Annotated in this window: 60 protein-coding genes (2 of these 60 cut by a window edge); 2 read left to right on the top strand and 58 right to left on the bottom strand. The window is 47.6% G+C overall.

All coding sequences use genetic code 11. From position 1 onward, the window contains the following. From HP398_RS01555 to HP398_RS01500, 12 genes are all read right to left on the bottom strand, one after another. Positions 1-936, bottom strand: partial view of an NAD-dependent epimerase/dehydratase family protein gene (locus HP398_RS01555; RefSeq protein WP_017248161.1) — the 5' portion only. Its footprint begins 15 nt before the window's first position; the window shows 936 of its 951 coding nt (coding positions 1-936); the start codon lies at positions 934-936; the stop codon falls past the left edge of the window. After that, positions 933-1,736 (bottom strand): glycosyltransferase family 2 protein, encoded by an 804-nt coding sequence (locus tag HP398_RS01550; RefSeq protein ID WP_017248160.1) that lies wholly within the window; start codon positions 1,734-1,736, stop codon positions 933-935. The genes HP398_RS01555 and HP398_RS01550 overlap by 4 nt, the downstream gene beginning before the upstream one ends. Beyond that, a complete protein-coding gene (locus HP398_RS01545; RefSeq protein ID WP_017248159.1) occupies positions 1,733-2,779 on the bottom strand; it encodes a glucose-1-phosphate thymidylyltransferase in 1,047 nt (348 codons plus the stop codon). The genes HP398_RS01550 and HP398_RS01545 overlap by 4 nt, the downstream gene beginning before the upstream one ends. Positions 2,780-2,901: 122 nt before the next feature. Next, entirely contained in the window at positions 2,902-4,074 is a 1,173-nt protein-coding gene (locus HP398_RS01540; RefSeq protein WP_173621620.1) for a glycosyltransferase family 4 protein, read from the bottom strand. Beyond that, complete coding sequence (locus HP398_RS01535) at positions 4,055-4,477, bottom strand: hypothetical protein (RefSeq protein WP_069845301.1); 423 nt, start codon at positions 4,475-4,477, stop codon at positions 4,055-4,057. The genes HP398_RS01540 and HP398_RS01535 overlap by 20 nt, the downstream gene beginning before the upstream one ends. 105 nt (positions 4,478-4,582) lie before the next feature. After that, the gene (locus HP398_RS01530; RefSeq protein WP_069845302.1) at positions 4,583-5,266 is read right to left on the bottom strand and encodes a DnaD domain-containing protein; all 684 of its coding nucleotides are present in this window, start codon (positions 5,264-5,266) and stop codon (positions 4,583-4,585) included. A 122-nt stretch (positions 5,267-5,388) separates the two neighbouring features. After that, a complete protein-coding gene (gene asnS, locus HP398_RS01525; protein ID WP_007723123.1) occupies positions 5,389-6,678 on the bottom strand; it encodes an asparagine--tRNA ligase in 1,290 nt (429 codons plus the stop codon). Between the two features lie 216 nt (positions 6,679-6,894). Further along, complete coding sequence (locus HP398_RS01520; protein ID WP_173621619.1) at positions 6,895-9,810, bottom strand: WIAG-tail domain; 2,916 nt, start codon at positions 9,808-9,810, stop codon at positions 6,895-6,897. A gap of 178 nt (positions 9,811-9,988) precedes the next feature. Next, on the bottom strand, positions 9,989-11,500 hold the full coding sequence (locus HP398_RS01515) for an AAA family ATPase (RefSeq protein WP_173621618.1): 1,512 nt from the start codon (positions 11,498-11,500) through the stop codon (positions 9,989-9,991). Further along, the gene (locus tag HP398_RS01510) at positions 11,493-12,020 is read right to left on the bottom strand and encodes a hypothetical protein (RefSeq protein ID WP_173621617.1); all 528 of its coding nucleotides are present in this window, start codon (positions 12,018-12,020) and stop codon (positions 11,493-11,495) included. The genes HP398_RS01515 and HP398_RS01510 overlap by 8 nt, the downstream gene beginning before the upstream one ends. Before the next feature lie 152 nt (positions 12,021-12,172). After that, positions 12,173-12,652 carry a cell wall elongation regulator TseB-like domain-containing protein gene (locus HP398_RS01505; protein ID WP_007723133.1) on the bottom strand — a complete coding sequence of 160 codons (480 nt, stop codon included), beginning with the start codon at positions 12,650-12,652 and terminating at the stop codon, positions 12,173-12,175. A 29-nt stretch (positions 12,653-12,681) separates the two neighbouring features. Next, complete coding sequence (locus HP398_RS01500; RefSeq protein WP_017248153.1) at positions 12,682-13,386, bottom strand: hypothetical protein; 705 nt, start codon at positions 13,384-13,386, stop codon at positions 12,682-12,684. A gap of 133 nt (positions 13,387-13,519) precedes the next feature. Here HP398_RS01500 and HP398_RS01495 point away from each other — a divergent pair, with 133 nt between their 5' ends. Next, positions 13,520-13,699 carry a hypothetical protein gene (locus tag HP398_RS01495; protein WP_133257456.1) on the top strand — a complete coding sequence of 60 codons (180 nt, stop codon included), beginning with the start codon at positions 13,520-13,522 and terminating at the stop codon, positions 13,697-13,699. Between the two features lie 63 nt (positions 13,700-13,762). Here the strand turns inward: HP398_RS01495 and HP398_RS01490 are convergent, their stop codons facing one another. The 15 genes from HP398_RS01490 to HP398_RS01420 form a co-directional block, all read right to left on the bottom strand. Continuing rightward, positions 13,763-15,067: an amidohydrolase gene (locus HP398_RS01490; RefSeq protein ID WP_173621616.1), complete on the bottom strand. Its 1,305-nt coding sequence runs from the start codon at positions 15,065-15,067 to the stop codon at positions 13,763-13,765. Between the two features lie 16 nt (positions 15,068-15,083). Then, on the bottom strand, positions 15,084-15,707 hold the full coding sequence (locus HP398_RS01485) for a redox-sensing transcriptional repressor Rex (RefSeq protein WP_017248151.1): 624 nt from the start codon (positions 15,705-15,707) through the stop codon (positions 15,084-15,086). Between the two features lie 15 nt (positions 15,708-15,722). Beyond that, positions 15,723-16,628 carry a ComEC/Rec2 family competence protein gene (locus HP398_RS01480; protein ID WP_017248150.1) on the bottom strand — a complete coding sequence of 302 codons (906 nt, stop codon included), beginning with the start codon at positions 16,626-16,628 and terminating at the stop codon, positions 15,723-15,725. Positions 16,629-16,669: 41 nt separating this feature from the next. After that, positions 16,670-19,573 carry an ATP-dependent DNA helicase DinG gene (dinG, locus tag HP398_RS01475; RefSeq protein WP_173621615.1) on the bottom strand — a complete coding sequence of 968 codons (2,904 nt, stop codon included), beginning with the start codon at positions 19,571-19,573 and terminating at the stop codon, positions 16,670-16,672. A 91-nt stretch (positions 19,574-19,664) separates the two neighbouring features. Further along, a complete protein-coding gene (locus HP398_RS01470) occupies positions 19,665-21,074 on the bottom strand; it encodes a tetratricopeptide repeat protein (RefSeq protein ID WP_173621614.1) in 1,410 nt (469 codons plus the stop codon). Between the two features lie 82 nt (positions 21,075-21,156). After that, positions 21,157-21,540: an aspartate 1-decarboxylase gene (gene panD, locus HP398_RS01465; RefSeq protein WP_007723146.1), complete on the bottom strand. Its 384-nt coding sequence runs from the start codon at positions 21,538-21,540 to the stop codon at positions 21,157-21,159. Between the two features lie 20 nt (positions 21,541-21,560). Further along, a complete protein-coding gene (gene panC, locus HP398_RS01460; protein ID WP_017248147.1) occupies positions 21,561-22,427 on the bottom strand; it encodes a pantoate--beta-alanine ligase in 867 nt (288 codons plus the stop codon). Continuing rightward, positions 22,424-23,287 carry a 3-methyl-2-oxobutanoate hydroxymethyltransferase gene (gene panB / locus HP398_RS01455; protein WP_017248146.1) on the bottom strand — a complete coding sequence of 288 codons (864 nt, stop codon included), beginning with the start codon at positions 23,285-23,287 and terminating at the stop codon, positions 22,424-22,426. Before panB ends, panC begins: the two co-directional genes overlap by 4 nt. Before the next feature lie 260 nt (positions 23,288-23,547). Next, complete coding sequence (locus tag HP398_RS01450; protein ID WP_173621613.1) at positions 23,548-24,531, bottom strand: biotin--[acetyl-CoA-carboxylase] ligase; 984 nt, start codon at positions 24,529-24,531, stop codon at positions 23,548-23,550. Beyond that, the gene (locus HP398_RS01445; RefSeq protein ID WP_017248144.1) at positions 24,521-25,744 is read right to left on the bottom strand and encodes a CCA tRNA nucleotidyltransferase; all 1,224 of its coding nucleotides are present in this window, start codon (positions 25,742-25,744) and stop codon (positions 24,521-24,523) included. Before HP398_RS01445 ends, HP398_RS01450 begins: the two co-directional genes overlap by 11 nt. Before the next feature lie 140 nt (positions 25,745-25,884). Then, positions 25,885-27,012 carry an N-acetyl-alpha-D-glucosaminyl L-malate synthase BshA gene (gene bshA, locus HP398_RS01440; protein WP_017248143.1) on the bottom strand — a complete coding sequence of 376 codons (1,128 nt, stop codon included), beginning with the start codon at positions 27,010-27,012 and terminating at the stop codon, positions 25,885-25,887. 16 nt (positions 27,013-27,028) lie between these two features. Then, on the bottom strand, positions 27,029-27,724 hold the full coding sequence (gene bshB1, locus HP398_RS01435; protein ID WP_017248142.1) for a bacillithiol biosynthesis deacetylase BshB1: 696 nt from the start codon (positions 27,722-27,724) through the stop codon (positions 27,029-27,031). Continuing rightward, positions 27,721-28,131: a methylglyoxal synthase gene (locus HP398_RS01430; RefSeq protein WP_017248141.1), complete on the bottom strand. Its 411-nt coding sequence runs from the start codon at positions 28,129-28,131 to the stop codon at positions 27,721-27,723. Before HP398_RS01430 ends, bshB1 begins: the two co-directional genes overlap by 4 nt. A gap of 50 nt (positions 28,132-28,181) precedes the next feature. Beyond that, positions 28,182-28,934 carry a 4-hydroxy-tetrahydrodipicolinate reductase gene (gene dapB, locus HP398_RS01425; RefSeq protein WP_173621612.1) on the bottom strand — a complete coding sequence of 251 codons (753 nt, stop codon included), beginning with the start codon at positions 28,932-28,934 and terminating at the stop codon, positions 28,182-28,184. Beyond that, entirely contained in the window at positions 28,927-29,274 is a 348-nt protein-coding gene (locus HP398_RS01420) for a nucleotide pyrophosphohydrolase (RefSeq protein ID WP_016740047.1), read from the bottom strand. Before HP398_RS01420 ends, dapB begins: the two co-directional genes overlap by 8 nt. A 215-nt stretch (positions 29,275-29,489) precedes the next feature. Between HP398_RS01420 and HP398_RS01415 the strand changes: the two genes are divergently transcribed. Next, a complete protein-coding gene (locus HP398_RS01415) occupies positions 29,490-30,347 on the top strand; it encodes a YitT family protein (RefSeq protein ID WP_017248139.1) in 858 nt (285 codons plus the stop codon). A gap of 60 nt (positions 30,348-30,407) precedes the next feature. Here the strand turns inward: HP398_RS01415 and HP398_RS01410 are convergent, their stop codons facing one another. The 31 genes from HP398_RS01410 to HP398_RS01260 all read right to left on the bottom strand — a co-directional run. Then, on the bottom strand, positions 30,408-31,223 hold the full coding sequence (locus tag HP398_RS01410; protein WP_017248138.1) for a sporulation protein YpjB: 816 nt from the start codon (positions 31,221-31,223) through the stop codon (positions 30,408-30,410). Between the two features lie 48 nt (positions 31,224-31,271). After that, the gene (locus HP398_RS01405; RefSeq protein WP_017248137.1) at positions 31,272-31,871 is read right to left on the bottom strand and encodes a DUF1405 domain-containing protein; all 600 of its coding nucleotides are present in this window, start codon (positions 31,869-31,871) and stop codon (positions 31,272-31,274) included. Between the two features lie 76 nt (positions 31,872-31,947). Next, entirely contained in the window at positions 31,948-32,739 is a 792-nt protein-coding gene (locus HP398_RS01400; protein ID WP_017248136.1) for a menaquinol-cytochrome c reductase cytochrome b/c subunit, read from the bottom strand. Between the two features lie 28 nt (positions 32,740-32,767). Then, positions 32,768-33,439 (bottom strand): menaquinol-cytochrome c reductase cytochrome b subunit, encoded by a 672-nt coding sequence (gene qcrB, locus HP398_RS01395; protein ID WP_012686173.1) that lies wholly within the window; start codon positions 33,437-33,439, stop codon positions 32,768-32,770. Position 33,440: 1 nt separating this feature from the next. Beyond that, positions 33,441-33,959, bottom strand: a complete 519-nt coding sequence (locus tag HP398_RS01390; RefSeq protein WP_007716590.1) for a Rieske (2Fe-2S) protein — start codon at positions 33,957-33,959, stop codon at positions 33,441-33,443. 252 nt (positions 33,960-34,211) lie between these two features. Further along, positions 34,212-34,634 carry a DUF2487 family protein gene (locus HP398_RS01385; protein ID WP_017248135.1) on the bottom strand — a complete coding sequence of 141 codons (423 nt, stop codon included), beginning with the start codon at positions 34,632-34,634 and terminating at the stop codon, positions 34,212-34,214. A gap of 89 nt (positions 34,635-34,723) precedes the next feature. Next, on the bottom strand, positions 34,724-34,939 hold the full coding sequence (locus HP398_RS01380; protein ID WP_007716588.1) for an IDEAL domain-containing protein: 216 nt from the start codon (positions 34,937-34,939) through the stop codon (positions 34,724-34,726). 9 nt (positions 34,940-34,948) lie between these two features. After that, a complete protein-coding gene (locus tag HP398_RS01375) occupies positions 34,949-36,067 on the bottom strand; it encodes a hypothetical protein (protein WP_017248134.1) in 1,119 nt (372 codons plus the stop codon). A gap of 103 nt (positions 36,068-36,170) precedes the next feature. After that, positions 36,171-37,118: a tetratricopeptide repeat protein gene (locus HP398_RS01370; protein ID WP_017248133.1), complete on the bottom strand. Its 948-nt coding sequence runs from the start codon at positions 37,116-37,118 to the stop codon at positions 36,171-36,173. 128 nt (positions 37,119-37,246) lie between these two features. Then, the gene (locus HP398_RS01365) at positions 37,247-37,897 is read right to left on the bottom strand and encodes a zf-HC2 domain-containing protein (RefSeq protein WP_017248132.1); all 651 of its coding nucleotides are present in this window, start codon (positions 37,895-37,897) and stop codon (positions 37,247-37,249) included. Further along, on the bottom strand, positions 37,894-38,484 hold the full coding sequence (locus HP398_RS01360) for an RNA polymerase sigma factor (RefSeq protein ID WP_007716581.1): 591 nt from the start codon (positions 38,482-38,484) through the stop codon (positions 37,894-37,896). The genes HP398_RS01365 and HP398_RS01360 overlap by 4 nt, the downstream gene beginning before the upstream one ends. Before the next feature lie 146 nt (positions 38,485-38,630). Beyond that, positions 38,631-39,752 (bottom strand): amidohydrolase family protein, encoded by a 1,122-nt coding sequence (locus tag HP398_RS01355; protein ID WP_017248131.1) that lies wholly within the window; start codon positions 39,750-39,752, stop codon positions 38,631-38,633. A 323-nt stretch (positions 39,753-40,075) separates the two neighbouring features. Further along, positions 40,076-41,356 carry a 3-phosphoshikimate 1-carboxyvinyltransferase gene (aroA, locus tag HP398_RS01350; RefSeq protein ID WP_173621611.1) on the bottom strand — a complete coding sequence of 427 codons (1,281 nt, stop codon included), beginning with the start codon at positions 41,354-41,356 and terminating at the stop codon, positions 40,076-40,078. A gap of 90 nt (positions 41,357-41,446) precedes the next feature. Then, positions 41,447-42,550: a prephenate dehydrogenase gene (locus tag HP398_RS01345; RefSeq protein WP_173621610.1), complete on the bottom strand. Its 1,104-nt coding sequence runs from the start codon at positions 42,548-42,550 to the stop codon at positions 41,447-41,449. A gap of 69 nt (positions 42,551-42,619) precedes the next feature. Continuing rightward, entirely contained in the window at positions 42,620-43,714 is a 1,095-nt protein-coding gene (gene hisC, locus HP398_RS01340; RefSeq protein ID WP_017248128.1) for a histidinol-phosphate transaminase, read from the bottom strand. Positions 43,715-43,743: 29 nt separating this feature from the next. After that, complete coding sequence (gene trpA, locus HP398_RS01335; RefSeq protein ID WP_173621609.1) at positions 43,744-44,562, bottom strand: tryptophan synthase subunit alpha; 819 nt, start codon at positions 44,560-44,562, stop codon at positions 43,744-43,746. 2 nt (positions 44,563-44,564) lie between these two features. Next, positions 44,565-45,785 (bottom strand): tryptophan synthase subunit beta, encoded by a 1,221-nt coding sequence (gene trpB / locus HP398_RS01330; RefSeq protein WP_173621608.1) that lies wholly within the window; start codon positions 45,783-45,785, stop codon positions 44,565-44,567. Continuing rightward, positions 45,748-46,416, bottom strand: a complete 669-nt coding sequence (locus HP398_RS01325; RefSeq protein ID WP_017248125.1) for a phosphoribosylanthranilate isomerase — start codon at positions 46,414-46,416, stop codon at positions 45,748-45,750. The genes trpB and HP398_RS01325 overlap by 38 nt, the downstream gene beginning before the upstream one ends. Beyond that, positions 46,413-47,213 carry an indole-3-glycerol phosphate synthase TrpC gene (trpC, locus tag HP398_RS01320; RefSeq protein WP_173621607.1) on the bottom strand — a complete coding sequence of 267 codons (801 nt, stop codon included), beginning with the start codon at positions 47,211-47,213 and terminating at the stop codon, positions 46,413-46,415. The genes HP398_RS01325 and trpC overlap by 4 nt, the downstream gene beginning before the upstream one ends. Then, a complete protein-coding gene (gene trpD, locus HP398_RS01315; RefSeq protein WP_173621606.1) occupies positions 47,203-48,228 on the bottom strand; it encodes an anthranilate phosphoribosyltransferase in 1,026 nt (341 codons plus the stop codon). The genes trpC and trpD overlap by 11 nt, the downstream gene beginning before the upstream one ends. Further along, a complete protein-coding gene (gene trpE, locus HP398_RS01310) occupies positions 48,222-49,736 on the bottom strand; it encodes an anthranilate synthase component I (RefSeq protein WP_017248122.1) in 1,515 nt (504 codons plus the stop codon). The genes trpD and trpE overlap by 7 nt, the downstream gene beginning before the upstream one ends. A 289-nt stretch (positions 49,737-50,025) precedes the next feature. Further along, on the bottom strand, positions 50,026-50,403 hold the full coding sequence (gene aroH / locus HP398_RS01305; protein ID WP_017248121.1) for a chorismate mutase: 378 nt from the start codon (positions 50,401-50,403) through the stop codon (positions 50,026-50,028). Between the two features lie 2 nt (positions 50,404-50,405). Further along, positions 50,406-51,506 (bottom strand): 3-dehydroquinate synthase, encoded by a 1,101-nt coding sequence (aroB, locus tag HP398_RS01300; RefSeq protein WP_017248120.1) that lies wholly within the window; start codon positions 51,504-51,506, stop codon positions 50,406-50,408. Next, positions 51,506-52,669 carry a chorismate synthase gene (gene aroC, locus HP398_RS01295; RefSeq protein WP_017248119.1) on the bottom strand — a complete coding sequence of 388 codons (1,164 nt, stop codon included), beginning with the start codon at positions 52,667-52,669 and terminating at the stop codon, positions 51,506-51,508. Before aroC ends, aroB begins: the two co-directional genes overlap by 1 nt. Before the next feature lie 226 nt (positions 52,670-52,895). Next, entirely contained in the window at positions 52,896-53,054 is a 159-nt protein-coding gene (locus HP398_RS01290; RefSeq protein ID WP_007716564.1) for a hypothetical protein, read from the bottom strand. A 76-nt stretch (positions 53,055-53,130) separates the two neighbouring features. Further along, positions 53,131-53,904, bottom strand: coding sequence for a CheR family methyltransferase (locus HP398_RS01285; RefSeq protein ID WP_017248118.1), 774 nt, complete (start codon positions 53,902-53,904; stop codon positions 53,131-53,133). Positions 53,905-54,032: 128 nt separating this feature from the next. Next, positions 54,033-54,476, bottom strand: coding sequence for a nucleoside-diphosphate kinase (gene ndk, locus HP398_RS01280; RefSeq protein ID WP_007716560.1), 444 nt, complete (start codon positions 54,474-54,476; stop codon positions 54,033-54,035). A gap of 104 nt (positions 54,477-54,580) precedes the next feature. After that, entirely contained in the window at positions 54,581-55,546 is a 966-nt protein-coding gene (locus HP398_RS01275) for a polyprenyl synthetase family protein (protein ID WP_017248117.1), read from the bottom strand. A 9-nt stretch (positions 55,547-55,555) separates the two neighbouring features. Continuing rightward, complete coding sequence (locus HP398_RS01270; protein WP_173621605.1) at positions 55,556-56,419, bottom strand: menaquinone biosynthesis protein; 864 nt, start codon at positions 56,417-56,419, stop codon at positions 55,556-55,558. Positions 56,420-56,423: 4 nt separating this feature from the next. Further along, positions 56,424-57,020, bottom strand: a complete 597-nt coding sequence (locus tag HP398_RS01265) for a UbiX family flavin prenyltransferase (RefSeq protein WP_173621604.1) — start codon at positions 57,018-57,020, stop codon at positions 56,424-56,426. After that, positions 57,017-57,671: the 3' portion of a UbiA-like polyprenyltransferase gene (locus tag HP398_RS01260; protein WP_173621603.1), read on the bottom strand. Its footprint extends 215 nt past the window's final position; 655 of the gene's 870 nt are visible here — the last part of the coding sequence; its start codon lies beyond the right edge, outside the window — the gene reads right to left on this strand; the stop codon is at positions 57,017-57,019. The genes HP398_RS01265 and HP398_RS01260 overlap by 4 nt, the downstream gene beginning before the upstream one ends.

The raw sequence follows: 57,671 nt of genomic DNA, 5'->3' as shown, positions 1-57,671 counted from the left end.
CGAACGAATCTCTGCTAATTGATGGCTAAGGCCCTCTTCTAGCGTCACTTTTGGCTTGTATCCCAAGCGTTGTTGGGCAAATTGGATATCCGCACAGGTTCGTAAGGAGTCACCTGCCGGCCCATTTTGATACGTAATGCGAGGGGTCAGATTCATTAACGTACCCATGATGGATAGCACATCGATGAGCTTGATTTCCCGATCGCCACCCACATTAAAAATGTCACCGGGAACAGCATGCTGTGCAGCGAGCAGATTCGCCTCTACCGCGTCTGTCACATACGTAAAGTCTCGTGATTGCTGGCCATCCCCATAGATAACGACCTGCTCGCCTTTCATCATTTGACGAAAGAAACGATGAAAAGCCATATCGGGACGTTGTCTGGGACCGTATACCGTAAAGTAGCGCAGCATGGTAACCGGGAGTCCATAAGCTTTTACATAAACGGAGCAGATTTGCTCCATCGCTTCCTTGGTCACACCATATGGGGAAACTGGGCGAAGAGGCGCATTTTCATTGGTTACTGTCCCTTGCATCGTCCCGTAAACCGAGGAAGAGGACGAAACCACGATGACAGGTGGCTTCGGTCTTTGCAAGCAAGCCTCCAGCAATTCTTGTGTAGCCAAAATATTATGGCTAACATAATCAGCAAAAGACTTTCCCCAACTGTTTCTCACGCCCGGCAAGGCAGCGAGATGGAAAACAGCATCGACGTTCTCAAGCCAAACGTCCCAGCGCCCAGTCTGAAGCGTTGTAGAGTGAAAGGTGAAGGCAGGATGTTTTCCTATTTCGGCCAGATTACGCAGTTTCGCAGCAACATCGTAGTTATCGATAAACCCGTCTATCCCGATGACTGTCACGCCATCGTTCAACAAGCGCTGTGTCAAATGAGACCCAATAAAACCTGCACAGCCGGTGACAAGAGCTTTCTTCATCGCCTCCGACGCCTCACTTTCTTCAGCCTTTTAATGACTAAATAACCTTCCTTGTAACCATAGATGGCCTTGTACTTCTTACCCCACCTGTTCAGATAAAATTTGAATGTTTTTTTTCGCAAATAATTACGGCGGAACTTCATTTTGCTGTCTGTGAGCTGACCTTTATGCTTCGTCCGGTTGTACAGGATCTGGTTGATGTATCTCACCCGATACTTTTCAATTAATCGCAAAATGATTCGCCGGTCCTCCATAATCCTTCCCTCGTATCGATCCGAGGTATCCCAACCACCCACTTTGTGCAGGGCTTCTACGCGATAGCAACGTGGAGAAACCATCCAGCGATTGTACTTCAGAAACTGGTATTTGTTATGAAATGTCTTATGCTTCACCTTAATCGTTTTGGTATACTTTCCGCTCCTAACTTTCCAGATGTTCATGTTGCCATAGAAGAGAGCTGTGCTTTTCTTGCTTTTGTGAATGTACTTTTTGAGCACTGACAGCGTTCGTTTCGGTAACCAGTCATCGGAGTCGAGTTGTACGAGATAAGGGGTATCCACCATGGACAATGCCTGATTCATGACTTTGCCGATTCCAGAATTTTGTTCCATTCGATGATACATAATGTTTGGGTGGTACATATATTTTTCAATTTTACTTCTGGTGTGATCGGTTGACGCATCGTCAATGATCAACAGCTTCCAATCTTTTGAGGTTTGATTCAAGACGCTGTTGATGGCTTTGCGAATAAACTTGGCGCGATTGTATGTCGGAATAACTACAGTAAAGGTCGGATTCATACGTCCTCCCTCTTGAAAGCCGGAATGCAAATGGACGATTTGTCGCTTACAATGAAGACTCCTGTACTGTTAGAAGATTGACCCGTCAACATCGATGAGCGGCCGAAAACGCTGTTTGTTATTTTCCAAGCGATTTCTTGCAGCGAGCTGTTTTCCAGCAAGATACTATTTTCGATATACGAGCAATTTCTCAAGCTTACGCCATTTTGGATCGAGACGTACGGTCCGATTTGGCAATTTTCAATCACACAATCATCACCGATTAGTACCGGACCCGTAATCTTCGAATTTTTCACTATGGTTCCTTTGCCAATTTGATGTTGATTGCCTAGCTCCCTCGTAAGCATCCACTGGTTGGCCTCCAGCCAGCGATCAATGGTTCCCACATCCGAATACTTTCCGTTGGTGACGGAGTGAGCCAACTTGAATCCGCGATTAATCATCGATTGAATCGCATCCGTTATTTCTAGTTCGCCTCGGGGAGATGGCTGCAGGGTAGCAATCGACTCAAAAATAGGTGGCGTAAACAGGTATGCGCCAATCACTGCCAGGTTGCTCTTTGGCTGACGTGGCTTTTCCTCTACAGAGATTAGTCGTCCTTTTTGTACTTCTGCGATCCCATAATCCTGTGGTCTCTCCACTTTACTTAGCATCACGACACCGTCAGATTTTCCCTGCGTAAACGCTTTTGTAAGTCCGTGAAGCGAATCCATCAATAAATTATCACCTAGTAGCAAGATAAACGGTTCGTCTTGTAAAAACGGTTGCGCTAGCTGGACAGCATGGGCAATTCCCAGTCGTACCTCCTGCCTGATAAACGTAATGGTAGCCCCGAATTGACTACCATCGCCCACCATGGGAGGAATCTGTGATTGAGAAGGATGTATCACGATGCCAATGTCCTGAATGCCCACTTCACGCAGTTTGCGAATGCAATAGTGTAAGACCGGGTGATTGGCCACAGGGAGGAGGGTTTTCGGTTGCGAATAGGAAAAGGGGTGCAGTCGCGACCCACGTCCAGCACACAAGATTAACCCTTTCACAAGTATCACTCCCCAGTTGTGCTCTGCGATACTTATAAGGTATGCGTATCTGGATAGCTGGACAGGGCAGACGTCCACATTGGCGCAAGAAAAGGCAACCACCTACATCCTTTCCGTTCGAATTAACCAGTTTTTAAAAGCGGTTGTTTCTCTTCACTTCGCGTTGGAACAACTGTTTCAAACACGTTCAGATAGCCTTGCGCTGTCGCGTACCAAGAAAAAAACTTGGCTCGTTGCAGGGCCTGTTTGCCCATTTCATTCCGGACAGCAGGTGAACTCCACAACAGTTCCCAGACAGCAGGCAATCCTTTTTCCCAATCTTTTGGCGGAATGATAAAGCCACTTTTCTCGTGGGCAACGACTTCACGAATGCCACCACGTGGAGTGGAAATAACGGGCTTTCCGGAAGCCATTGCCTCTAAATTGACACGGCAAAACGCTTCTTTCCAAACGGATGGTGTCGCCACGACATCCCCAATTTGATAGTAAAGCGGCATTTTTGCGGATGGTACGAAATTGACGAAACGTACCTTTTTACCCAAAGGCTTCGCAAGTCGCTTGAGCTCTCGAACATACGGGTTCAGGCGATTACTGCCGTATCCCGTACCGCCCACAATGACGAGTTTGGCTTTCGGGTCTTGTTTGCTCACCTGGCGAAAGGCTTTGATCAGCACATGCACCCCTTTTCCGCGCATGAGTCTGCCGGCATAAAACAAGACGCGATCATCTGGCTTCAATCCGAGTTCTTGGCGCATTTTTTTGACCGCTATCTTTGCAACCTGATAAGGAGTGACATCGACTCCGAGGTGAACCGCATGAATTTTATTGGCAGGAATCTTGCAAGTCCGAATAAAATGTTGACGTAAAAATTCACTGTTCGTAATAAAACCTGTTGCCAGTCGAACGGCACGCCGCATATTTTCCTTGCTGATGATCGGCTGTGACCCATACACGTGAGAGTGCATATTCACAAAGACCGGGATCTTGGGAAAATGGCGTTTTAATGTGAGAACATAGATCGGTCTGTTTTCCACGAGGATGACATCTGGCTTGTTTTTTTTGATATGGTTAATAATCCTGCGCAAATAAGGCTTTGGCCCTTTATACGGGACGCGAATAAACTGCCGGTTTTCTTCCACCGATGAGGTTGGATAGGTCGCACATTGACGCGTGTAGATCTTCACGTTATGCATGGGCTCAATCATCTTTGTAACCTCGTCAATATCGTGTTCGACCGAGCTTCCTTTGACCGGTGGTACAGAAAAGGGACCCGGACTAATAATTGCGATGTTCATTTCGCTCGATCTCCCACTCCTTTTTCAGTGAAAGAACTACTTGATACAGGTACTGCAATTGTTTAGTATGGTTCCCTTCAAGCTTCTCCCATCTTTCTTCCCACGAAGCCAGTGCCTCTTTCAGCTCCATCACTTCTTGTTCAAGCTTGTGAACCTGTTCCACGACTACCTCGTCGGTCTCTCTCATAATAATTTCGAAGGTAGGCTCCAAGACCAGTTCCTTCGGCTGCTCTACTGTTGTTTTTACAACCAACTCTTGAACGTTTTCCGTTACTTCCTCTTCCTGTTTTTCATTGGCTTTTACGATTGAAATACGTTGAACTGCCTCATCTACGACATAACTTCCTGAAAACACACCTGGCGTTACCCAATGAGACAGATCCCATTTTTTTCGTTTTTCCACAAGTCATCGCCTCCTGAAGCTTGCATCTACGTAATATGTTATGACAGACAAGGAAAATGGGTACGTGTACGGTGACATAGAAAAAACCGCTTGATTTGGATGAAATCAAAGCGGTTGCCCGTGGTCTCTCATATTTGCTTGTCTACGGAAGTTCAAGCTGTAAAGACGTGCTTGTTCTACGGTTGTAATCTGCTGCTTTTGCCATTCGAGCAAGATCCTGTCAATATAGCGGATGTGGAGTTTGCCGACCGTTGCAGCCTCACGCAAAGCGGTCAATATCAATTCTTCCTGATAGCCGTCCTGTTCGGTCCACATGTGGATGTTCTCCAATTCAAATGGCGCTAACGGGCGACCAAATGCCTGTTCAAAACGAGCGTAAATGGCAACAGGTTCGGCATCCAGAGAAACGGCCACTTCCATAAAGGGCTCCATGCTTCTCGGGTCTGCTTGCTGCTCCCGCCAGGTCTGGTACAGCTTTTTGTACAAAGGGGTCAAATTGTATTGCTCATGACGCATGCCAGTCTGAGGATCGATAAACTCATCTATCGTAATCCAATCTTCTTTTAATAGCTTTTGTAGAGATTGAATCAATTTCCTGCTCGTCATGGACATGCGTTCCTCCAGCTCGGTTAAGGTCGGGAATCGATTCCCTTCCTGCTGAAAGGATAACAGATGAATCAGTAGCATCATCTCGTCATCAGTCAATGACATACGCTTATACATTTTCAAAAGAAGGTTGGAGACGGATGTTGCTCCTTCTTGCAACAATTGCAATATATGGGAGTCCATAACGCATATTCACCTCTGGGTTGGAATAACAAGGGAGTGCGTAAAACGCGCTGTCAAACAATAGGAACACCCTGCTGCCCTCGCGCAACAGGGTGTAGATCATTCAGTGATAAAGGAACTCTCTATGGGTAGAGACGATTCAGCATGCGTGGGAATGGGATCGTTTCACGCACATGATCCAGACCGCAAATCCATGCAATCGTACGCTCCAGACCCAAACCGAAGCCCGAGTGAGGAACTGTACCGTATTTGCGCAGATCCAAATACCAGCGATATGCCTCTTCCGAAAGCTCATGCTCAGCAAAACGTTTCTCCAAGAGTTCTGGATCATCAATCCGCTGGCTACCCCCGATGATTTCGCCGTAGCCTTCTGGTGCGATCATGTCCGCGCACAGAACCACTTCCGGACGTTCAGGGTGTGGCTTCATGTAGAAAGCTTTGATTTCGGTAGGATAATGAGTGATGAAAACAGGCTTGTCGAAGTGGTCCGCAATCATCGTCTCATCCGGTGCCCCAAAGTCGTCTCCCCATTTGATCTCGCTACCTTTTTCCTGCAACAGTTTGATCGCATCATCATAAGAGATGCGTGGGAACGACCCTGTTACATTTTGCAGTTTTGTGGTATCGCGCTCCAACGTTTTCAGTTCGCGCTCACAGTTTTTCAATACGGATTGTACCACATGAGAAACAAACGCTTCCTGAATACGCAGATTTTCTTCATGATCCACGAAAGCCATCTCCGGCTCGATCATCCAGAACTCGATCAAGTGACGACGTGTCTTGGATTTCTCGGCACGGAAAGTTGGACCGAAAGAGTAAACGCGGCCTAACGCCATAGCAACTGCTTCCATATAAAGCTGGCCGGACTGCGAGAGATACGCATCTTCCTCAAAATATTTGGTATGGAACAGATTGGTGGTACCTTCCGCAGAGGTCGGTGTCAAAATCGGTGGATCTACTTTTACGAAACCGTTCTCGTGGAAGAACTCATACATGGCGCGAATCACCTCGGAACGCACAGCCATGACTGCACGCTGACGTGGAGAACGCAGCCACAGGTGGCGATGGTCCATGAGGAAGTCAACACCGTGTTCCTTCAAGGAAATCGGATATTCCTGGGCGATCTGAATAATTTCCACACCTGTTACTGTCAGTTCGTAACCGCTTGGTGCGCGGTCATCCGCACGAACTACACCGGTTATGTAAAGTGAGCTTTCTTGTGTGAGCTGCGATGCATTCTCCCACACTTCTTCCGCTACTTCCGCTTTTACTACTACACCTTGGATGAAGCCGGAGCCGTCGCGGAGCTGCAAAAATTGAATCTTGCCGCTGCTGCGTTTGTTGTATAACCAGCATCCCAGGCGTACTTCTTGTCCAACATGCTGCCCGATTCGGGCAATCGTCGTCAACATTGAATGATTCCCTCCATTTACCATGCCACGCAAATACAGACTAAGTATACCTGATAATTATACTATTGGGGGCCTGCAAATTCAATGAAAGTCTCCTTGTATAATGTTAACCATAAATTTATTATGTAAACTAATGTACATTTGGGAGACCTGATCTCAACATCGGCCTCCCCGCTTCTGAATCATCCACTCGCCCCATTGTTGTTTCCTACCGAATTATTTATCATGCTCGATATCGCTATCGTATTCTTCACTACTTTCATAATAATCTTGCTCGAGATCATTTTCATCCGTATCTTCTTCATCTTCATCTTCATCCATGTCATCCTCGTCCATGTCCTCATCTTCCATGTCTTCATCGTCCGCATCTTCATAATCCGTATCTTCATCATCCGCGTCTTCATAATCCGTATCTTCATAATCCGTATCTTCATCATCCGCGTCTTCATAATCCGTGTCTTCATCATCGGTATCTTCATCATCGGTATCTTCGTCATCGGTATCTTCATCATCGGTATCTTCATCATCCATGTCTTCATCATCCATGTCTTGATCTTCCTCGATCTGATCTTCGTCGACTTCTTCTGTCTCCAGTTGCTCCCTCTCCGTTGACCATTCCAATATTTCGTGTGGGACACCTACTCCTTTTTCTCCAATCGCGATCCAGTGAATCACACCAGTCGCTTCTTGACCCTCTTGATTGCGAAACACGGTGATGATCGCTGAAGTCCTCTTGGTGTATTTGAGCGACGTATATATCCCCGGTTGATTTGTCATCGCCACCATACAATAATGTGTATCCGCATATGGCTGTGGCAAACGAACGGTCACATCTGTGGACTTGCTCGTGGCAGAAAGTCTGAATGGGACGAAACCGTATTGTTGAAAGGTTACTCCTACGTGATTATGCGTTTCAATGACCGGAAAGCTCAGCTTCTCAGCCGTAATCGACTCATTCTCAATGTGAAGCGTAGAGACAGCTTTGGGCGCAATTTTGGAACCGGTCACGGAGTCCTCTGCCAGTTTTTCCTGCGTAATGATCCGGTTTTGCAGATGCTGTTCTGTTATGCTTCTGGCGACAAGATGATTTCCTTTGAGCGTCCCCTCCATAATATGAGTTCCATCCAAGCTGCCTTTTATGACATGAGCACCATGAATCGAATGGCTATCTAGCTTGCTCGCATCAATGCTCTGGTCAGCTATTTTCTCTCGGGTGACACTGCCTTCCTGTAATTTTTCCTTGGAAATGGAGTTACCCTGGAGATGTTCATTTTGAATGATATGACTGTTGAGATGTGTAGACGATATTGCTTTTTCGGCGATCTTTTCCCCTGTGACGGCTGCTCTGCCCAGATGGCGTGTCTTGATCGCATCTTTGGCTATTTTGGGGGCTGTGATGACGGCATCTCCAATTTTGCTTGTCGTAATGCTTAGATCTGAAATTTTGTCTGTGGAAACAGATTCCGGCGCCAATTTTGAGGTGGTCACCAAGTGGTCATGCAGATGTTGCGTGTGGATGATGTATTCGCGTAGATGATTGCCCCCAATGAGTCTGTCAGCCAAATGATGTTCTTCTATAGATCTTCTTGCCAACTTTTCTGAACGAATGGACCCGTCAATCAGATGTCGTGAACTCACACTCTCGTCGAGTAAGTGTTTCTCTCCTACACTCTTGTTCGCCAATTTGTCGATAGTGACAGCCTTGTCGGCTATTTTGCCAGTGGTAACCTGCTGATCCCCAATTTTTTTGGACGTCAGCATCCCATCTTGCAAGTGGCTCGATAGGACACTGCCAGCTTGTAAATGTGTACTACCGATTGATTCTTTGGCGAGTTTTTCTGTCGTGACACTGTTGTTGCTCAAATGCTCAGTCGAAATCGCATTTGGCCCCACTTTATCACTGGTCACCGCTTCTGGCTGTAAATGCTGGCTGTAAATGGCCTGAAATGCGATGTGATGATTCGTGATGCTGCCAGCGCTAATATTACTGCCAGCTATTAGCTCTTCAGTGAGGTGATGACGGTAAATGGAGCCTTCACGGATATGTTGAGACTCAATTGCATCCTCGTCTATCTTCGTCGAAGTAACTGCTCCATCGCGTAATTTATCTCCTGTGACTGCTCCATCCTCAAGCTTCACTGTGTTGATCACATAATTGGCTAGGTTACTTGTTTGAATGGATCCCATTTTTATTTTTTCCGTGGTAATCGATTGATCCTGGATCAAGTCATTCGTAATGGCTTGATCCTGAATATGCTTACTCTGAATCGAGTGGTCGGCAAATTTCATGGAGTCGATGGTTTTATCAGCTAACTTCTCCGACGTAATGCTATGGTTGATCAATTTTTGCGCGGATATCGAATAATCCTGCAAATGCTCACCGTCTACGATTCCCCGCCCCAGATGATCCCTCAGTATCGCATGCGGTGCGATTTTGGTGGAGGTTACGCTCATGTCCGCGAGTTTGCTGCTGTCCACGGCATAATCCTTCAAAATCGAATTATCCACGGCGCCTTGCTTAATCTTGGATGAGTCAATGGCACGGTTCGCAATTTTTTCAGTGGTCACTGATTGATCTGTCAAGTCGTCTGTATAGACAAATGATTGGACACGATCATCATTTCGGTCTTTGATGACCTTCGAATAAAAGTTCGGATTGGCAGTTGAGCTTTGTTTGGAAGATGCATCCTGTTTGGAAGTTGTATCCTGTCTGGAATTTGAAACCTGTCTGGAATTTGAAACTTGTCTGGAAGTTGTATCCTGCTTGGAAGTTGTATCCTGCCTGGAAGTTGTATCCTGCCTAGAATTTGATACCTGTCTGGAAGTTGTATCCTGCCTAGAATTTGATACCTGTCTGGAAGTTGAATCCTGTCTGGAAAACGAGTCCTGTTTGGAGGATAGGTCCTGCTTGGGTACTTTGGGAATCGGTTGTTGTTGCTCTTTCGGTGTGGCAGCAGAGAGGGGAGGTATTCTCTGATCGCTCTCCAAATTACTTTCAAGCAGATTTAATTCGAGGTCTTCCATCCACTCCCGATCGGGTGATGATGTATATGAGAGCGGTAACTCGTGCATGGTCTGCCTAAAGGTTTTACTCAGACTTTTGTTTGCTTTTCGCCGGTTCACATTGGCCATAGGGTCTCCTTGCCTCCTGATTTCATTCCCGTATCACTCTTGTAGGATATTCATCCATTTCCCTATTTGGCACCGTGTCTACAAAATTGTTTCATCCTTATTGGCCTAAGTTTCCAGCCAACACAAAAAAACCTGCTTGGCCAACTCTCCCGTTGGCTAGCAGGTTCTTTATCTTCATTTATACAGCAACTTCTTCTTTTGTTTGTGACAAAAGCGTCCTGAATTCATCGCCTTGCAGAACTTCCGCTTCCATCAATGTGTACAAGCCTGTTTGGAATACGGAGTCATATTGTCTCAAAAGATTGCGAGTTTCTACGAGCAACCCATCCAGCAGACGCTCAACCTCATCATGAATACGACTCTTCTCCACGTATTGCAAATGTACAATCCCCAGATCCGACATACCGCTTTGTACAATTTCCTGTGCCATTCCCAGCGCTTGCTCGAAGTCATTCTTCGATCCAGTACTGCGTCCACCGTAGTAGATTTCCTCCGCTACGGCTCCTCCAAGGCTAACCATGATTTGCTTTTCCATCGCATCCTTGGTATACAAATAGCGGTCTTCCATTGGATTTTGTCGGACGTACCCTAGTGCTTTGCCACGTGGACTCAGCGTGACCTGCGAGACAGAGCCTGGTCGCACCATCTCACTGACAATGGCATGCCCCAATTCATGGAGCGCAACACGCTTCTTCTCTTCCTCTGATGCTTGTCGGTCTACTTTCTCTCCGAGCATGACCTTATCCACGGCATAAGCAAAATGCTTCGCAGTGATCTTGTCCAGTCGGTCACGCATGGCGTAAATAGCCGCTTCATTGGCTACACTTTCCAGCTGTGCGCCAGAAAAACCGAATGTCTCTTGTGCCACTTTTTCCAGTGTGACGTCTTCGCCAAGCGGTTTATTCGCCGTATGAATGGTCAAAATCTGCTCGCGTGCTGGCTTGTCTGGGAGATCAACGCTAATATGACGGTCAAAACGACCAGGACGCAACAACGCTGCGTCGAGCATGTCTTTCCGGTTCGTAGCTGCCATGACTAAAATCCGCGGCTTGTCGGTCGTAGCTACACCATCCATCTCCGTCAACAGTTGATTCAAGGTCTGATCGTATTCACGTTGCTGTTGACCGTCCCTTTTTCCACCGACGACATCGATCTCATCGATAAAAATAATCGCGCTGTCTTGCCCATTTTTCTCTGCCAATGTCTTCGCTTCTTGAAACAATTCACGAACGCGTTGTGCACCGACACCGACGTACATCTCTACAAACTGCGAACCTGATGCCGCCACAAAGGCAGAATTTGTATAGTTCGCTGCTGCTTTCGCCATCAGTGTCTTACCCGTACCAGGAGGACCTGTCAAAAGAACACCTTTGATCGGGCGAATCCCGTACTGCTCAATTTTGTCTTTATACACGAGAAAATCAAGCGATTCCTTCAGTTCTTTTTTAGCGCGTTCCTGTCCACCAATATCGGCAAACTGCACGTCCGATTTCGGCAGCTCATGCTTGTTTGCTTTTCTTTTCCCACCGAGGGCGACATTCCCGCCTTGTCCATTTTGCTGACGGATGAGCAGAAAGTAAATCGCCCCCAGTACGGCTCCGAACACCAAGAATGGCGTAATATTTACACCTAGAAAAACAAGAAAAATAAACAGTGCAGGTACGACGCCGATCAGTACTTCCTTACGCACGTGCCGTCACCTCTTTTTCAATGGAACGGGGGATGATGGTGTAGAAATCCGCCGTTCCTTTTTTCAAGTAAACATAAATGTTCTCGTCATCCATTAATGCAGATGCTTCGTCCAGCTGATTCCCCTTTTTCCATTGTTCCACGAGGGCTGGAATGCGGCTATATTCATGCAGTTCCACTGCTTCTGTAAACACAAATTGACCGCTCTGCCATATATCATTCATCGCTGTCGACTGATTGTCTATGTCAATGACCACTTCTTTTTCCCCTGCGATCTTTTGTGTTTCCTTTAGCAAATTGCGATATTCTGCTGGAAACGTGTCAGGCTTTGTAACAGTTACATCTATTTGAATTTTATCTTTGCTGATCTCCAAATTACCCAATGTGGCGGACTGCATTTGTCCAATTTCTGCACGGATTGGCTCCTCAATCTCCATCTTTTGATACAAGAACCATCCTCCGAACAGGAGTGCCAAGGTTGCCACCAAAGATAATCCAATTGCGCTCTTTTTCAACTGCACGGCTACTCCCCCCATAAATATCGTTCTCGTTTTCTCTCTCTGCAACGTCCCCAGTATATCATATGAGTATATCAATTTCTTATACAGATGTTGGATGGAATGCCAAACAGGCCTTCTCCCATAAGGAAAAGGCCTGTCGTCAAGCAAGCGTATTAGGTTGGCGCGAGCACGTATGAGGTTAACAAAGCACCTGTGAATAGATCATAGTGAATATAGTGAAAACGACCGTCTTTGTCTTTGACAGTGACTTCCCAAAATTTCTTATCGTTTTCGAGACCAGGAACCAAATGAGTGATCTCCGATTGCGGGAATGACTTGTAAACCGCCTCTTCTACATTCTTTTTAGGAACAGCTAGATCCATTCGATCGAAACTAACTTTCTGATCGGTCATCCATGCTACAACCTGTGTACCCGCCTTATTTTTCCCAATGACGACAGCGTAGCTCTCCTTGCCTCGATATTCATCAATGGATTCAATCTCCGTGATTGTCGTGCGATCCTGGACCCACTGACGAACGGTTTCCTCAAATTGATTACGCTCTCCTGCTACAGAAGCCGTCAGGTGATAGGCGAACCCAGCTCCCGTAAGTAAAATGACGGCTACGATTGATAGGATAATTCGTACTAACACAGCAAAGTAACTCCTTTACGTGGCTGACATTACAATCGGAATCGAAGCTGGTCTCTCTTCACTCCAACTGCCGTTTGCATTTGCAAATCCAGCTCCAGTTGGCGAAGCTGCCCCGTAGTTGACTCGTACCATAGTTGGTAATTGACTTTCATTCCCTCTGTTACGTTCGAAGACAAATCCTGAATAGGGAAGGATGGACCTAACCACATCGATAATAACGAAGAGACTTCCTCTGGTGGAACCGCTATCCGATATCCACTCCATCCTTGCCCTGCAGTATCTTCAAGGCGTTCAGGACTAACCGATTGCAAAACTCCCTTGAGCAATACTGCGTGCTCATGCGGGGTGAACATCGCATACGGCAGTGCGGCATGATCCTGTATCTGGCCATCAATTCGCACCGATACTGGTTGCCCATCTTTTCTGGCTATTTCAAGCTGGTGGCCACCGATTTCTCCTGTGAGCTGAAATTGCTCATTTTGATATCGCCCATGCAAGGTCTGATCCTGCATGTATACCAGAAATGAGCGTTCCTCGTCCTTCGTGATCTGCTCCAAAAGCTCCGCTACCGTCGTCGCTGTCTGCTCTGTTCCTGCTGTTTGTCTGACCGCAGCCGCAGTATCAGTGCTGTCTGTATTGGCTGATCGACTTACTGTCCCCAATACAATCCCAAGGAGAAATAGACCGAGTAGGATAGGAATGAGCCACCACAGCATTTTGGGCCGGATGTACATGTCGTCCCCCCTGTCCCATTTTTGTCTTTAGCCTATGCTATACGGGAAGGTTTTAGAACGACACGGAAAAGTTGCTAATCATACCTTAGGGTCGGGCGGTCATACTACATATACACCCCGAGGAGGTGAGCGCGTGACATCTTCGCAACAAACCACATCTCCTGACATACTTGGGTTTCTGTTACAGGAATACCGCGTCTCCTGGGCAGGATTGTCGTCTCCCTTGCGTCAATGGTCGCACACACCCACTCTTCATTTTCGCCATCATCTCCTGACAAAAGCTGTGGCAAAAATGAACAACGGAACGTCGTAGTATCCAATTCCCCTACCTACACCTACACTGCCTTACTCCTGTCCCCCACCTGACAGGAGCCTTTTACCGTTTTAACGTTTGGAATACGCGGTTTGCTTCATAAATCGCGCGCTCCTCATCGATGGTCAACAGCTTATGATTACGCATCAAGAATTTACCCGCTACAATCGTATCTTTCACATCGCGTCCATTTGCTGCGTACACCACGTGTGAAACCGGTTGGTGTGCCGGGTGGAAATGGGCTTGGTGGCTATCCAGCACGATCAAGTCAGCTTGCTTGCCTACTTCAATGCTTCCGAGTGTTTCCTCTTGGAATACCCCTTCTGCACCATAACGAGTAGCCATGCGAAGTGCTTCCTCTGCTGGAACCGCTACTGGATCGTTGTTCACACCTTTGTGTAGGATCGCAGCGAGTTTCAATTCCTCAAACAAATTCAAATTGTTGTTGCTTGCAGAGCTGTCGGTACCCAGGGACACGCTTACACCTTTTGCCAACATTTTAGGAACTGGCGCAACACCACTAGCCAGTTTTAGGTTGCTCACTACGTTATGAGAAACTCTTACGTTGTATTTTGCCAAAATGTCGATTTCTTCATCCGTCAGGTGAACAGCATGCGCGACGAGTGTTGGACGATTGAACATTCCCAGCTTTTCCAAATGCGCAACTGGACGAAGCCCGTAGTCCTTCTCGTTTTGACCGACTTCCCAAGCAGTTTCAGACATATGAATATGAAGCGGCAAGGAAAGCTCATCGGCTTTTTCGATAATTTGGGTAATAAATTCTGGCGAGCACGTGTACGGCGCATGCGGTGCCATCATGACGGTAATACGCCCGTCTGCCTGATTATGCCATTCTTTTGCAAAAAGAGTCGCGTCTTTCAGCTTTGTTTGACGTTCTTCTTCGGAGCACAGACCAATCATCCCTCTGCAAAGGCGAGCACGCATTCCAGCAGTATCGACTTCCTTCGCCACGACATCCATATGATCATACATATCCACAAACGTAGTGGTACCGGTACGAATCATCTCGATAAGCGACAGCTGGGTACCCCATTTTACTGTGTCTCCCGTGAATTGCGCCTCCAATGGCCACATTTTGTCTTCAAGCCATTGTTGCAGCGGCAAATCATCTGCATAACCGCGTAGGAGGGACATACCAGCATGTCCATGCGTGTTGATTAAGCCAGGCAGTATGTAATCACCTTTTTGATCGATGACTTCATCGTATCCCGCTTCCGACAGGTCCTCAGGAGTTGGGCCCACATACGTAATCTTGTTGCCTTCGAATGCTACGGCACCATCGTAAATGACTTCATTCGTATCGTTAACGGTAATGACTGTTGCGTGAATGAGGATCGTCTTTTTCATAGTATACACTCCATTCTTACGTCAAATAGTAGGCCAAGCTTTGCAGGTTGGACGTCACATCCGCATAGTGAATGCGAACATCTTTTCCTGCGCGAATCGTCGTAGGGGCAAAATTCAAGATCCCCCTGATACCCGCTTGAGTCAACTGATCACATACGGATTGCGCTGCAGGTGCCGGTACCGTAATAATCGCCAGCTTGATTTGCTTGTCGACGACTGTTTCTTCCAGCTCTGATAAAGGCTGAATGGGTATACCTGCGACTTTTTTGCCCTGCTTCTCTGGATTATTGTCAAAGATGGCCGCAATCCGCATGTTATCTTTCAAATAAGCGTTGTAGTTACTAATGGCATGGCCCAAATGCCCAGCTCCGACCAAAGCGACACGGATTTCATCCGTTAGCTTCAGAATTTCACGGATTTTTTCCACCAGATAATCGACATCATAGCCGATTCCCTTTTTTCCAAAATCACCAAAAGCTGCAAGATCCTTTCTGATTTGGGCAGGATTCACATCAAGATTCTTGCCCATCTGTTGGGAGGAAACGGTGGTCACCTCAACTTGCTGCAAATAACTGAGGTAACGCAGATAAATCGGCAAACGACGGACGACCGCTTCTGAAATCTTTTCGTGTTTTGCCACGTTCGGTCTTCCCCCCTAATTCTTTTGCTTCAAAATCCGATATTCTTTTCCATTCGATAAAATGGTAATGGAACCGTCGTCGCTGGTAACGTATGTCTCGGCCCATGACTCACCCAAGCGCTCCATGACTTCCGTCTGACCGTCTTTCATTTGATCCCGTGATCGGCCTGTCTGAATAATGGCGACCTGTGGATCGACTTGCGTCAGAAACGGTTGCGAAGAGCCTTGATTGCTCCCCTGACCTGCTACCTTTAGCACTTCCGCCTTCAGTCTGTCATTTTTCCGTTCCAACAGTCGCTCTTCTGCTTTTTCATTCACGGCGCTCATAAATAAAAATCGCAATTGACCGTGCGTCAATCGAAAAACGAGAGAATTGTTCTGAGGCGATAAAAATAACGGTTCATCCGGGAGCAAAACTTCCATGGAGATTTCTTGGTCAAGAGTGAGTACTTGTCCTTGCTCTGCTTCCATCTGTTTTTGGTTGGAGCGAAGCAGCGCGACATGGCGAAGCGATGATGCGATCAGTTTGGGCAAAATGACGGCATCTACAAGCACTTGCTGGCTCAATGAAGCGTAGCCTCCCATATGCTCAGGCTGGTCGTTCGTCAACACGACATAGTCGAGCCGTGTGATCTTGAGCTCTGCCAAGCGTGCCGAGAGAACGGGCCAATCATCTGCCGTACCCGTATCAATCAGCATCGTTTTGCCGCCTGGCATTCTCAAAAGTGTACTCTCACCATGCGGAAGTGCCAAGTAGGTGATAATGAGACCCGAAAATTCCTGCTCTGTCTCTGTTTCAAACGGGTCATCTATCTTCACTGCTGCTTCTTGCAAATACAAATGGCTATCAATCGAGCATGCGCAAAGGAAAATCGCACTAAGAACTACAATCCACCAACGCCACTCTTTTTTCCATAACATTTATTTTATCACCTTAATCCCTATGAGACTATTGCTTCATTTTATGAATCTGACAGGGATTGCATACTAAGGAATGGCTCTATACGTTCTCGAAGCGTTGGCCATGGACCGCTTTCGATCTGAAATGGCGGCAAAGATTGAAGGAATGAGCGTCCATATCTCGACTCAACCACACGCGTGTCAAGAACGATCACGACCCCACGATCCAAGTGGTGGCGAATTAATCGACCCACCCCTTGTTTAAATTGCAGAACGGCTTGTGGAAGAGACAAGGACATAAAAGCGTTTTTTCCTTCTGTCTTCAAAAGCTCGGCCCTTCCTTGATACACAGGATGATTGGGTGGAGCAAACGGGAGGCGAACAATGACTAAACTGCTCAGCCATTCCCCCTGGATATCGACACCTTCCCAGAAGCTGCTCGTCCCAAGCAGGACACTTCTCTCCATGCTTCGAAACAAACGAACCAGCTTGCTCCGATTATTGCTATCGATTCCGTGACCGAATAGCGTATATGGTTCTGGAGCATCCGCAAGCCGTTCCTTCATCGCTTGGTAAACAAGTCGAAGCATCGAGTGGGAGGTGAATAGAATCAGCGTCCTTCCTTTCGAAGCCAGTACCACATCAACACACCCTTGAATGACCGCCTCCAAATACGTGTGGTCACTCTCTTTGCCTGGTGCGGGGAAATCAGATGGAATCAACAGTAATCCCTGCTCTTCATAATGAAAAGGCGATGGCAGTGACAAGGTACGCACTCGTTCCTCGGGCAGTTGGTCGAGACCAAACTGGCTTTTGATGTAGGAGAAGCTGTTTTTGACCGTCAGAGTGGCTGATGTCAAGATCAGACTCCGCTTCTGCGCGAAAAGCGGTTCTGCCAGTGAGTCGGCAACCTTCAAGAGTGCTGCTGACAAATGAACTTGCTTGCGAGCTGTACGGGACTCTACTTCCATCCAATATACATACTCGCCATCCTGCTCAAGTAAAAAGAAGTGAAGCAGCTCCACAACATTTTGCCAGTCTTTGATGAGACCGAATAAATCTGTCAGTAGACTGCGTACGACAAATGGTGGCTTTTCCTCTTGCGGAGTCGTTCGCAAAAGCTGCTCGATGCCCGCTGCGTATGCAGTCATCCCTTCTATCAGCTTTTTGGTTACTTTACGTATCTTCTCGTGCTTACCTACAAATGATTCGACCCGATAACGTACTGTCTCACGTCCGGCGTCCGTCGTCTCCTCCGCACGGTCTGATGCCCATGCATACAAGAGCTGTGTCCATTGCTGCGCTTTCTCACGTAAGGCAGCGGACTGTTTTCTCAACTCCAGAAGCTTTGTGGCGACATCTTCTTCAACCGCAGGCATCCAGCTTTGCAGCTCTTCTGCGAAGCGGGAAATTGCCCCACTCTCTTCAACTGATGCACGATCTAACAAGAAAAGAAGCTGCGTGGTTGAAAACTGTTTGCCTAAATGCTGTGTCGCGGCATCCTCCAAATGATGGGCCTCGTCGACGATGGCAACTTCATACGGAGGGAGGATTCTATTTTCCGCTTGCAAGTCGCTGATGAAAAGGGCGTGATTGACGATGAGTACATCGACATCGCGAGCCCGTTCCTTCGCCTGAAAATAGTAACAGCGACTAAACCAGGGACAAGCCCGATTCAAACAAGAGCTCGTGTCACTTTTTACCTGTTGCCACAGCAGTTGGCCACTCGGAGGCATGCTCAGCTCTTCCACGTCACCGGTTACGGTTTGCGTGAGCCACGTCAGCATCTGTCCTTTGACCAAGCGCATTTCTTGGCTGCTTCCTTCTACAGGCTCGTCCACAGCTTGTTCAAATTTACGCAAGCACAAGTAGTTTCCTCTGCCTTTTAGCGTCGAAGCTGTAAAGGAAAACGGCAGAGACTCCTGCAAGGTAGCGATTTCCTTATGGAATAACTGTTCCTGCAATTGAATGGTATTGGTACTGACCACCAGCTGCTGCTGATTGTGATGAGCCCAAATGATCCCCGGTAAGAGATAGGCTAATGATTTTCCCGTACCTGTCCCTGCCTCTACCAATAAATGGGCACCATCCTCCATGGCCTCATAGACCGCATGCATCATCGCTTCCTGAGCATCCCGGCGTTGATATCCCGACATTTTCGCCTGCATGTGCCCGTTTTCGCCCAAGACATCCTCGAGCTGGTCAGCAAACACTTTGGTCACTGTCGCATCGACATGGGAACGTTTTAGCGAGGCTGTTAATTTTTCTTCTCGCTTCCGAAGGGCCAGCTGGCGATAAACATCCCACATGTCTGAGGAATCCTTTTTGGTTGGCGTTCCATCCAGCTCTGGCAGCTCTATGAGCTTTTCCATCTCGATCTGACGTAAAAGAACCTCGATATCAGAGCGAAACGAAGAAACGAGCATCTGCAGGCGCTGGATGGTCACGAGAGGCAGTCTCTTTAAAATATCCAGCAAGTGGAGAAACAGCTGCGCCGTTGCGAGTGCATCGCTATCTGCTTGATGGGGATTATCGTGCTCGATTTCCAGCTCAGACGCCAGTTCTCCGAGTCTGTAGCTATTTTGCATCGGCAACAGAACACGGGATAGCTCCACTGTATCAAGTACGTAGCCGTCAAACGCATAATAGCCCTGGCTCAGCAGGGCTTCTTGTAAAAATTGGAGATCAAAGCTTGCATTATGTGCAACAAAAGCTCGTCCGTCCAATAAACGCAAGAAATCTGGAAACACTTCTTCCAAGGAAGGAGCATCTGCAACCATCTCATTGGTAATTCCTGTTAATTGGGTAATAAATGGGGGAATATCCTGGCCTGGATGAATCAGGGTGGAAAAACTCTCGGTAATCTGCCCATCATCGATTGCGACGGCACCAATCTGAATGATGCTGTCCCCTTGGCGTGGATGGCTTCCCGTCGTCTCAAAATCTACAACTAGTAATCGATTCAAACGTTGTCACCTCGTAACCTGGGCGGAAACATTCAATCCGCACCCATTCACATTCGGCAACGATGGGAAATATTCCTGCTCTCCTGTACATTTAAGGCTGTACGAGCTCGGTTTGCATTTCTGATTGACCGAGCTTGCTTGCGCATAATTGCAGATAGATGGGGATTTCCCATAACTGTTCTGCGAATGGCAATGCCCGTTGAAAATATTGTTCAGCTAGGCGCCAATTTTCTTCCACAACCGCGATTCTTCCCAGATGAAAATACCCTAACGAACGTACATATGGCTCAGCGTCGTCCAGGAAATACTTTGCCAACCGTTTTGCTTCTTGTGTATCCCCCAGCTTTTCGTATGCGGAAATCATCCCGGATTGTCCGAGGCGATTGTCTCGGTTTTTCTCCAGCATGATCCGAAACGCTTTGATTGCGTCCTCTACCCTTCCATCAAACAACAGCATCCATCCATAACTAAAAAGAAAGTCGTCATTTTCGGGTGCAAGACTGATGGCTTTTTTGACAAGCGTCAATGCCCGCTTCGTACCTGCAATGAGCCACGTATTCCAGGCCAAGCCATGCCACGTCCACCCATCTTTTGGGGAACGCTCCGTCAAAAAGTGATAGCAAATTTGTGCCCGGTGATAATTGCCCACTGTTTCGTATAAAGAGGCCATTTCCTGAAGAGTATCGCTGTCCAAATCGCGCGTCGGCAGTTGCAAGCCTTTAGGCGGGCTCCATTCCACCGTCTGGTCCATCGTATGCAGTAATTTGGCAGCACGCAGCCATAGCATCTGCGCTTCCCAATCGTGCTCGTTTTTTTCTAGATACGGTTCCAATTCGTCCAAAGCTTCCTGTGCATCGCCATCTCTTAAATAGCATAGCACGAGGTTGTATTTGGCTTCTTCCTGTTCTGGCTTGATTTCGAGAGACGTCTTAAAAGCTTGCACCGCCTCTAACCATTGCTCCTCTTCAGCCAGAATGCAACCGATGGCATTAAAGCTGATGGCAACAACGGTAGGTGAGCTTGCTGTCCTGCCGAGAAGACGGAATTCCCGAAAGGCCAATTCATTCTCCTCGCACAAAAGGAGACTGTAGGCGTAGTACAGGCGTCCACTTTCCCAGTCTGGCGATTTTTGGACTAATTCTGCAAAACACTTTTTCGCGTCTTGGAACATCCGCAAATGATAAAAGCCTTCCCCTCGACGAAAAATCGGCTCGTATGGATTCGTTTCAACGGCCTTTGGTGATTTTGTATTCACCTTCGACTGATCCGTCTTTTTCTCTTCCACTGGAAGCTGGCCTTCCATTTCCTTGATGTTACGAATCGCATTCGATAATTTTTCTTCGAATTGCAGCCACAGGTCTACGACTGTATCACTTACTTGGCGCAATTGAAACAATTGTTCCGCGAGCTGAAGACGCTCTTGTTCAGAAGCCCCCTGCCACTTCTCTTCAATCGACTGCGCTTTGGTACGAAGCGTATGAAACCAGTCCTCGATTTTCACAAGAAAAGCCACCCCCTATGAGGCATGAGTACTTTCATTGTCTCACAAGGCAGGTGGCTCTATACAGGAACAGACAGATCGCTTACAGAATCGTCGCGTGCACTTCTTCAGCAATCAATTCTTTGATCTGATTTTTTTCATCCATGATGGCGACACGTGGCTTATAAGTTCTCGCCTCTTCATCCGTCATCATCGCATAGGCAATAATAATGACGATATCGCCCTCTTGAACGAGACGTGCAGCTGCTCCGTTCAAGCAAATGACGCCACTGCCTGGAGCCCCTTCGATGACGTATGTTTCCAGACGCGCTCCGTTGTTGTTATTGACGATTTGTACTTTTTCATTTGGCAAAATATCCAGTGCATCCAACAAATTTTTGTCGATGGTAATACTGCCCACATAGTTCAAGTTTGCTTCAGTTACCGTTGCGCGATGGATTTTTGCTTTCATCATGGTGCGGAACACTAAGAATTCCTCCCTTATCTCTACTTGATGGATGTAATCGTATTGTCAATCAGACGCGTTTTGCCAAAACGAGCAGCTAACGCGATGATGATCGTTTGACCTGCCGTTTCCTGCTCGACGGGTGTGAGCTCTGGATAGCTCAAAATTTCCACATAATCAATCTCAGCCAGCGGCTTCTCGGAAATCATTTGCGTGATTCGATCCTTGATCTCAGTAAGAGGCCTGTCCTCACCCAGCCATTCTTCTGCTTGCTTCAGGCTTTGTGATAACACGAGTGCTTGTGCTCGCTCATCCGCTGACAAGTATACATTCCGAGAGCTCATGGCAAGACCATCCGCTTCGCGGACAATCGGGCATGGAACGATTTGTACTGGCATCGACAAGTCGTGGACCATTTGCGTCACAACTGCTACTTGCTGGGCATCCTTTTGTCCGAAAAAGGCGTAATCGGGCTGGACAATTTGAAACAATTTATTGACGACAGTCGATACGCCATCAAAATGACCCGGACGAGAAGCTCCACACAATGGAGTCGTCACATTTGCCACTGAAATATTGGTCAGCATCGGTTTCGGATACATCTCGCTGACTTCCGGGGTAAACAGGAGGTCCACCCCCGCTTCTTCCGCCATTTTACTATCCCGTTCGATATCACGCGGATAGCGCTCAAAGTCCTCATTCGGCCCGAATTGCAGCGGGTTTACGAAAATGCTCATCACAACCAAATCGCATACTTCACGAGCAGCTTTTACCAAGCTGAGATGACCTTCATGCAAAAAACCCATGGTCGGTACCATTCCGATCGTTTTGCCTTGCCGACGTGCTTCTTTTATATGAACGCGCATCTCTTCAATGGTGGAGACTTGCTGCATCATTGTTTGCATCATGACTGCTTCACTCCTTCCCCGTACAATTCCTTGATGGTTTCTTCAGAGGCATGGAAGACATGCTCTGGTCCTGGGAAGCTTCTTGCTTCGACTTCTTTGTTATAGATCTCAACTGCTTCACGGATGGTTTCACCAATGTTTGCGTACCGCTTCACGAATTTCGGTGTGATATCCGATGCGTAGCCGACCATATCATGGAACACCAGCACTTGCCCATCACAAGTTGCACCCGCTCCGATTCCGATCACAGCGATGTCCAGCTTGTTTGCAATCATGCCTGCGACCTCTTCCGGAACACATTCCAGCACAATGGCGAATGCACCCGCTTCTTGAATCGCAAGGGCCTCATCCAACAATTTTTTGGCTGCCTCCAGATCTCTTCCTTGTACTTTATAACCGCCTAATTGATGTACCGATTGCGGAGTAAGTCCAATATGTCCAACGACAGGGATGCCTGCTTGTACACAGCGTGTTATGATTGGGACCAGTTCACGGCCCCCTTCCATTTTGACCGCCTTGGCCAGCCCTTCTTGCATTAGTCTGCCCGCGTTTTTCACTGCTTCCTCAACTGTTCCGTGATAACTGAGAAAAGGCAGGTCTGTCACGACAAATGCACGCTTGGCCCCTCTCGTTACTGCTTTCGTATGGTGTAGCATATCCTCCATCGTAACAGGGATGGTGGAGTCATAACCCAGTACGACCATTCCCAATGAATCACCAACCAGAATCATATCAGCGCCAGCTTCATCCACTAATTTGGCTGACGGATAGTCATAGGCGGTCACCATGGTAATCGGGGTTCGCGTTTCTTTTTTCTTGCGGATACTCGAAGTCGTAATAGGTCTGTCGTGTGTTGCCATTGTTCATTTCTCCTCTTTCGCATCAAGCCCGTGGATCGTGTGAGGAATAAAAAAACCTTCTCGCGTCAATCGGGAGAAGGTTGTCCATGTCAAAAAGACATTTGCGTCCAACGGATTCCTTCTGTCTCGGTCCACACAGGCTCTGAGCAGATTTTTGTCCTTACACGTATTGCTTTAAGATTACACGATAGATACAAAAATACTCCGGGAGTACCGTTCACGAGGTGATACAGCCTCCAAATTGGAGTATAGCAAATGATTTAATCATTTGCACGATAATTGACATCAGCCGAATAAACTTTGTGGATCTGTCCCGCCTGATCCTCTACCTTGAGTACGCCTTCCTCATCCAAGCCAACGGCACGACCTTCAAACTGTTGTGAAATCGTCTGGAGGGACACCCATTTGCCAATGGTGTACGAATGATCCTCCCACTCTTGTTTTACACGCTCGAAGCCAGCCTGCAAATAGTGATCGTACTCTTCTTCAAAAATTCGGCAGAGTCGTTGGATAAACGAAACGCGCTTGAGTGGCTCGCCAGATTCAATACGAAGCGAAGTCGCAATCTGTGCCAGTTCTGACGGGAAATCTGACTCGACACTGTTGGCATTGAGTCCTATTCCGATAACTAAATAATTGACTCGATCAGATTCAGCATTTAGCTCTGTCAAAATCCCGCATACTTTTTTATCGCCGACAAAAATATCGTTCGGCCATTTGATTTTAACAGGCAACCCAGTCTCTTCCCGGATCGTTGTGGCTACAGCAACTGCCGTTAACAACGTCATCTGAGGTGTCTTCGGTAACGGAATCGCAGGTCGAATGATCAAGCTCATCCAAATCCCCGTTCCTTTTGCAGAATGCCACGGGCGGCCGAGTCTGCCTTTCCCACCTGTTTGCAGCTCTGCCAGCACAATCGTACCTTCTACTGCTCCTTTTGCCGCAGCCTCGTGTGCGAGTGGCTGTGTAGATACCACCTCATCGTAAGCAATGACATTTTGACCGATCCGATTCGTTTCCAGTCCAGCCATGATTTCTGCTGCTGACAAGCGATCAGGGGCAACCAGCAGGCGATACCCCGATTTGCGTACCGCCTCTACCTCGTAACCATCCCGGCGCAGCTCTTCGATATGCTTCCAAACCGCCGTCCTAGAGCAACCACATGTTTGGCTTAATTCTTCACCAGAGATGAAACTACCGGGCTGGTCACGGAATGCTTGAAGGATGACTTGCTTAATGTTCATCTTGTGCAACCTCTTTCTTTGCAACTTCGACGAGTGCTTCTGGTGTATTTGGTAAACCGTGCAGAGCTGTTTGTCTAAGTAACGATTCCAAGACGCGGAAAATCCACTCGCCTGGCTTTTTCTGAATCGCTACTTGCAGGTCGAGCCCCGTGATTGCCAAATCCTTGATGGTTTTGACAGGCATGTTTTCGTATTGATCGAGGAGTGCTTGCATCGAAAACGATTGCCTCTCCTTCCACCAACACGCTTGCAATAAAAGGAAGAACTCGTTGCACGTGTCCAAACCGACTTCAAGCAACAGTGGCCCCCACTCAATCGGTTGAGGGACATCCCATTGTGGCTGCAATCGCGTCAGAAGTTCAACCAAACAACAAATTGCTTCTGTTTCGCGCTTGGACATTTTGAGAAATTGGCATACTTCACGCGATTGCACAGGTGAATAATTCGCCGCAAATAGTAGCAACGACCATTTTTGCGTCACGGTTTGCAAATGATGCAACCGCCAGACATGCTCATTTGAGAGGACGAACAGTTTTTCTACCTCAGGGGCATAAGCCATGAGTCTCGTTTCATTCAACAGCTGACAACCTACCTCTGGGGCTTTGCTGTCGAGTGTTTTATTCAGCTCTTCCCTTATGCGCTCCACAGCAATATGAGCTAACAAAGGCGCAGTCTGTTTCATAGCAAGCATAGTCTGGTCTTCTATCGCAAAACCTAACTGGGAAGCAAAGCGCACACCTCGTAATAGCCGAAGGGCATCCTCCTGAAATCTCTCAAGCGGAATGCCTACAGCCCGAACCAGGCGAAGCTGCATATCCTCTCGTCCACCGAACGGGTCGTGCAATACTTGATGACGATCCATCGCCATTGCGTTCATCGTAAAATCTCGTCGCTCCAGATCGAGCCGAAGTTCTGAAACGAACTGAACTTCAGCGGGTCGACGGTAATCTTCATATTTTCCTTCCGTCCGAAACGTGGTTACTTCGAACATCTGCCCCTCTACTTTTACAGACACAGTACCGTGTTTCAGACCAGTCGGGACATGATCGGGAAACAATCGGATGACGTCGCCGGGATGGGCATTCGTACATATATCTATATCATGAACAGGTCGTTGTAAAAGCCAATCGCGGACGCAACCACCTACATAGTAAGCTTCGAAGCCGTGTTCCTCCAATCTGTCGAGAACACGCTTTGCCAATTCTATCGCCAATCCAATCCCCCCTTTCTGGTTTGCTCCGCCTGATCTAGACAAGGAGGCGTTTTCATGAGAGTTTTGTATGGATTGTTTATTTTTATATCCAAGATGCATCAATTAGCGAAAAGCTCAATCTTGCGTTCAAAAGCTTAGTTTTACACCGGATTGCTTGCCAGCAAGTTGGCGTAAAGTGCTTCATACTGAGAGGCGATCGTTTCGTGACAAAACGTTTTGCAGGATCGCTCGATGCTATTCGCGGAGAATTCGCGGTATAGCTCTTCGTTTTGCAAGAGACGTATCGTTTCTTTCGCCATGCCTTCAACGTCCCCAATTGGACGCAAGAAGCCGTTCACACCATCTAGGACGACTTCGGGCAAGCCTCCTGCCACTGTAGCGACGACAGGCACACCGCAAGCCATTGCTTCCAATGCGACGAGTCCGAAGCTTTCCTTTTCTGATGGAAGCAGCATGATGTCTGCCATCGACAATACCTCAGCGACGTCTTCTTGCTTGCCGAGGAAGCAAACATCGTCACTCAGACCGAGCTCAGCGATCATCTTGCGGACCAGACCCATTTCGGGACCTTCACCAATGAGGATCAGTCTGGATGGCACTTCTTCACGTACACGCGAAAATATTTCAATCACATCCGGCACTCGTTTGACCGGACGGAAATTAGAAATGTGCATAAGAATTTTTTCACCATTCGGTGCAAATACCTTTTTCAGCTTCGTAACCTCTTTCGGGTAATAACGCCGCTTGTCTACGAAGTTGTACACAGGAACAATTTCTTTTTCAACATGTAGCAGCTCTTGTGTTTGCCTGATCAAATCATGGGACACCGCTGTTACCAAATCGCTTCGCTCAATGCCGAAGCGGATCATATCACTCAAATTCGAGTCATACCCCAGAACAGTAATATCCGTCCCGTGCAAGGTGGTCACAATTTTCAAATGATCCCCTACCATTTGCTTGGCAAGGAACGCGCACAACGCATGTGGCACAGCATAATGCACATGTAATAAGTCCAGGTTTTCATTTTTCGCCACTTGTGCCATTCGGTTCGCCAAGGTCAAATCATAAGGTGGATATTTAAAAACATCATAGTTGTTCACTTCTACTTCATGATAAAAAATGTTCGGGTGAAACGCACCTAAGCGAAATGGCATTCCACCTGTGATGAAATGGACTTGATGTCCTCGCTCGGCCAATAGCTTGCCCAGCTCTGTGGCTACTACACCCGATCCGCCCAATGACGGATAGCAAGTAATCCCGATCTTCATACAGTGTCACTCCTTCTCACAAGCTCTTTAATACATACGGAGCTGCACTGACAAATCCTTCTGCGTAGGCTACACCAACCTGCTGACCAAACAGTCGCTCTCGATACTCGACAGATTCCAGATACCCGTTGGTAAGCGGTGTTTGAACGCCACCTTCTTCTAGCTCAAACTGACTACGGTAGCAACGCAGCGCCTCCATTTTTTGCGGATAAACAGCGGTGATATCCACGACAACCTGAGGCGTGACAGTCGAATTAATGAAATAGTAAAGGAATTGCGAAGGTCGATAGGCAGGCAAAGAAGGCTCTGGCAAATACTTGCGGATGCCCGCATTAAACACCGCCTCTCGAACGATTCGACTTACACTTTCGTGATCTGGATGACGATCCGCGAAATAAGGCGCAAGCACAATGGCTGGACGAGTTTCGCGAATGAGCTTGACGACACGTTCAATCGCACTTTCTCTGACTGCTTCCAAGCCACGATCAGGCAGGCCAAAGTTATAGCGAGCAGCCACTCCCATCACTTGGTCAGCTGCAGTCGCTTCTTGCTGCCTTCTTTCAACCGTTCCATTCGAAGACAATTCAGCATAGGTCAAGTCGAGAATCCCCACGCGCTTTCCCTGTTTAGCAGCCAAGATCAGACTGCCTGCCGCACCGATCTCGACATCGTCAGGATGAGCGCCGATTGCCAAAATATCGAGTGAACTCATACTTCATTCTCCTCATGCACCACTTCACGCCAATCCAGTTGTCCCAGTTCCAAAGCCTTCAGCATGATTTCTGCCGAACCGAGATTGGTGGCAAACGGTATCTTGTGCACATCACACAGTCGAAGCAGTGCGATAATATCAGGCTCATGTGGTTGAGAGGTAAGCGGATCACGCAAAAAGATAATCAAATCCATCTCATTGCGGGCGATCATCGCACCGATTTGTTGATCGCCTCCTAATGGCCCTGACAGAAATCGGGTTAGGGACAGCGACGTAGCTTCCATGATTCGCGACCCAGTTGTTCCTGTGGCATACAGGTCATGTTTTGCCAAAATGGATTCATAGGCCATCGCTAGTTGCACAATCTGTTCTTTCATTCGATCATGGGCAATCAATGCAATTTTCAAGAAAACCTCTCCCTTTATGGCTGGGTATCGTGTGTATGTTAATCAAACGTTTAATCAATCAGATGTTCCAATCCGTAAATCAATCCGTTCATATTCATTACGGCTTTAATGGCCATATTCACGCCTGGCATGAAAGATTCCCGGTTAATCGAATCATGGCGAATAGACAGCGTTTGGCCTGTTGCACCAAACAAAACCTCCTGATGAGCAACCATACCTGGAAGACGGACACTGTGAATCCGGAATCCTTCGTAATCTGCTCCGCGAGCGCCTGGAATCGTTTCTACCTCTTCAGGATGCCCTTGCTTGAGCTCTTCCCGAACGGCTGCAATCATCTCAGCGGTCTTCAAAGCAGTTCCGCTTGGCGCATCCAGCTTGCGGTCATGATGCAACTCGATAATTTCCACATGCGGCATATATTTTGCTGCCATTGCGGAAAACTTCATACATAGAATCGCGCCGATCGCAAAATTCGGGGCAATGATAGCACCCAGTCCCGCTTCTTTATAGCGCGCAGTCATCTCTTGCAGCTGTTCTGCTGTCAGGCCCGTAGTTCCGACAACTGGTCTCACACCACGAGCCAAACAGAGCTCCATATGACAGTAAACCGTATGGGGTGTAGTAAAGTCGACCAGAACATCCGGCTTCATTTCGTCCAGTTGTTGATTGATTTTCTCTTCGCTCACACGCGTATCCAGATTGCCAGTAAAAACAAGTGAGGTATCCTGCGCTAGCATTTTCACTACCTCTTGCCCCATTCGACCATTTGCGCCTGCAACTGCTACACGAATTTCTTTAGTCATGCTGCTCGTTCTCCTCTATTCTCGTCCAGCGATCTTTATCGCGAGTATTAAACTTGTGCATAATACGATCAAACGCTTCCTGCAAATCGATTCCGAGCGAGTTTGCGAAACAAATCACGATGAAGAGTACGTCACCCAGCTCTTCCTCTACTGTTTTTTCGCCTTCGTCCTTTTTCTTCGGTTTTTCTCCATAAAAATGGTTAATCTCTCTGGCTAATTCCCCTACTTCTTCTGTCATTCTAGCCAGCATCGAAAGCGGAGAAAAATAACCTTCTTTAAATTGCGATATGTATTGATCAACTTCTTGCTGCATCTCTTGCATCGTCTTTTGCCGTTCCATCCGCCCACTCCTTTTTTCACAGTCTTCTCTCTTTCACCTATCGTACTAAAAAAGGCTTGGTTTGCCAAATCACAATACTTCGTCTTTCCAGCATATGGACAATCAAACGAGCGTTCATTTATAATGGCTTTCGGATAGCCCTCAGGTAACTCAAGTATTACCTGCACATCATGTCCGGGGGGAAGCCATTCCTGATCCGGCGAACAGGAGGACATATGAAAATTCGTCTTGATAGTATCTTTGCCATTATCATCGGTTCTGCCATTATGGGATTTGGTATTAATGCGTTCAACATTCCCAACCATTTAGCTGAGGGCGGTATCACTGGTATCAGTATTTTGATCAAGCTGCTAGTTCCATCTGTGGATCAGGGGGTCGTCTTCTTCGTCCTAAACGTACCGTTATTTTTTCTAGGCTGGAAAATTCTTGGACGAACTTCTTTTTTCTACACGATTTTGGGAACGGTTTCACTCTCCGTCTTCTTATCCTTGTTTGATGGAGTTCTTCCGCTTCAAATGAAGGATCGCTTGCTCGCCTCCCTCTATGCCGGGGTAGCTGTCGGAGTCGGTTTAGGGATTATTTTCCGTTACGGCGGGACAACCGGCGGTGTGGACATCATTGCCAGACTGCTTCAGAAATACATGGGTATCAGTATGGGGAGGACGTTGTTTTTCGGAGACATCTTGGTCATTGGGGCGTCCCTCGTCTATTTGAATCTGGAAAGCGCCATGTACACACTTGTCGTCGTCTTTATCGCAGCACGTGTCATCGACTTTTTCCAAGATGGGGCATATGCCGGCAAAGCACTGACGATCATTTCCAACGAAGCGGACAAGATTGCCAATCAAATCCTTGAATTCGGTCGTGGTGTTACCCTTTTAGCAGGAAAAGGCGCCTACTCTGGTGATGAAAAGAAAGTAATCTATGTGGTTATCAGCCGCAACGAAGTGATGCGTTTTAAAAATATCGTGCAAGAAATTGACCCGCATGCCTTTGTCATCGTCAACGATGTTCATGAGGTACTCGGAGAAGGCTTTACTCTAGACGAAAACAAGAAACCGCTTCACGACTAGCACGAAGCAGAACAGCAAAAAACCCTTGCCTTTTCGTACAGGCAAGGGTTTTTGCATCCATTAAGTCGAACGGATTTCTCCGTCATATTTCTTCCACGCCACATAAGACAAGGCCATGATCAATGCAATCGAAATCGAGGCGAGAATGACAATAGGTGAATCTGGACGCATCATTAAGCGAGCAAACGTACTCTTTTCTTCTCCCACAAAAGCCACTTGAAAAGAGCTGTTCAATTCTCGCAATGCCTCTCGTACTAGTTGCCAATCTACCTGGCTGTTTCGCATCTCTTTGGATATGATATCGTACGCAACCGTAATCGAGGACATTTGCCCCTCTGGGAGCTGAATACTCATCCCCGGCTTAATGGCCAAAAATAATCGGTAATTCTCATCGAACTGTTCGCGAAACTGACTGAAATTCCGATCAACAGCCGATAGCTGCAGGTTTTGGACCTGCGTTACGAGAGAAGGATAGTAGCTACGCCACATCGGCTGGTGATCATGCGTCAGAGCATCTATGGCGATACGGACCCGCGTGGCATGCCACAGCAATTGCTGTTCACTTGCGTTTGCGGAAGCAAAGCTTTGCTTGGCTGCCAGTATGGACTGTGTCACTGCATTCAGACTCTCAATTCGTATCGGATTGGGCAAATGCTGGTTCGGGAATCGTTCTGCCAGCTGTACAATGCGCTGCTCTGCCCCTTCAAGATCTCCCTTTTTTGCATACGTCAGTAACTCATGCGCAATTTGATCCAATGCGGCCAACTGCTTTTCTTCTATCGGTTGATTCAGCTTCGAGTACAAATTATGAATGGGCCACGACAAGAACAACCCGATCATGAGAAAGAATAATAAAAACCGGATGTTTTTCTTCAACGCAAATAACCTCCTTCCCTAGTACAGCCTATGGAAAGGAGGACAAGATTAGACCTTATTTGTCGTATACTTCATATTCACCCACCAGATCACCGAGATCGAGATCAGACTGAGAAGAACCGTAAACAAACCGACGAAGCCTTCATACGGATCCAGTACACTCGGCAGCCACGGATGGATGTCCATGACGTAATCGAGAAAATCATTATTTAGTGTCCACAGCGCAGCGATTCCCACCGGCAGAAGACTTAGCTTGTAAAAACGCGCATACAAAACAGATTCCACAGCCATGCCGGTGTGGGAAATGATTAGCATCACGTCTGTCCAACGCACTTCATTGCCCATCATCCAACCAGCCACGATAATGCAGACGGCCCAGACACCGTACTTAAAATTGGTGATGCCAGCCAAAGCTTCCAGTACAGGAATGTGGCGACCCAACAAATAGGTAAGGAGTACAAGCGAAAAAAGTCCGCTACCTGTCGGGCTGTCTGGAACAAAAGGAATCAAATATGCTGGTGTCTCAGCTAATTGGTTACCGTACCAGATAAATCCATATATGGTTCCCAAAAAGTTGACGACGAACAGCGTCCAAAGAAACCACCTTTTGCCCAAAGATTGCCGAAACCACTCCCATATCCAGATCATCTATAATCGTCTCCCGCTGTGTACGCCGCTAACGAAAAAGCTGACCGCATTACCAGCCAGCTTTTCCCCTATTAGCTTATTTCAAGCCAGCCATGTATTCAGCTAGCTTTGCGATTTCTGCATCATCTTTGATCATACCGCCTGGCATTGCGCCTTTACCGTTCTTGATGACATCAGTAATCTTGGCTGCATCCAAAGTTGCACCGATTTTTTGGAGGTTTGGACCCATGCCGCCCTCCATGTTTTTACCATGGCATCCCATACAGCTTGTTTGCGCTTTCCAAAGCGCATCAGCTTTAAAGCTGGTGTCAGCTGGAGCAGGTGCAGTTGCACTTGATCCCTGTTTACCACCAGTTCCTTTACCTTTATCAGGGTGAGCCAGATGATATTCATGGTTTGCCGCCCAAGTCAGGTAGAAAATACCAACGAGTGCCGTCAGCATCAAGCCTGTAGCAACTGGACGTTTGCTAGGACGACGCTCTTTGCTGGTATCCAGCCAAGGTGCCAGCATCAGTGCACCAAATGCGATACCTGGAATAACAACGATTCCAAGAACGACCCAATCCCCTGCAGCCCATGGATATTTCAGCAATTGATACAGGAACAAGAAGTACCAGTCTGGCAACGGAATGAATGAAGTATCATTCGGGTTTGCTTTGTCTGTCAACGGCGACGGATGTGAAACCGTCAACACGAGGAAGCCAACTAAGCAAACGGCTGCCACCATCCACTCTTTCAACAGGAAGTTTGGCCAAAACGGCTCGTTTTTACCTGGAAAGTCGGAGTAGGATGGAGAAATGTTTGGGATACGCTTCGCCGATACTCGGGAATCTCCGACGAAGGTAGCATCTTTATCTTGTTTTGCCATGCTATTTCCTCCTTTTTTCGAAGACCGATTATAGTGGACCCGAGATACCTTGCGAACGGATCATAACAAAGTGAGCTCCCAACAGTCCAAGCAGTGCGCCTGGCAGGAAGAACACGTGAATCGCGAAGAAGCGAGTAAGCGTTTGCGCACCTAGAATGTCTCCACCTGTGAGCAATGTTTTCACATACGGACCGATAAATGGTACCGAGTCTGCGATCTGCACACCTACTTTGGTCGCAAAGTATGCGGTGTTATCCCAAGGCAACAGGTAACCTGTGAAACCGAGGCCCAGCATAACGAAGAAAATCAGTACGCCGACTACCCAGTTCAATTCACGAGGCTTTTTGTATGCACCTGTAAAGAATACACGCAAAGTATGTAGGAACATCATCACGATTACCAAGCTCGCGCCCCAGTGATGCATACCGCGTACGATTACCCCGAACGCTACTTCGTTCTGCAGGTACTTAACGGATTCGTAAGCATTGATAACGTCTGGTACATAGTACATCGTCAAGAACATACCAGACAAGATTTGAATAACGGTAATAAAGAACGTAAGTCCACCAAAGCAGTAAACAAAAGCTGAAAAATGATGTGCCGGGTTCACGTGCTCAGGTACTTCGTGGTCAGCCAAGTCACGCCACATCGGAGTGATGTTTAAGCGCTCATCGACCCAATCATACATTTTTTGCATCATGTTAGCCGTTCACCCCCGGACGAGGATTTGCTTTTACTTTACCTAAATACAATTTTCCATCTTTGACTTCTGTCTCATACTCATCCAGAGAGGCCGTCGGTGGCGTTCCCAAAATGTGCTCGCCATTGATCGAATAACGACCCATGTGGCAAGGACAGAAGTACTCATTTGGTTGTCCTGGGCCAGTTCCCCAGTCAACCGTACACCCTAAGTGCTTACAGATCGGGGACAGAGCAAGAATCTCACCCTTGTCGTTCTTGGTAACCCATGCAGTAAGTGTAGATTCTGACTCATACCAACCGTCCTTGGTATGGACCTTGAATTCTACGCGTTTTGGCACGGCACTAAACTCATCCGGACTGCCGACAGCTACTTTATCTCCACCTGCATGTCCTTGCAGAAGGGGGTCTACCGCAAAGCGAATCATTGGGGTGATCATTCCCGCAGCAAGGAATCCGCCAGTTCCCATCAGGGCGTAGTTCAAAAATGTACGCCTGGAAATTTCGCGTTTGTCTCCCATATCTTTTTTCCCTCCTTATCCTGTAAAATAGCGCTACGATGGCATTTTCATACATATACACTAGGTCAATCCCAATCATAGCTAACGCCTATAAAGATGTCAAGAATGTCCAGTGGACATGTCTTTACCCAAACGATGTGTGACAGGATATTGTTGCCAGATTGTCAAATTTATGACCTTGCCCCACCCAATTTTCTGTAGTATTACCGGAAAACGCTTTCTCTATTGCGTCTCTTTTTTTAGTCAAAACGATTATCCTCGTCCGGTTTGCCACAACTTGATGACCTCTTTGTATAGCACATCCACGGTCACTTCGAAACGCAAAGAAGATTCCAGGTCTTCATCCCCTACCAATAAAGTCAACACGCCTTCTTCCGTTCGTTCCTTTAATTGAATCTGTTCTCCCCGAAAATGAAGCAGTACTTTATAGGGGAATTCCGCCGGTGTTCGTTGTTCCAGCTGCTCTTCTCCTATTTGATAGCTTAACGGAAATAGCAATACGCGTCCCTTCAGTCGCTGCTCAATCCCCGCCGCTACATTTAATAAGTAGTTCATGCGTACAACATGCTCTTCTACTTTTCTGTCCGAGTTGTACAAATAAAGAGGGAGCAGCGCGGTATCCACAAAGGACCGCAACTCCTCCCAGTTTTCAAAATCGTTCAAGTTCCACTGCATAGAGCTGTCTCCTCATTTCCTTGTTCATTTCTGGAAACAAGCGTACCATGAATGGTTGGAGACTCGCAATAACGCATACGATTATGTATTTAGGCTTGCTCGTAAGCCATGATTTCTTTTAATTCGTCTGTTAAGCGCAAAAACAATTCTTTGTTCTTCGATGCAAGAGCCTCATCAATCTCCTGGATTAGCGTGCGCTTGCGATATTGACGCATTTGCTCATCGATCACCATTTCAGATAGCAAACCGGAAACCATTTGATTGTTCGTTCCGTACGCGTTGGAATAGAAATTCGGCCACTCCATACCCATCCCTCACTTCAATAAAATAGTCGTTTCGGTAAAACCATTGTATTTTCGAAGCCAAGTCTGGCTCGCATACGTTGCGGTGTATAACCACTGCCCCTGTTCGTCTTGTCCGACGCGCAACAATCCTAGATGGACCATCATTTTGCATACCCGATTCACCAAGATATCTGTAGGCGAATCGTAGTAAAACTCTTTCATCCAATGGAGTAGCGTGTCCATCAGCGATTGCTGACTTACCCATCCACCCGACGCGATCAACGGAATGAGCTGAACCAGCATCGGCAAGTTCGGGACAGCCCGCTTGTACAGCCTCATCCAGAAGCGAATGACATCATGGTACAATTGATCGTTATACGGTTGCTCCAGTCGCTCCCTACCCGCTTCCGTTACTGCTACCTTGCCGTCCACTTCTACAATCCATCGGTGATAGTAGCAGAAATCGTAGAGCAAAGAAAAACGGTCAGGGTATAAATCAAAATGCAGCCCGTACCCAAAACGCCATTTTTGCGGCAAAAGCGGCTCTTCTTTTACGTACAAAAATTGAAAAAGCTGCTGCTGATGACGCTTGTACATGCCACCTTCTGCGGTTAGCGGTACTGGCTCCTGCTGGAGAAATTGTAAAAATTGCATGATATCATCACAGAGTGCTGTTCCCTCATCCCTATAAGCTTGCGGACCGGGATGAAGCAATGCGTTTGAATCACGCCATTTTGTCAGCCACGCTTGCAAGTACGGCTCACGGATGTCCAGCGGAATTTGATACTGCCCTATGGTTTTACTTTTCGCCGGAAAAATCCATCCTCGCTTCATTGCTGCTGCGACAAACTTCCGTCCTTCCTCCTGCTTTTTTTCCTTTTCACACTCCAGTGCCACCCCGGCTTTCGCCAACAAATCCTCAAGCGACATGACCGTACGCTTGTCCAGGAACAATTGGAGCAAAAAATGGGTTTCTGCACTGCTCAGCTGCTCAACTGCTTGAGAGATTGTCAACTTGTGCCTCAAGCTAGACAACAGTGACGTAATCAATTCGTTTTTGGAATGAGGGTTGCATTCGCATCCGTAATGGTTGGCAATCTGATGGAGCTGCCGGATATCGGTGTACACCAAGATCTCAGCCAAGTTCATCTGTGCATCCCTTCTTTACGATGGCTTACTTGTCTCTCATTCTTGCCAAAATGCGGAAAAATAAACAGGAAGCCACCGAAGTGACTTCCTGTTTGTCGATTTTTTATTGCTCCTCTTCGGATTCATGGTCCCACTGGTCGTGAAGCTGTTGGTATTCTTTCGCTTCCTCATAGCGCCCGGCTTGAGTCAAAAGAGCGATCAGCCTGCGGATTTGATCCAAATCGAACCCTGACAACGATACATATTGCTTTAGGGCCTCAATAGCTGCTTCTGTTTTCCCCATCGAAAGATTCACATCTGCAGCTAATGGGTACGCAGCCACATACTCCTCGTCAACCGCTTGCAAGCTGCTGACCAATTCGGCTGCTTCATCCAGTCGTCCTACGTGGAATGCCATCAGTGCACATCCGTAGAGTACTTCTGGCGAACGATCCATGACCAGCGCCTGACGGAATACTTGGTAAGCCTGTTCGAATTGACCGCTTTGAGCGTACGAGCGCCCCTTTGTCAAAAGCATGGACAGACTTTCATCCCCAGCTTGTTCCAGGAGCTTCATTGCTTTCTCGTCATCTCCAATGCGGAAATACAAGTTACCCAGCGCTGCCATAATATCTTGGTTATCTGGCTCCTTCAGTCTTGCTTGCTCCAAATATTTGACCGCTACTTCATCTAAATCTTGTAGGGAATACAGATCCGCAAGCAACAAGTCCAACTGGATGCTTTCAAAGCCAGATTCTTTGCATTCATAGAGAAGATGTTGCGCCGTCTCAAAATCACTGGAATCCAAAGCAATCTCTGCTAGCAGCAGTTGGCATTCTCTGCGCAAAGAGGAATCCATTTGCGGATTTTTGCCCATGACATCTGTCAACAATTGACTCGCCTCTTCCAAATGACCGAGTCGATACCAGACCTCCGCCAAATACATCATGACATCCGGCAAATCCTTTCCATGCTCCTGAACCTTTTGCAGAGCGGTCAAGCCCAACTCCACTTCATCGTTTTCAATCCGCTTGATCGCTTCGTCTATGACATACAGCCACTTTTTCGGCATTTCTTTCACCTCATATGTATTTTGCGTGGCCTTGTTGCTCTAAGCGCTTGTTGAACAACCACTCTAATAAAATAGCCACAAAAGACCGTCCGAAGACGGTCTTTTCTTTTACTCTTGATCATATACCATTATGCTCGCGTTAGCCAGCTCATTGTAAGAACTGTAATAAGGATTCCAAAAATACTAAGCACAATGCTGTAATTCGGCTTGGCTAAATCAGTAGAAGTCGGCTTTCCATCGAGCGGTACGATCGATGCAGTAGCATGTTCCAGTGAATCACCTTGCGACGTATACGGCTGTGCTTCTACCACGTATGTACCGTCGTCTGTTTGCATGGAAGAAGAAATGACTTGCGCCTTTGGCGTGTTAATCTCCATGACTTCTCCGTTAATAACGAGAGAATTCGCATGCTCCGTGGTACTTGTATTCACATATAAAGTGAATGAAAAGACCATGAGCAACAAAACCGCTACACTCGCACCCATGCGTCGCATTCTCGCTGTCACGCTGAAAATTTTTCTGCCGATCGGGATCGCCCACTGCTCTTCCGATAAAATACGGGCCATCACCGCGTCTACAATGGAACGTGATGGAGTTACAGAATGATATTCTTCTTTATCCATTTCCATCCACTCACCACTGTCCGACCAAATCTCATAGTCGGAACGACAGGCATAGCATGCTGCCATATGGTGATCAACCCGACGTTGGGTCACCTCAGGCAACAGATTTTCGGCGTATTCAGGCAGCATTTCCTGAACTTCTTCACATCTCATCATCGATTCATCCCTTCAGCTTCATCCAAATGAGGGTCCAGGATGTAGTTTTCCAACTGTCCACGAATACTTTGCCGCGCTCGAAACAGTAGAGACTTCACAGAGCTCACTGTTAAATCCAGAATCGTAGCGATTTCTGTGTAATCCATTTGTTCGTACTCGCGTAATATCAGTGCTGAGCGTTGCTTCTCTGGTAGACTGTTGATTGCCAGTCTTACCATGCTCTCCCGTTCATTCCGGAGCAAAACTTGCTCAGGCAGTGTCTTGGGAGATGCCATAGGCACTTGCAACGTATCATCCAGATACACATCAGAATTGCGACTCTTGCGCAATTCACTGAGTACGGAGTTGCGTGCAATCGTATAGAGCCAGGTGGAGAATGTAGCTTCTACATCTCGGAAAGAATGAATGCTCTTATACGCCTTGTAAAACGTCTCCTGACATATATCCTCCGCTATATGCTCTAAATGTGCCTGACGCAAAAGATGAGTGACAAATGAGAGGATCTTTTTTTCATATCGACGAATCAGTTCAGCATAGCATTCCAGATTACCTTCTTTAATCTCTCGGATAAGCTGGGAATCGGTCATGATCAGGATTACCTCCTTGCGATTCCGATCCCTCAGCGGCCTTTTGCATAATTAGACTGCTGGGGATGTAAAAAGTTGCGCGACCTTACGATTCTTTTTCTCGTGTGTCTGCTGGAAACCATTCACGAAAAAACCCCCAACCGGGGTTATATGACATAAGCGTAGGGCTTCGTGTCGAATAAACACTTACCCATACCAATCAAAGGGATAAATCGCATATTTCGATATATCCATTTACCGTTCGACATAACAGATGTTGGAAGATGCATTTCACTAAAATTGAGAATAGTGGAAAGATCATTCTTTGTCAACCAGTTTTCCTTTTTCAGGAAAACGATATCAGCGTCTGCGCCAGTTGTCAAGCTTCCTTTTCGCGGATACAGTCCAATTGCTTTTGCGACATTTGTCGAAGTGAGCCTGACTAGCAAGCAAAGCAATTCTTCAGGCGTACACCAGTTCTTTCGTGTATCAATCTGCACATCGTGAATCGGAGATGCTACTTGCCAACTCCCAAACCATTGACGATGTAATTGACGAAGACCTTGATCCGTCACTTCAGCAGGTAAACGAAAGATATGCAGGAACGGATCATTTTCTTCAAAATGAAAGGCCGCTTGAGAATCAGTGATGACTGTGCGTAATCGCCAATAACGAGTAGCCTCCATCCAAATCTGTCTAATGAGTTCCCGTTGTTCTTTTTTCAAAAACGGATCATTCTGTACCTGCATGTGCAGGATCGTATGTTTAGACGTATGAAGTTGCAAAAGCGTTTCCCATTTTATTGTGGAAATTTCTTCTGGATTTCGAATCGTGACATGAAACGAAGAATAGCCATGGTTCATCCACTCCGCTAAGCGGTCACCGTGAAGATCAGCGACATCGATTTCCACATGCCAAACATAATCCAACAAACTGTTGAAGTGCTGGGTTTGTTGATAGTGAATTTGCGGTCTGCTCATCCAACGCTCTGGCTGGAAGACGTCCACCAGGCTTGTACATCCCGAGCTGATGAGATTTCGCATGGCTTCTATATAAACATCTACATCTTTGATTTTATACAACGAATGTGTCGGGAGTGCGACGAAACCGGGCAAAAGATACATACCGGTAGCATCTATTTCTTCATATGAATCGTTGAAGGGGTTTTTCGTCAAGGTATCTTTAGCCATTCGTACAATTTTCCCATGACGAATCCAAATATCTACTTCTTTCATTCCTAGTGCTGTGACAATCGTTCCCCCACGTATGACCGTCCCTTGCTCCAGCATAGCTCGTCCCCCTCCCGTTTCTCATGCACATACTACCCTTGTACGAGCATATGCACAGAAAGGGGAAAAAGTACTAATGAAGATCAAACCGCTTTTTAAACAAAAAAAAGACCGCCGTTGATGTAAGCGCATTCAAACGACGGTAGCACACACGTGCTTTCTTATATTGGATAGGAGTGGAGAGAAACCATACTGTAGTTTTATAATAAACGGAATGTAAGCGCTTGTCAAATCATTTTTGCTAAAATTCGGAACGCTTTGTCCTCCCCCAAAAAAAGAAGCCTGCTACCTTATAAAGGCACAGACTTCTCTTTCATTTTTTCTTATTGGCTGATTTTCACAAGCAAGCCATGGAAGCCAGGGAACGATACATCAATCGCATCATCATTTTCGATGGTCGTCTCTCCCTCGGCAACGAGACCCGCAATCGCCATCGCCATGCCGATTCGGTGATCCCCCATGCTATCTATGACAGCCCCTGTCAATCCTGTTTTTCCTTCGATGATCATTCCGTCATCTGTAGCTGTCACCCTAGCGCCGAATTTGGACAGTTGACTAACCACTGTGGCAATACGGTCTGTCTCCTTTACTTTCAGCTCTTCCGCATCACGGATAACGGTTTGACCTTTGGCCTGCGTTGCCATGACCGCAATCACCGGAATTTCGTCAATCAGGCGTGGAATGATATCTCCAGCAATTTCAATACCGTGCAGCTCCGAATGTGTCACGAGGAGGTCTGCAACCGGCTCTTCATTTACGACTCGCTCATTCAAAAGCTCCAGACTTCCCCCCATCGCCTTGACAACATCAATAATGCCCGTGCGGCTTGGGTTAATTCCGACATTTTCAATGAGAAGAGAGCTGCCTGGTACAACCATTACAGCCGCAATTAAAAAGGCAGCGGAAGAAATGTCACCGGGAACAGAAATGGCACGGCCCTTCAGCTCTTGTCCGCCTTCTACTGAAACGGTCAAGCCATCACGCACAACTTGTACACCAAATGCTTGCAGCATACGCTCCGTATGATCGCGGGATAAATGCGGCTCTGTTACACTCGTCACGCCTTTTGCCTGCAACCCTGCCAACATAATCGCTGACTTCACTTGTGCACTCGCAACGGGGGATTGATACGCGAACCCTTGAAGCTCCCCACCTCGAATGGATAACGGTGTGTATTCGCCGTCTTTTCTTCCATCGATTTTGGCGCCCATTTGACGGAGCGGTCCGATCACACGACGCATTGGTCTTTTGGCAATGGACTCATCGCCTTCCATCACCACATGGAAAGGCTGTGTTGCCATGATCCCTGCCATTAAACGAATGGTCGTACCGGAGTTCCCTACATCCAAATGTTGAGACGGTTCCTGCAAGCCATACCAGCCTTTTCCTTGTACGGTTACGGCATCTCCTTGTTGTTCAATCTCAATCCCCATCCGACGAAAGCAGCTAATCGTGCTCAAGCAATCGGCACCCGGCAAAAAGCCTTCAATGGTTGTGGTTCCTTCTGCTAGAGCTCCTAACATAACTGCACGATGGGAAATGGATTTATCTCCTGGCACGCGAACGGTACCTTTGATTTGTTTGGCTTGTTGTACGCGAAGCATTTCTTCCACTCCTTTTCTCTCTCACGCTCTCCAGAACGCCAGTCGCACTGTGAAGCGTCTTCGTTGTAAAGTGTGTTTGCATAAAAAAACTTATGTGCGCTTGTATACATTGTAATCGAAAAAGCGAAGAACTTCCTCTCCCTTTTCCAACTCTTGTTGCGAATGGAACGTAATGCGTAGCACCCCATAAATGTCTTCTCGTGTCTCTCTGATTTGGAGATTCGTGATGTTGATTTCTCTTGCTCCCAATAGTGTCGTAATTCGTCCGATTTCACCCGGGTTGTCAGGGATATCGATATACAAATCGTTCAAAGGAGGCAATGCACCCGTTTTGCGCTCAGGCAAGCTGTCGCGGAATTCTCGTGCCGTTTTGAAGAAATGCTCGATTCCTTCTGGATCTCCCTGTTCTACAAGGTGAACGACATCTTCCAATGCGTTTGCCCAATCTTTTGCGATTTTCAGGATCGGATCACGGTTTTGCAGCAAAATGTCACGCCACATCTGAGGGTTGCTCGATGCAATGCGCGTAATATCACGGAAGCCACCAGCAGCAAGCGTAGCATGCCAAGCATTTTCCTCGTCGTACCCTGCCACCAGATTGACCAGAGCAGAAGCGAGAATATGCGGGAAATGGCTGACTGCACCCACGACCTGATCATGTGAATCCGCGGCCATTTGCACGACTTTTGCGCGAGTCAGTGTAAGTAGTTCAGACAATTGCTTTACTTTTTCTTCAGGTGTTCCCGGCGCTGGTGTCAAAACATAATAGGCGTTTTCCATAAGACGGTCAGAAGCAGCTTCCACGCCGGATTTATGCGAGCCAGCCATCGGATGTCCACCAATAAACGTGACATGATCGGGAATGACATCCACCGCTTGTCTCACAATACCTGCTTTTGTACTGCCAACATCCGTAATGATCACACCAGGCTGCAGATCCATTTCCACTAACGAGCGAATGGTCGCAACGATTTGCTCTACAGGTGATGCGAGGAAAATGACATTTGCTTCTCGAACTGCAGTCTGCAAATCAGTTGTGCCAGCATGAATGACACCAAGAGTCAGTGCTTTATCCAAACAATCCTGACGTAAATCGTAGCCGACTACCCGAATATTTGGATCACGTCGCATAGACAGCGCGATTGAGCCGCCGATCAACCCGACGCCGATTACAGTAATGGTGGTTCTTTTCATCTCCACTCTCTATCCTTCCTACATCTCTCTTAGACAAAGATGCCGAGGCATGCCCGGCATCTTCGTTCTTTATTTCAATGCTCCAGTCACGATTTCTTTTAATACAGAAAGAATCTTATCATTTTGCTCTTTGGTCCCGATGGTAATACGTTGAAAACCTGGGAAGCCTAGCGCATTACCAGAGCGAACGATGATGCCTTGAGAGAGCAGCTTCTTAAATACTTCATCGGAATCCCTTTTCAAATCAACCAAGATAAAGTTGGTCTGAGATGGATAGTAGGAAATTCCCCACTCGTCAAAGGAATCGGTAAACTGCTTCATGCCTTCACGGTTACGATCGCGGCATGTTTGCACAAATTCCTGGTCTTTTAACGCCGCACGTGCTGCTACTTGGCCAAGTGTGCCTGTATTAAACGGCTCACGCACATGTTCCAAAGAGGAAATGAGCTCCTCTGACGCGACCCCGTAGCCGATACGAAGAGCAGCCAGACCGTAGATTTTAGAGAACGTACGCAAAATAATCAGGTTCGGATACTCAGCGAGCATCGGTACTGTTTGTGGATACTCTGGATCCACCACATACTCGTAGTAAGCCTCATCCAATACGACCAGCACATTTTGGGGAACCTTTTTCAGAAAAGCTTCCAACTCGGATGTTGTTACAATCGTCCCAGATGGATTGTTCGGGTTACACACCCATACGACCTTCGTCTGTTCGTTGATGGCAGCCGCCATCGCTTCGAGATCGTGAACGCCATCTTTCAACGGCACCTCAATCAAGTCTGCTCCTTCAATAATCCCATTTGAGCGATATTGCGAGAACGTTTGCGTCGCCATGACTGCATTTGTTCCTTCGCCCAAAAAAGCACGAGAGATCATCAACAGAATTTCATCAGACCCGTTGCCGAAAAACAATTGACCTGGTTTGACTCCGAGGAAGTCAGCAAGATCCCAGCGTAGATTAAGGCTTGCACCGTCTGGATATAGGGCCAAATTGTCCAACTGTTCCGCAATGGCGGCTTTAGCCTTCGGTGAGGAACCAAAAGGATTTTCGTTGGACGCCAGCTTGATGACTTCGGTCAAACCAAATTCACGTTTAACGTCATCAATGGGCTTGCCAGGTTGATATACCGGGGCATTGAGTATGCGTTGTTTCGGTTGCATCCACGTTCACTCCAGTCACATTTTTCCCACTATTGTAGCGCACTGGCTAACTGATGTACAAAGGTTTTTATTTTTTCTACTGCTTCTGGCATCTGTTTTGGATCTTTCAGCTGCTCAGCATGTTCCTCGATCAGCTGTACAATGGCACTTCCCACAATGACACCATTTGTATGGGGTGCTACTGCTCGTACCTGATCCGGCGTGGATATTCCGAAGCCTACCGCTGTAGGAACCGATGTACTAGCCTTTACTCGTTCCAGAAAATCTGCCAAATCCTCTCGCAGGTCGACACGGGCACCCGTCACACCGAGCGACGATACACAATAAAGAAATCCGGTTGCTTGCGCTCCAATCGTATTGATTCTGGAACTAGAAGTTGGTGCCACCAGCGAAATGACATGAATGCCATTCTGTTGTGCTGCGGTTACTACTGGACCGTTTTCCTCAATCGGCAAATCAGGAACGACAACACCGTCAGCACCATAGGCAGCGAGATCGGCAAAAAAGCGCTCGATGCCATATTGTAAAACCGGATTGAAGTAGGTGAACAGGACGATGGAAGCCTCCATACCTGATTCGCGAAGCCTTTTGACCAAGTGCAAAGCATCCCCGATCGTCACGCCATTTTTCAGCGCGCGTTCTGAAGCCCGTTGTATCGTTGGGCCATCTGCCAAAGGATCGGAGTAAGGGACGCCGAGCTCGATGAGATCTGCTCCTGCTTCGACCATCGCTTTTACGAGATGAAAGGTTGCTTCTATTGAAGGATCGCCTACCGTTAGAAATGGGATGAATCGTTTGCGATCACGATCCGCGAATAATTGATCGATTCTGTTAAGAGCTGTCGTCATGATTACTCTCCCCCTCCTGCTGTCAGCGCTTCTTGAATAGTTAGTACGTCTTTGTCCCCTCGACCAGACAAGCAGATCACGAGTATTTGGTCTGAAGTCATTTCTTTCGCACGTTTTATCGCTTCAGCAATCGCATGTGCGCTCTCCAACGCTGGAATGATCCCTTCCGTTTGACAAAGCACTTGTACTGCCTCGAGCGCTTCCGCATCTGTTACCGATGTATAGGTCACTCTTCCACTGTCTTTGAGATAGGCGTGCTCAGGTCCTACTCCTGGATAATCCAAGCCGGCCGAAATCGAATGCGCTTCTTGCACCTGTCCGCATTCATCCTGCAACAAGTAGGTTAAGGAACCGTGGATGACTCCCGGGCGTCCAAGTGTTAGTGTTGCTGCATGCTTTTCAGTATCAATTCCTTTTCCTGCCGCTTCTACCCCTCTAAGCGCGACAGACTCATCCTGAATGAACGGATAAAACATGCCAATCGCATTGCTGCCGCCACCAACGCAAGCAACGATCTCGTCTGGAAGCCTTTTGAGCATTTGCAGGACTTGACCGCGAGTCTCTTCTCCGATAATTTTTTGGAATTCGCGTACGATGTACGGATATGGATGTGGGCCAACGACAGATCCGATGACATAAAACGTTTCTTCGACATGGGAAACCCAATGGCGAATCGCTTCGTTTGTCGCATCCTTAAGTGTACGTGAGCCAGATACAGCAGGAATGACTTCGGCACCAAGTAGCTTCATCCGAAAAACATTCAACGACTGGCGACGAATATCTTCTTCCCCCATGAACACCTTGCACGAGAGTCCGAGCTTTGCTGCCACAGTTGCACTTGCCACTCCGTGCTGACCAGCGCCCGTTTCGGCAATAATTGATTTTTTGCCCATGCGCTTGGCTAGCAAGGCTTGGCCCAAAGCATTGTTCAATTTATGTGCACCCGTATGGTTAAGATCTTCTCGTTTCAAATAGATTTGGGCACCGCCGACCGTTTTCGTCAAACGCTCTGCATAGGTGAGCGGAGTTGGGCGTCCAGCATACTCGCTGAGCAGTCCATTCAATTCTTGAACAAATGCCGGGTCTCGACGTGCTTCTTCAAAAGCGATCTCGAGTTCTGTCACCGCATTCATCAAGGTTTCCGGAATAAACTTGCCTCCGAAGGCACCAAATCGTCCGTTTTCGTCAGGCACGACTCGCGTAGTTGTTTGAATGTTGTTCATGCGCCTTCACCCTCTCCACCAATGTTTTTATTTTTTCGGCGTCTTTTTCGCCATCTGTCTCTACTCCACTGGACACATCGACTATCCCTGCTTGATACTGCCCCATTAATTCTCCGACATTCTCCGCATGAATTCCTCCAGCAATGATGCAGTCAGCTTCCTCGCATGCTGCTTGCAATGCAGGGATTTGCTCCCACGAAAACTTTTTCCCTGTACCTCCTGCTTGACTAGGGTCATACGTATCAAACAAAAAGGCACTGACAATGCCTCGATAGGATTCAATTGCTTGAGCAGCATCCGCTTCTCCGCCCACTGCCAACGCCTTCCATACCGGAATTGCAAACCGCTCCCGAACTTGCTGGCAAAATTGTGGCGTCTCCTGTCCATGCAATTGAATCACAGATAATGGTGCCTCACTTAGCACTTCCTCCAGTTCTTCCATCGTCGGATTTACGAACACACCAACAGCAGGAGGATGGCCCGAAACGGCTGCAAGCAATTGTCCAGCAGTCTGGGCATCTACTTGTCGCTTACTTGGGGCAAAAACAAGGCCTACGTAATCGACTTCCAGTTCTTTTAACAGCGCAAGTGTTTCCGCTCGCTTAATCCCACATATTTTCAAACGAGTCATACACTCACCCCCGGTGCTGCTTCTCCCACGAGATCAATGACTGCGCGCTCTACGTCTGTTTGGCGCATGAAATGCTCTCCAACCAGCACAGCCCGGGCACCTGCACTTCTTACATTCTCAATATCCGCTGGCGTCGAAATCCCACTTTCGCTCACAATCGTCAATGACGTAGGCAGTTCTGCAATCAGCTCATGCGTAACGGCTAGGTCAGTTTGAAACGTATTTAAGTTTCGATTGTTGATCCCGAGCAATTTAGGTTCCATCGCTTGAAAAACAAGCTCGCACTCGCGTTTGTCATGAACCTCCACCAGTACATCCATGCCCAGCTCCTCGGCAGTTTGGTTCAGGTGGCGAAGTGTTTCCCGATCGAGAATGGCTGCAATGAGCAACACACAATCAGCGCCTGCTGCTCTTGCTTCCACGACTTGAATTTCATCAAGTAGAAAGTCTTTTCTGAGTAATGGACGATCAATTGCCTCGTGAATTTGCCGTAGATAGCTCAAGCTCCCTTGGAAAAAGGTCTCGTCTGTCAAAACAGACAAACATTCTGCGTGAGCGGCCTGATAAGCCTTCGCAATGGTCACTGCTTGGAAATCAGGTCGGATTAACCCTTTGGATGGCGATGCTTTTTTTACTTCGGCAATCACGCTTACAGGCCGTACACTTGTCTCCAATGCGTGACGAAATCCGCGTGGACGTTGTACTTCTTTCGTTGCTGCGAGCAATGCTGAAACGGTTGTTTCTGCTTGAAGACGTGCGATCTCTTCATGTTTCTTTTCTACGATTTTACGAAGCATGAATCATACCTCCTGCGATGTGACGAACGTGCTCAAGCTTTCGCGTGACTAGTCCGCTGTCGATCAATTCCGCTGCACGTATAACCCCTGTTTCAATCGAGCTAACACGATCTGCGAGGTAGAGGATCGCGCCCGCATTCAGCAAAACGATGTCGCGTGCTGCCCCACGTGCACCGGAAAACACGTCGTGAATGATCTTGGCATTCTCATTGGCATCACCGCCGCGCAAAGCATCCCTTTCATGTCTACGAAGACCGAACTGCTCAGGCTCGATTTCATACGTCAAAATACGCCCATCGCGCAACTCGGCAATATGACTCGTTCCCGTTACCGTCAATTCATCTAGACCATCCGAACCTGCGACAACGAGCGCTCTGTTCACATCCAGCTCGTGTAAGACTGCGGCTACATTTGGAAGCAGCTTGGCATCATACACGCCCATAAGCTGATGGCTGGCACCTGCTGGATTCGTCAATGGTCCCAATAAATTAAACACTGTGCGAATCGCCAATTCTTTTCGCGGTCCAGCTGCATGCTTCATTGCTTGGTGGTACAGAGGAGCGAAAAGGAAGCAGAGATTGGTCGCACGCAGGCAATCTGCGGCGTCCTTTGGAGATAAATTGACGGGCACTCCCAACGCTTCCAATACATCAGCACTGCCACTTTTGCTGGAAACTGCACGATTCCCGTGCTTGGCGATACGTACACCGTCAGCTGCTGCGACAATGGCACTCGCCGTCGAAATGTTAAAGGTGTGACTTCCGTCTCCGCCTGTTCCGCAGGTGTCTACCAGATCTGGCAGATCGATCGGAAAACTCATCGCCCGCGCTCTCATGGCTTTGGCAAAACCGATAATCTCTTCCACTTGCTCGCCTTTCAAGCGAAGACTCGCTAAAAATGCACCAATTTGAGCCGGAGTTGCCTTTCCGTCCATAATCTCGCCCATGGCCTCTTCTGCAACCGTCCGTTTTAAGTGCTTTCCAAGCAGAATTTGTTCCAGCGCGTATGTTAGCATGACAACTCCACCTTTCTGACAAACATCTGTTCCGCTTTTTCTAACGCAGAGAGCATCGCTGCTGCTTTGTTCACCGTCTCTTGATATTCACTCGCAGGGACCGAGTCCGCTACGATGCCTGCTCCTGCTTGTACATGTGCGTACCCATCCTGAAAGAACAACGTTCGAATCGTGATACAGCTATCAAGTGAACCATCAAATGAAATGTAGCCGATTGCTCCCGCATACAGATGGCGTGCGTCAGGCTCGAGCTCTGCAATAATTTCCATCGCCCTTAGCTTGGGAGAACCAGATACCGTCCCTGCCGGAAAAGCGCTTAGCAATGCATCGAAAGCGTGCAGTCCCTCACGAAGCTTGCCTGTCACATGCGAAACCATATGCATCACATGGGAGTAGTTTTCAATAATCAGTGCTTCCTCCACCTTCACACTTCCGTACGCAGAGACCTTTCCTACATCGTTGCGCCCTAGATCCAGCAGCATGTAGTGCTCGGCTCTCTCCTTTTTATCTGCCAAAAGATCAGCCGCCAGCGCAGCATCTTCTTGTGGGGTTGCCCCTCTTTTCCGCGTTCCGGCAATCGGTCGCATCTCTACTTTTTCATCTTCTACACGCACGAGCAGTTCTGGTGATGTCCCGACCACGGTCTCGCCCTCGTATTCGAGATAGTACATATACGGGGAAGGATTCAACGTGCGCAACAATCGATACACCGCAAAAGGATCGACATCTGTCTTTACGGAAAAACGTTGCGACAACACAACTTGAAAAATGTCGCCGGCTGCGATATATTCTTTCGCCTGCACGACAAGTTGCTCGTATTGCTCACGCGTCATATTTGGCTCTACTGTTAATGGCGTTGGTGTATCCGCCGCTACTTGAATGCGTTGATCCATTTCAAGCGGAGCCATAACTTTTGCAGCGAGCTCCTCGATTCGTTCGCAGACTTGCTTGTATTTTTCGCCAATAGTATCCGCAGTGTCGCCTGGCTCCACATGGAGGTTCACAATCAATTGAATTTCCTGCTTCAAATGATCAAAGGCGATCATCTCATCAACGAAAAGAAAGCGCATATCCGGCACTCGTACAGCTTCCTTGCGATGTGCTGGCAAATTTTCGAAGTAGCGCAGCGTATTGTAGCCGAAAAAGCCTACGGCACCTCCACTGAGACGAGGTAACCCGGGTAGCTTTGGGCTTTTGTAGCGATCGGTTTCTTCACGCAAAAAGGAGACGGGATTTCCTGTCTGGACAAGCTTTTCACCAGTACGATAGGAAATGGTGATTTCTTCCCCTTTTGCTTCTACGATTTGAAAAGGATTCATGCCAATGAACGAAAAACGAGCCCAGCGCGCACCACCTTCTACGCTCTCCAGCAAAAAGGAATCACTCGTGCGAATCTTCTGATACAAGCGAATCGGTGTCTCCTGATCCGCCAACAGTTTCATGCTTACAGGGATAAGGGAATACGACGCCGAGAGGGTCTTAACCTCGGCAAGGGAAGGGAAATACATGAACTCTCATCTCCTCAATTAGTGGGAGAGAAAAGGGAATCAGACATCCGCCTTTTCTACACCCGCTTCCTAGAGCGAGAGGTAGGGGGGGGAATTTTTTGTATACAAAAAAACCCAGACAAAGAGACCTGGATTGGGTGTCAATATGTACCCAGCCTTCTCTTCTCTCCTCAACCTAACTCATCTCAACTCTGCTCAACTCATTCTCTGCTCTCAGCCGGCTTTTGCTTATTACCGGAAAAACGAGGCGCTCTCGTTTCACTTATGGTAAAAGAGAGCGCCCTAATTGTCAACCGCGATTTGTCAAATCCGGGCGCAACTTGACTGCATCACGCAAAAAGACGTGATGCATGTCTTTTGCTGTCTTGTCTGTATTCACATGCATCATAATACGAATACAAAGCGGCAAGCCACCCGGCACTGGAATTTCTCTTGCGCACATGAGTGGCACATATTGCCAAGCTTCTCCTTCAAGCAGGCGAGCCGCTTGAGCAGGGAAGGTCGCACAGAGGTCCTCTGTCGTCGTGATAATAATACTACCAATGTCTTCGGGGTTTACTTCATTGCGGCTTACCATTTCTTCCAACAACCATTTTGTAGAGGAGACAATCTCTTCGCGCGTATCGGCTTCCACCGTGACTGCGCCTCTGATTCCTCTCATTCCCATCCTTATCCCTCCACTTCTTCTCTCATGACTCCCAGTATGAGTTCTTCTTCTATATTTTTGACGACTTCAACCTGCCCGATTGCCCTAGGCAACACCAATGCCAGTTTTCCGCCTACCGTCTTTTTGTCCCGTTTCATGGCTTCCAGCACAGCTTCTGGCGAGAGATTACCCGGCCACGCCGTTGGCAAGTGGAACAATTCCAGCATCCGTTTCGTGCGATTGTATACACCTGTCTCGGCAAAACCAATGCGTTCCGCTACCTTGGCTGCCAAACACATCCCAATTGAGATAGCTTCCCCATGATTCAGCGTGGAGTAAGCAGACAGCGCTTCAAATGCATGCCCAAACGTATGACCCAAATTAAGCAATGCACGCTGCCCTTGCTCTGTCTCGTCTTGCGAAACAATAGCCGCTTTGACTGCGCAACCTTTTTCAATGGCTTTCCCTAATAATTCTGAATCGAGCTGCCATAACCTATCCGCGTTGTCTTCCAGCCAATCGACAAAGGCAGCGTCGGCGATAAGACCATGCTTAACAACTTCTGCAAAACCTGCTGCGATCTCCCGCTTCGGTAAGCTATGCAATGCTTTCGTGTCGTAAATGACAACTTTCGGCTGATGAAAAGCACCAATGAGATTTTTTCCGAGTGGATGATTGATCGCTACTTTTCCACCAACCGAACTATCATGTGCGAGCAAGGTGGTCGGCATTTGAACGAAATCAATGCCGCGCATGTACGTAGCAGCCACAAATCCAGCCAAGTCTCCGACGACTCCACCACCGAGAGCCAATACAGCAGACTTCCTGTCCAGTCCTGCATCAATTGCCTCTGTCATCAATCGTTCGTAGACAGCCAGGCTCTTCGATTGTTCTCCAGCAGCGATGACAGCTGAGTGGGCCGTATATCCATGCTGTCGCAAAACTTCAAGCAAAGGCTCTAGGTAATGAACCGCTACATTCTCATCTGTGACAATCATCAGCTTGCTAGTAGAAGCAATTCCTGCCTCTACTAGCAACGCTGCTGCATCGTGCAAAAGACCGTCGCCTATCACAATCTCGTAGGAACGCTCCCCCAGTTCAACAGTCAGCTTCTCTACACTCATTAGAATTTCTCCGTGTACGCACGGTATTGACGTACGTTTTCTGCCATGTCGTCAAGAGAATCAGAAGGGAATTTTTCGCACATTGCACTCGCGATCTCCCACGCTACCACTGCCTCCGCAACCACACTTGCCGCTGGAACAGCACAACTGTCGGAACGCTCAATGCTCGCTGAGAATGGCTCTCTCGAGTCAATATCCACACTCATCAACGGTTTGTACAAGGTAGGGATCGGTTTCATGACACCACGAACAACTACAGGCATTCCTGTCGTCATTCCGCCTTCGAGTCCACCTGCACGGTTTGTTTTACGGCTGTAGCCGGTTTCTTCGTTCCAAATAATCTCGTCATGAACTTGCGAGCCTTTCAGACCAGATGCCTCGAATCCGATACCGATTTCGACACCTTTGAAAGCCTGAATGCTCATGATCGCTTGTGCAAGACGTCCATCCAGCTTTCGGTCCCATTGCACATGGCTACCCAAACCAATCGGCACGCCTTCAACGATAACTTCTACGGTACCACCGAGGGAATCCCCGTCTTCTTTTGCTTTATCAATCGCCGCCATCATCAGTGGCTCTGCTTCTTTATCCAAGCAGCGTACTGGCGATTCTTCTGTGCGCGCAATCAGCTCGTCCAGACTTACTTCTTGTCGCTTCGCCACGATCTCATTGATCTGGAGTACCTGTCCGCCAATACGGATACCAAATGGAGCCAGCAATTGGCGAGCTACTGCACCAACAGCTACGCGGACAGTGGTCTCACGAGCGCTGGAACGTTCCAGAATATTGCGCATATCGCGTTGATGATACTTAATAGCCCCGTTTAAATCAGCATGTCCAGGGCGTGGACGGGAAACACGACGCTTTTCTTCAGTGCCTTCCTCTACAGGTTCAGCACTCATGATTCCTTGCCAATGCGTCCAATCATTATTTTCAACGACCAGTGTGATAGGAGCTCCGGTTGTATATCCATGACGGACACCAGAAAGAATTTTCACCTGATCCTTTTCAATCTGCATTCTTCTGCCGCGGCCATGGCCTTTCTGACGACGTGCCAACTGCTCATTAATTTCCTCAATGGAAATCGGCAAGTTGCTCGGTACGCCCTCAATGATAGCTGTTAATTGCGGCCCGTGGGATTCCCCTGCTGTCAAGTAACGCATCTCTATCCTTCCTCCATCCTCCAGGCAGCCTGTATCCCAAAATGACTCTTTTCGGGATGCTGTCCTTTATCACTTTTAAGCGCTATAATATCATACCTAGTACGCCGTGGAAATACAAAAGTGGCAAACGTCTGCGAAAAACCTTTTCTTTTTACAGGAAAACGCCCCTCCGTATAAGGAGAAGCGCTCTCGTTACGCTAACGCGAATAAATCAGGATTGACATACCTACACGTTGAAAAAAGGATTGGGGCTCAGCGGTTTGCGAGTGTGATCTACGCGTATCAAATCATCTAGTTGTGTCCTCTCCGCCCCTAATATCTGACCACATTCCTGCAGCGTGATCAGCCCTCGACGGTATGCTTCGATGACCTTGTGTTTATCCATCTGCTGCCTCCTCTTGCAAAGTAGGTATTCCTAGTCTTGGGAAAAAACAGCAGAGATATACCAAGGCCAACATGAATCAACCCATTTTTCGATAGAAGAACGTATCCTCTGTCTCCAGTTGGTATTGTTGCGGCTGAAAAATTTGTTCCGTGCTGCCTACAAAGAGTACCCCACCAGGTTTCAGTGCCCGGCTAAACTTATGATACAGCTCATGCTTTGCTTCTTCGGTAAAGTAAATCATCACGTTCCGGCAAATAATCAAATCAAATTGAGAATCAAATGAGTCCGCCAATAAATTATGTTTTTTGAACGTCACTTTTCTCTTCACTTCGTCCGTTATGCGATAGCTGAGTGTATCTTTTTCAAAATACTTCGTTACAAGGTCTTTCGGACAATCTTGCAGGGAGCGATCCGTGTACACCCCTTGCTTTGCTTTTGCCAGTGCTCCCTCATCAATATCGGAAGCGAGCACGGTCGCATCCATCTTCTTGCTCAGCAAAATCAGTGAGAGTGTGTACGGCTCCTCCCCTGTCGAGCATGCAGCACTCCAGCATTTCACCCGCGGTGATTGCTTCGCCAAGCGTGGCAAAATTTTATTCTCGAGAACTTCCCACCGGCCTGGATTGCGGAAAAATTCCGATACGTTGATGGTCATCCTATCGAGGAACTCATAGAAAAGCTCCTTGTCTTTAGCGATGGCATCGAAATACTGGGCAAATGTGTTGTACCCCCGCTTTTGTCTCAACGAGGTTAGACGGCGCTTCATCTGTGCTTCCTTGTAGAGGGCAAGATCAATTCCAGTCATTTTCTTCACACTAGCAATAAATTGGAGAAAGTCCTTATCTTCCATGCTGAATCGTACCCCCTTTGAAAACTCCTTAATTTCATTCGCTATATTTCGTCATTATCCTATCTGTTTTGACAAAGATTTTGACAAAAAAAAGAAAACCCCACTAAATGGGGTTTTCTCGATCAGTCTTAGATCCAGCGTTGGATTGTTTTCTCGAAGGAGAGAACTTCTTCAGCGGAGAACCACAGGCCGATTTCACGCTCAGCGCTCTCAGGAGAGTCAGAACCGTGGATGATGTTCATGCCAACGGAAGTAGCGAAATCGCCACGGATCGTACCGGAAGCAGCGTCTACTGGGTTTGTTTTGCCCATCATAGCGCGAGCAGTTGTGATTACGTTGTTACCTTGCCATACCATAGCGAATACTGGTCCGGAAGTGATGAAGTCTACCAGTTCACCGAAGAATGGGCGCTCTTTGTGCTCTGCATAGTGTTCTTCAGCCAGTTCGCGGCTTACTGTCATCAGCTTAGCACCTACGAGTTGGTAGCCTTTTTTCTCAAAACGGGATACGATTTCCCCGATCAGGTTGCGTTGTACGCCATCTGGTTTTACCATAAGGAATGTTTTTTCCATTGTAAGTATGCCTCCATTAGAGCTATGTATTGGTGCATAAGACACCAACGTAAATTTTATCAAAACTAGAGTGGTCAAGCAACAGGAAGACCGTCAAAATATCATTAAAATTTGCGATCGATGATGTAATTGGCGATACCTGTCAAAGATGTCTTAGCTTGGTTGTTAGGTAAATCTACGAGAATGGCATGCGCACGGGCGATGTAACGTTCAGCGAGGCGCTGCGAAAAAGCAATGCCCTCATCTTCTCGTACCATACGAACTGCTTCATCCGTATGATCCCAAAACGTATTTTGCGCGATCCATTCCTGGAATTGCGCACGTGCCTTTCCATGATGAGCAGAATAAAGCGCAGGCAACGTAATGTTTCCATGCACCAAGTCGCTTCCAGCAGGCTTCCCTAACTGCTTCTCAGTCCCTGTAAAGTCCAAAATGTCGTCAGTAATTTGAAAAGCCATCCCCACATTGTAGCCGTACCAGTACATTTTGCGAATCATGTCAGCTGACGCTCCGCTTGCCACTGCTCCTAATTGACAGCTAATCGCAATTAAAAGCGCCGTTTTTCGTTTGATTCTGCGCAAATACGTACGGAAATTTTGGTCCCAGTTATTCAAATCCTTTACTTGCTCGATCTCTCCCTTGCAAACCTCGACGATTGCATTCGAGAGAATTTGGTGCAATTGCGGAATCGGGAGCTGGGAGGCAATGGCCAATGCCCGCGCAAAAATATAGTCGCCTGCGTACATGGCTACTTTGTTATCCCACTTCATCCGAACGGTATCTTTTCCGCGACGCTTATCCGCATCATCAATCACATCATCATGGACAAGCGAAGCCATGTGGATCAGTTCAAGAGGAACGGCCACATGCTTTAGCTTCTTGACATCGTAATTGCCCCACTTACCGCCAAGCAAAACAAAAACGGGACGAATCCGCTTTCCTCCTGCCTTGAGTAAGTGAGTCGAAGATAGATACAGCTCTCGAACCGGCGTATCAATCGCTTTTTCCAGTTCATCTTCTATGTATTGGACATCTTTTTTCATCTTGAAGTAAATATCGACTAGATTCATCCGTTCCACCTATCTCGTCAACGTAGTATTGGTCTGTCGGCCGCCAGCTTGCCACAGATCGACGGTTGCAGGTGCCGATAGAAGTCCCAGCTCCGCTGCGCATCGGTAATAGTACTCCAGTCCAATCCGCTGAACGTCACCGAAATCGTGCTGTAATCCTTGGAAATAGTGGATCCATTGCTCTTTCTCTCCACCGAAATGTGTGTGAACGTAGTCAATCAAAGGGGCTGTATTCGCTCTTGTTTTCCTTTTGCTCTCTAAAAAAGAAGCATGGACTTCCGCGATCAAATCATGCTGATCGGCAATAACCGCTCGACGAAGAGCCCAAATGGCAAAGGTCATGGAATAGCCGGTAAATTGATGCCACAGCTCTCCTAAGTCATAGACATGCAGGTCTTTGGCCGTTCGCTCAGCCGAAATAGCGTCGTCCCCGATCAAGAGCGCTGCATCAGCATCCTCCAGCATTTCTTGCAAAATGGGTTCCTGTGTAACGTAGGAAATCTCATAATCGTAAAACTTATGGAGAATGATCTTTAAGAGGTTCACTGTGGTAGCCGATGTGTTGGTCAAGGCTATTTTGGCACCGTTTAATTGTTCAATCGGCTTTTTGCTGAACAAGAAAAGGGAGCCTACTCTCCCCTTGGCACTGACAGACAGATCTGCCAATGCCACGTATTCGGAGGCATGCTCTGCATAGCTAAACGAAGAAATCGGTCCCAAGTCAATCTCGCCATTCGCCATTGCAGTGTTTAACTGGGCAGGAACCTGGCGGATGAATTCGATTCGGTCTTCGAATTTCGCCTGATCAAAATAGAAGTAAACCGGCAATACATTGGTATACAAAATTTGTCCAACACGCAAAGACTTTTGCATGCGTTTATTCCCCCCAACGCCGGAACAGCGAATGTGGTACATCAATTGCATCCAAAGTTTTCCCTACTACAAAATTGATCAGATCATCCATGGTTTGCGGTTTCTGATAGTAGCCTGGCATAGCAGGCAGAATCTTGACTCCCAGACGACTTAATTTGAGCATGTTCTCGAGCTGAATCGCATTGAGCGGCGTCTCTCTCGGAACGATGACCAAGCGCCGACCTTCCTTGATCATGACATCTGCAACACGCTCCAGCAAATTACCTGATGCACCATGCGCGATGCCAGAAACAGTCCCCATCGAGCACGGTACTACGATCATACCGTCACAGCGATAGGAACCACTGGCTGCGGGACAATTGAAATCTCGCAGTCCCCAATAATGTAGCTCACCCGAAAAGTCTTGTTGCAGCTTCTTCTGCAATAGAGCTTCTCTGTCATCCGTGTGCCAATCCAGTTCATCACGAAATACTTGCCAGCCTGCTTCTGTAATCATCAAGTGAACGATATGTCCAGCACGTAAAAGCTCCTGGACGACTCGAACACCATAGATAGCACCACTTGCACCCGTTATCCCGACAGCCCACTTTTGCTTGTTCATGCAATCACCAAATCAATCATCGTAAAGGTAAACATCACGACACTCAAGATGCCATTCATATTGAAGAATGCCATGTCCAGCTTGGACAGGTCTGTCGGCTTTACCAGCGTGTGTTCATAGATCAAAATCGCACCAGAAATGAGCACGCCTACCAAGAACCAGATAGACAAGTCTGCGACTACATACAACGACATCAGACCAACGAAAGTAAGAACGTGGCATACGCGGGCAATCAGAAGTGCATTGGCAATTCCGAAGCGGCTCGGCATGGAATAAAGTCCTTCTTTACGGTCAAAATCTGCGTCCTGGCACGCATAAATGATATCAAATCCTGCTGTCCAGAACATAACAGATGCAAACAATAGAAGGGCGATGCCATCTACTTGACCCGTTGTCGCTACCCAGCCACCTAACGGACCAAACCCGATGGCAACCCCGAGAACAAAATGGCAAAGCCAAGTAAAACGTTTCGTATAGGAATAAAGCACAAGAACAAACACAGCGAGTGGCAACAATTTCACAGCCAAATCATTTAACTGGAATGCAGCAATGAACAACACCGCAAAGGACACCACGATAAATAAAATGACTTCCACAATCGAAATGAGACCAGCAGGTATCGCTCGTGTGACCGTCCGAGGATTTTTCGCA

The organism is Brevibacillus sp. HB1.4B (genome assembly GCF_013284285.1).
Taxonomy (GTDB): Bacteria; Bacillota; Bacilli; order Brevibacillales; family Brevibacillaceae; genus Brevibacillus; species Brevibacillus porteri.
This window is presented reverse-complemented; position numbering and strand designations above follow the sequence as displayed.

Excerpts from the sequence above, each read along its gene's own strand:
- HP398_RS01550 (WP_017248160.1), bottom strand. The coding sequence starts at position 1,736 with ATGAATCCGACCTTTACTGTAGTTATTCCGACATACAATCGCGCCAAG.
- HP398_RS01540 (WP_173621620.1), bottom strand. The coding sequence starts at position 4,074 with ATGAACATCGCAATTATTAGTCCGGGTCCCTTTTCTGTACCACCGGTC.
- HP398_RS01530 (WP_069845302.1), bottom strand. The coding sequence starts at position 5,266 with ATGGACTCCCATATATTGCAATTGTTGCAAGAAGGAGCAACATCCGTC.
- asnS (WP_007723123.1), bottom strand. The coding sequence starts at position 6,678 with ATGTTGACGACGATTGCCCGAATCGGGCAGCATGTTGGACAAGAAGTA.
- HP398_RS01520 (WP_173621619.1), bottom strand. The coding sequence starts at position 9,810 with ATGGCCAATGTGAACCGGCGAAAAGCAAACAAAAGTCTGAGTAAAACC.
- HP398_RS01500 (WP_017248153.1), bottom strand. The coding sequence starts at position 13,386 with ATGTACATCCGGCCCAAAATGCTGTGGTGGCTCATTCCTATCCTACTC.
- HP398_RS01490 (WP_173621616.1), bottom strand. The coding sequence starts at position 15,067 with ATGAAAAAGACGATCCTCATTCACGCAACAGTCATTACCGTTAACGAT.
- HP398_RS01480 (WP_017248150.1), bottom strand. The coding sequence starts at position 16,628 with ATGTTATGGAAAAAAGAGTGGCGTTGGTGGATTGTAGTTCTTAGTGCG.
- panC (WP_017248147.1), bottom strand. The coding sequence starts at position 22,427 with ATGATGCAAACAATGATGCAGCAAGTCTCCACCATTGAAGAGATGCGC.
- panB (WP_017248146.1), bottom strand. The coding sequence starts at position 23,287 with ATGGCAACACACGACAGACCTATTACGACTTCGAGTATCCGCAAGAAA.
- HP398_RS01450 (WP_173621613.1), bottom strand. The coding sequence starts at position 24,531 with ATGAACATTAAGCAAGTCATCCTTCAAGCATTCCGTGACCAGCCCGGT.
- bshA (WP_017248143.1), bottom strand. The coding sequence starts at position 27,012 with ATGAAGATCGGGATTACTTGCTATCCGTCATTGGGCGGATCGGGTGTA.
- bshB1 (WP_017248142.1), bottom strand. The coding sequence starts at position 27,724 with ATGAGTTCACTCGATATTTTGGCAATCGGCGCTCATCCTGACGATGTC.
- dapB (WP_173621612.1), bottom strand. The coding sequence starts at position 28,934 with ATGACTAAAGAAATTCGTGTAGCAGTTGCAGGCGCAAATGGTCGAATG.
- HP398_RS01420 (WP_016740047.1), bottom strand. The coding sequence starts at position 29,274 with ATGGAACGGCAAAAGACGATGCAAGAGATGCAGCAAGAAGTTGATCAA.
- HP398_RS01415 (WP_017248139.1), top strand. The coding sequence starts at position 29,490 with ATGAAAATTCGTCTTGATAGTATCTTTGCCATTATCATCGGTTCTGCC.
- HP398_RS01405 (WP_017248137.1), bottom strand. The coding sequence starts at position 31,871 with ATGATCTGGATATGGGAGTGGTTTCGGCAATCTTTGGGCAAAAGGTGG.
- HP398_RS01400 (WP_017248136.1), bottom strand. The coding sequence starts at position 32,739 with ATGGCAAAACAAGATAAAGATGCTACCTTCGTCGGAGATTCCCGAGTA.
- qcrB (WP_012686173.1), bottom strand. The coding sequence starts at position 33,439 with ATGATGCAAAAAATGTATGATTGGGTCGATGAGCGCTTAAACATCACT.
- HP398_RS01390 (WP_007716590.1), bottom strand. The coding sequence starts at position 33,959 with ATGGGAGACAAACGCGAAATTTCCAGGCGTACATTTTTGAACTACGCC.
- HP398_RS01385 (WP_017248135.1), bottom strand. The coding sequence starts at position 34,634 with ATGCAGTGGAACTTGAACGATTTTGAAAACTGGGAGGAGTTGCGGTCC.
- HP398_RS01380 (WP_007716588.1), bottom strand. The coding sequence starts at position 34,939 with ATGGAGTGGCCGAATTTCTATTCCAACGCGTACGGAACGAACAATCAA.
- HP398_RS01375 (WP_017248134.1), bottom strand. The coding sequence starts at position 36,067 with ATGAACTTGGCTGAGATCTTGGTGTACACCGATATCCGGCAGCTCCAT.
- HP398_RS01370 (WP_017248133.1), bottom strand. The coding sequence starts at position 37,118 with ATGCCGAAAAAGTGGCTGTATGTCATAGACGAAGCGATCAAGCGGATT.
- HP398_RS01365 (WP_017248132.1), bottom strand. The coding sequence starts at position 37,897 with ATGATGAGATGTGAAGAAGTTCAGGAAATGCTGCCTGAATACGCCGAA.
- HP398_RS01360 (WP_007716581.1), bottom strand. The coding sequence starts at position 38,484 with ATGACCGATTCCCAGCTTATCCGAGAGATTAAAGAAGGTAATCTGGAA.
- HP398_RS01355 (WP_017248131.1), bottom strand. The coding sequence starts at position 39,752 with ATGCTGGAGCAAGGGACGGTCATACGTGGGGGAACGATTGTCACAGCA.
- aroA (WP_173621611.1), bottom strand. The coding sequence starts at position 41,356 with ATGCTTCGCGTACAACAAGCCAAACAAATCAAAGGTACCGTTCGCGTG.
- HP398_RS01345 (WP_173621610.1), bottom strand. The coding sequence starts at position 42,550 with ATGAAAAGAACCACCATTACTGTAATCGGCGTCGGGTTGATCGGCGGC.
- hisC (WP_017248128.1), bottom strand. The coding sequence starts at position 43,714 with ATGCAACCGAAACAACGCATACTCAATGCCCCGGTATATCAACCTGGC.
- trpA (WP_173621609.1), bottom strand. The coding sequence starts at position 44,562 with ATGACGACAGCTCTTAACAGAATCGATCAATTATTCGCGGATCGTGAT.
- trpB (WP_173621608.1), bottom strand. The coding sequence starts at position 45,785 with ATGAACAACATTCAAACAACTACGCGAGTCGTGCCTGACGAAAACGGA.
- HP398_RS01325 (WP_017248125.1), bottom strand. The coding sequence starts at position 46,416 with ATGACTCGTTTGAAAATATGTGGGATTAAGCGAGCGGAAACACTTGCG.
- trpC (WP_173621607.1), bottom strand. The coding sequence starts at position 47,213 with ATGCTTCGTAAAATCGTAGAAAAGAAACATGAAGAGATCGCACGTCTT.
- trpD (WP_173621606.1), bottom strand. The coding sequence starts at position 48,228 with ATGCTAACATACGCGCTGGAACAAATTCTGCTTGGAAAGCACTTAAAA.
- trpE (WP_017248122.1), bottom strand. The coding sequence starts at position 49,736 with ATGTATTTCCCTTCCCTTGCCGAGGTTAAGACCCTCTCGGCGTCGTAT.
- aroH (WP_017248121.1), bottom strand. The coding sequence starts at position 50,403 with ATGGGAATGAGAGGAATCAGAGGCGCAGTCACGGTGGAAGCCGATACG.
- aroB (WP_017248120.1), bottom strand. The coding sequence starts at position 51,506 with ATGAGTGTAGAGAAGCTGACTGTTGAACTGGGGGAGCGTTCCTACGAG.
- aroC (WP_017248119.1), bottom strand. The coding sequence starts at position 52,669 with ATGCGTTACTTGACAGCAGGGGAATCCCACGGGCCGCAATTAACAGCT.
- HP398_RS01290 (WP_007716564.1), bottom strand. The coding sequence starts at position 53,054 with ATGGATAAACACAAGGTCATCGAAGCATACCGTCGAGGGCTGATCACG.
- HP398_RS01285 (WP_017248118.1), bottom strand. The coding sequence starts at position 53,904 with ATGGAAGATAAGGACTTTCTCCAATTTATTGCTAGTGTGAAGAAAATG.
- ndk (WP_007716560.1), bottom strand. The coding sequence starts at position 54,476 with ATGGAAAAAACATTCCTTATGGTAAAACCAGATGGCGTACAACGCAAC.
- HP398_RS01275 (WP_017248117.1), bottom strand. The coding sequence starts at position 55,546 with ATGAATCTAGTCGATATTTACTTCAAGATGAAAAAAGATGTCCAATAC.
- HP398_RS01270 (WP_173621605.1), bottom strand. The coding sequence starts at position 56,419 with ATGCAAAAGTCTTTGCGTGTTGGACAAATTTTGTATACCAATGTATTG.
- HP398_RS01265 (WP_173621604.1), bottom strand. The coding sequence starts at position 57,020 with ATGAACAAGCAAAAGTGGGCTGTCGGGATAACGGGTGCAAGTGGTGCT.